The organism is Paracoccus yibinensis, from assembly GCF_030846195.1.
Classification (GTDB): domain Bacteria; phylum Pseudomonadota; class Alphaproteobacteria; order Rhodobacterales; family Rhodobacteraceae; genus Paracoccus; species Paracoccus yibinensis.
In genome coordinates, this window is sequence record NZ_JAVCWH010000012.1 from 1 (window position 1) to 55,418 (window position 55,418).

The 55,418-nt window shown below is 59.6% G+C and carries 53 protein-coding genes, 4 pseudogenes and 1 other annotated feature; of the genes and pseudogenes, 29 read left to right on the forward strand and 28 right to left on the reverse strand.

Going from position 1 to position 55,418, the window contains the following annotated elements:
* Positions 1–128: 128 nt before the first annotated feature.
* Positions 129–2,363: a PAS domain-containing hybrid sensor histidine kinase/response regulator gene (locus tag RAH32_RS17215; protein ID WP_306609536.1), complete on the reverse strand. Its 2,235-nt coding sequence runs from the start codon at positions 2,361–2,363 to the stop codon at positions 129–131.
* Between the two features lie 139 nt (positions 2,364–2,502).
* On the reverse strand, positions 2,503–3,237 hold the full coding sequence (gene ctrA / locus RAH32_RS17220; RefSeq protein WP_306609655.1) for a response regulator transcription factor CtrA: 735 nt from the start codon (positions 3,235–3,237) through the stop codon (positions 2,503–2,505).
* A 437-nt stretch (positions 3,238–3,674) separates the two neighbouring features.
* Here ctrA and RAH32_RS21585 point away from each other — a divergent pair, with 437 nt between their 5' ends.
* Together RAH32_RS21585 and RAH32_RS17225 are read left to right on the forward strand one after the other, a co-directional pair.
* Positions 3,675–3,809, forward strand: coding sequence for a VPLPA-CTERM sorting domain-containing protein (locus RAH32_RS21585; RefSeq protein WP_373429735.1), 135 nt, complete (start codon positions 3,675–3,677; stop codon positions 3,807–3,809).
* A gap of 79 nt (positions 3,810–3,888) precedes the next feature.
* Positions 3,889–4,089, forward strand: coding sequence for a hypothetical protein (locus tag RAH32_RS17225; protein WP_306609537.1), 201 nt, complete (start codon positions 3,889–3,891; stop codon positions 4,087–4,089).
* A gap of 340 nt (positions 4,090–4,429) precedes the next feature.
* Here the strand turns inward: RAH32_RS17225 and RAH32_RS17230 are convergent, their stop codons facing one another.
* The 5 genes from RAH32_RS17230 to RAH32_RS17250 form a co-directional block, all read right to left on the reverse strand.
* Complete coding sequence (locus RAH32_RS17230) at positions 4,430–4,732, reverse strand: hypothetical protein (protein WP_306609539.1); 303 nt, start codon at positions 4,730–4,732, stop codon at positions 4,430–4,432.
* A complete protein-coding gene (tnpC, locus tag RAH32_RS17235; RefSeq protein ID WP_306609542.1) occupies positions 4,729–6,342 on the reverse strand; it encodes an IS66 family transposase in 1,614 nt (537 codons plus the stop codon). Before tnpC ends, RAH32_RS17230 begins: the two co-directional genes overlap by 4 nt.
* A gap of 60 nt (positions 6,343–6,402) precedes the next feature.
* Positions 6,403–6,753, reverse strand: a complete 351-nt coding sequence (gene tnpB, locus RAH32_RS17240) for an IS66 family insertion sequence element accessory protein TnpB (RefSeq protein ID WP_306609544.1) — start codon at positions 6,751–6,753, stop codon at positions 6,403–6,405.
* Complete coding sequence (tnpA, locus tag RAH32_RS17245; RefSeq protein ID WP_306609546.1) at positions 6,750–7,169, reverse strand: IS66-like element accessory protein TnpA; 420 nt, start codon at positions 7,167–7,169, stop codon at positions 6,750–6,752. The genes tnpB and tnpA overlap by 4 nt, the downstream gene beginning before the upstream one ends.
* 507 nt (positions 7,170–7,676) lie before the next feature.
* Positions 7,677–8,372, reverse strand: a complete 696-nt coding sequence (locus RAH32_RS17250; protein ID WP_306609548.1) for a hypothetical protein — start codon at positions 8,370–8,372, stop codon at positions 7,677–7,679.
* An 828-nt stretch (positions 8,373–9,200) separates the two neighbouring features.
* On the opposite strand from RAH32_RS17250, the gene RAH32_RS17255 reads away from it, so the two are divergent.
* Complete coding sequence (locus RAH32_RS17255) at positions 9,201–9,473, forward strand: hypothetical protein (protein WP_306609549.1); 273 nt, start codon at positions 9,201–9,203, stop codon at positions 9,471–9,473.
* Between the two features lie 223 nt (positions 9,474–9,696).
* Here RAH32_RS17255 and RAH32_RS17260 read toward each other — a convergent pair whose 3' ends face one another.
* Together RAH32_RS17260 and RAH32_RS17265 are read right to left on the reverse strand one after the other, a co-directional pair.
* Complete coding sequence (locus tag RAH32_RS17260; protein ID WP_306609551.1) at positions 9,697–10,344, reverse strand: VPLPA-CTERM sorting domain-containing protein; 648 nt, start codon at positions 10,342–10,344, stop codon at positions 9,697–9,699.
* A 313-nt stretch (positions 10,345–10,657) separates the two neighbouring features.
* Positions 10,658–10,840: a CsbD family protein gene (locus tag RAH32_RS17265; RefSeq protein WP_306609553.1), complete on the reverse strand. Its 183-nt coding sequence runs from the start codon at positions 10,838–10,840 to the stop codon at positions 10,658–10,660.
* A 339-nt stretch (positions 10,841–11,179) separates the two neighbouring features.
* Between RAH32_RS17265 and RAH32_RS17270 the strand changes: the two genes are divergently transcribed.
* Together RAH32_RS17270 and RAH32_RS17275 are read left to right on the forward strand one after the other, a co-directional pair.
* Positions 11,180–11,428 carry a BrnT family toxin gene (locus tag RAH32_RS17270; RefSeq protein ID WP_103174542.1) on the forward strand — a complete coding sequence of 83 codons (249 nt, stop codon included), beginning with the start codon at positions 11,180–11,182 and terminating at the stop codon, positions 11,426–11,428.
* Positions 11,425–11,715, forward strand: coding sequence for a BrnA antitoxin family protein (locus RAH32_RS17275; protein ID WP_306609555.1), 291 nt, complete (start codon positions 11,425–11,427; stop codon positions 11,713–11,715). Before RAH32_RS17270 ends, RAH32_RS17275 begins: the two co-directional genes overlap by 4 nt.
* A 152-nt stretch (positions 11,716–11,867) precedes the next feature.
* Here RAH32_RS17275 and RAH32_RS17280 read toward each other — a convergent pair whose 3' ends face one another.
* Positions 11,868–12,044, reverse strand: coding sequence for a hypothetical protein (locus tag RAH32_RS17280; protein ID WP_306609557.1), 177 nt, complete (start codon positions 12,042–12,044; stop codon positions 11,868–11,870).
* 1,588 nt (positions 12,045–13,632) lie between these two features.
* On the opposite strand from RAH32_RS17280, the gene RAH32_RS17285 reads away from it, so the two are divergent.
* On the forward strand, positions 13,633–14,136 hold the full coding sequence (locus tag RAH32_RS17285) for a L,D-transpeptidase family protein (RefSeq protein ID WP_306609560.1): 504 nt from the start codon (positions 13,633–13,635) through the stop codon (positions 14,134–14,136).
* Positions 14,137–14,257: 121 nt separating this feature from the next.
* Here RAH32_RS17285 and RAH32_RS17290 read toward each other — a convergent pair whose 3' ends face one another.
* Both RAH32_RS17290 and RAH32_RS17295 read right to left on the reverse strand, forming a co-directional pair.
* Positions 14,258–14,509: a WGR domain-containing protein gene (locus tag RAH32_RS17290; RefSeq protein ID WP_306609562.1), complete on the reverse strand. Its 252-nt coding sequence runs from the start codon at positions 14,507–14,509 to the stop codon at positions 14,258–14,260.
* 5 nt (positions 14,510–14,514) lie between these two features.
* Positions 14,515–15,505, reverse strand: a pseudogene (locus RAH32_RS17295) (DDE-type integrase/transposase/recombinase).
* A 51-nt stretch (positions 15,506–15,556) separates the two neighbouring features.
* Between RAH32_RS17295 and RAH32_RS17300 the strand changes: the two are divergent.
* A pseudogene (locus RAH32_RS17300) lies at positions 15,557–15,794 on the forward strand (transposase); the annotation flags it as partial.
* 40 nt (positions 15,795–15,834) lie between these two features.
* Here RAH32_RS17300 and RAH32_RS17305 read toward each other — a convergent pair.
* Positions 15,835–17,069 (reverse strand): IS3 family transposase gene (locus RAH32_RS17305; protein ID WP_306609564.1). Its coding sequence is split into 2 segments (ribosomal slippage): positions 15,835–16,778 and positions 16,778–17,069, totalling 1,236 coding nucleotides; the frame shifts between segments, so codons are not numbered across the junction.
* Positions 16,666–16,782: a sequence feature (AL1L pseudoknot), on the reverse strand. It overlaps the preceding gene by 117 nt.
* Positions 17,070–17,081: 12 nt before the next feature.
* Between RAH32_RS17305 and RAH32_RS17310 the strand changes: the two genes are divergently transcribed.
* The 6 genes from RAH32_RS17310 to RAH32_RS17335 are packed head-to-tail and all read left to right on the forward strand — an operon-like array spanning position 17,082 to position 22,506.
* On the forward strand, positions 17,082–17,705 hold the full coding sequence (locus RAH32_RS17310) for a VirB8 family type IV secretion system protein (protein ID WP_306609566.1): 624 nt from the start codon (positions 17,082–17,084) through the stop codon (positions 17,703–17,705).
* Positions 17,702–18,415: a TrbG/VirB9 family P-type conjugative transfer protein gene (locus tag RAH32_RS17315; protein ID WP_306609568.1), complete on the forward strand. Its 714-nt coding sequence runs from the start codon at positions 17,702–17,704 to the stop codon at positions 18,413–18,415. Before RAH32_RS17310 ends, RAH32_RS17315 begins: the two co-directional genes overlap by 4 nt.
* Entirely contained in the window at positions 18,412–19,902 is a 1,491-nt protein-coding gene (locus RAH32_RS17320) for a TraB/TrbI/VirB10 family type IV secretion system protein (RefSeq protein ID WP_306609569.1), read from the forward strand. The genes RAH32_RS17315 and RAH32_RS17320 overlap by 4 nt, the downstream gene beginning before the upstream one ends.
* Positions 19,902–20,876, forward strand: coding sequence for an ATPase, T2SS/T4P/T4SS family (locus RAH32_RS17325; protein ID WP_306609571.1), 975 nt, complete (start codon positions 19,902–19,904; stop codon positions 20,874–20,876). Before RAH32_RS17320 ends, RAH32_RS17325 begins: the two co-directional genes overlap by 1 nt.
* Positions 20,873–21,493, forward strand: coding sequence for a hypothetical protein (locus RAH32_RS17330; RefSeq protein ID WP_306609573.1), 621 nt, complete (start codon positions 20,873–20,875; stop codon positions 21,491–21,493). Before RAH32_RS17325 ends, RAH32_RS17330 begins: the two co-directional genes overlap by 4 nt.
* Positions 21,493–22,506, forward strand: coding sequence for a TrbL/VirB6 family protein (locus RAH32_RS17335; protein WP_306609575.1), 1,014 nt, complete (start codon positions 21,493–21,495; stop codon positions 22,504–22,506). Before RAH32_RS17330 ends, RAH32_RS17335 begins: the two co-directional genes overlap by 1 nt.
* 480 nt (positions 22,507–22,986) lie before the next feature.
* On the opposite strand, the gene RAH32_RS17340 is transcribed toward RAH32_RS17335, so the two are convergent.
* The 6 genes from RAH32_RS17340 to RAH32_RS17365 form a co-directional block, all read right to left on the reverse strand.
* A complete protein-coding gene (locus RAH32_RS17340; protein WP_306609576.1) occupies positions 22,987–23,619 on the reverse strand; it encodes a DUF2934 domain-containing protein in 633 nt (210 codons plus the stop codon).
* 180 nt (positions 23,620–23,799) lie between these two features.
* Positions 23,800–24,024 (reverse strand): hypothetical protein, encoded by a 225-nt coding sequence (locus tag RAH32_RS17345; RefSeq protein WP_306609578.1) that lies wholly within the window; start codon positions 24,022–24,024, stop codon positions 23,800–23,802.
* Between the two features lie 128 nt (positions 24,025–24,152).
* The gene (locus RAH32_RS17350; RefSeq protein WP_191313410.1) at positions 24,153–24,362 is read right to left on the reverse strand and encodes a cold-shock protein; all 210 of its coding nucleotides are present in this window, start codon (positions 24,360–24,362) and stop codon (positions 24,153–24,155) included.
* Between the two features lie 140 nt (positions 24,363–24,502).
* A complete protein-coding gene (locus tag RAH32_RS17355) occupies positions 24,503–24,814 on the reverse strand; it encodes an H-NS histone family protein (RefSeq protein WP_306609581.1) in 312 nt (103 codons plus the stop codon).
* 98 nt (positions 24,815–24,912) lie between these two features.
* Positions 24,913–25,047 (reverse strand): hypothetical protein, encoded by a 135-nt coding sequence (locus tag RAH32_RS17360; protein ID WP_306609583.1) that lies wholly within the window; start codon positions 25,045–25,047, stop codon positions 24,913–24,915.
* Positions 25,048–25,582: 535 nt separating this feature from the next.
* Positions 25,583–26,920, reverse strand: coding sequence for a DUF7986 domain-containing protein (locus RAH32_RS17365; RefSeq protein ID WP_306609585.1), 1,338 nt, complete (start codon positions 26,918–26,920; stop codon positions 25,583–25,585).
* Between the two features lie 832 nt (positions 26,921–27,752).
* On the opposite strand from RAH32_RS17365, the pseudogene RAH32_RS17370 reads away from it, so the two are divergent.
* A pseudogene (locus tag RAH32_RS17370) lies at positions 27,753–27,949 on the forward strand (IS5/IS1182 family transposase); the annotation flags it as partial.
* 202 nt (positions 27,950–28,151) lie between these two features.
* Here RAH32_RS17370 and RAH32_RS17375 read toward each other — a convergent pair.
* Both RAH32_RS17375 and RAH32_RS17380 read right to left on the reverse strand, forming a co-directional pair.
* The gene (locus RAH32_RS17375; RefSeq protein ID WP_306609587.1) at positions 28,152–28,871 is read right to left on the reverse strand and encodes a hypothetical protein; all 720 of its coding nucleotides are present in this window, start codon (positions 28,869–28,871) and stop codon (positions 28,152–28,154) included.
* A 712-nt stretch (positions 28,872–29,583) separates the two neighbouring features.
* Complete coding sequence (locus tag RAH32_RS17380; protein ID WP_306609589.1) at positions 29,584–30,852, reverse strand: IS256 family transposase; 1,269 nt, start codon at positions 30,850–30,852, stop codon at positions 29,584–29,586.
* Between the two features lie 873 nt (positions 30,853–31,725).
* Between RAH32_RS17380 and RAH32_RS17385 the strand changes: the two genes are divergently transcribed.
* The 3 genes and pseudogenes from RAH32_RS17385 to RAH32_RS17395 all read left to right on the forward strand — a co-directional run bounded on the left by RAH32_RS17385 (position 31,726) and on the right by RAH32_RS17395 (position 34,331).
* On the forward strand, positions 31,726–32,436 hold the full coding sequence (locus RAH32_RS17385; RefSeq protein ID WP_306609592.1) for a hypothetical protein: 711 nt from the start codon (positions 31,726–31,728) through the stop codon (positions 32,434–32,436).
* A gap of 292 nt (positions 32,437–32,728) precedes the next feature.
* Positions 32,729–33,730, forward strand: a pseudogene (locus tag RAH32_RS17390) (IS481 family transposase).
* Positions 33,731–33,866: 136 nt separating this feature from the next.
* Positions 33,867–34,331: a response regulator gene (locus RAH32_RS17395; protein ID WP_306609593.1), complete on the forward strand. Its 465-nt coding sequence runs from the start codon at positions 33,867–33,869 to the stop codon at positions 34,329–34,331.
* On the opposite strand, the gene RAH32_RS17400 is transcribed toward RAH32_RS17395, so the two are convergent.
* Entirely contained in the window at positions 34,291–35,262 is a 972-nt protein-coding gene (locus tag RAH32_RS17400; protein ID WP_306609595.1) for an IS481 family transposase, read from the reverse strand. The two genes, RAH32_RS17395 and RAH32_RS17400, sit on opposite strands and share 41 nt — an antisense overlap.
* 645 nt (positions 35,263–35,907) lie before the next feature.
* On the opposite strand from RAH32_RS17400, the gene RAH32_RS17405 reads away from it, so the two are divergent.
* Both RAH32_RS17405 and ihfB read left to right on the forward strand, forming a co-directional pair.
* Positions 35,908–36,129 (forward strand): hypothetical protein, encoded by a 222-nt coding sequence (locus RAH32_RS17405; protein ID WP_306609597.1) that lies wholly within the window; start codon positions 35,908–35,910, stop codon positions 36,127–36,129.
* A 662-nt stretch (positions 36,130–36,791) separates the two neighbouring features.
* The gene (ihfB, locus tag RAH32_RS17410) at positions 36,792–37,076 is read left to right on the forward strand and encodes an integration host factor subunit beta (protein ID WP_306609657.1); all 285 of its coding nucleotides are present in this window, start codon (positions 36,792–36,794) and stop codon (positions 37,074–37,076) included.
* A 1,258-nt stretch (positions 37,077–38,334) separates the two neighbouring features.
* Here ihfB and RAH32_RS17415 read toward each other — a convergent pair.
* The gene (locus tag RAH32_RS17415; RefSeq protein WP_306609599.1) at positions 38,335–38,784 is read right to left on the reverse strand and encodes a hypothetical protein; all 450 of its coding nucleotides are present in this window, start codon (positions 38,782–38,784) and stop codon (positions 38,335–38,337) included.
* A gap of 160 nt (positions 38,785–38,944) precedes the next feature.
* On the opposite strand from RAH32_RS17415, the gene RAH32_RS17420 reads away from it, so the two are divergent.
* Positions 38,945–39,877, forward strand: coding sequence for an IS5 family transposase (locus tag RAH32_RS17420; RefSeq protein ID WP_306609600.1), 933 nt, complete (start codon positions 38,945–38,947; stop codon positions 39,875–39,877).
* A gap of 306 nt (positions 39,878–40,183) precedes the next feature.
* Complete coding sequence (locus RAH32_RS17425; protein ID WP_306609602.1) at positions 40,184–41,764, forward strand: FAD/NAD(P)-binding protein; 1,581 nt, start codon at positions 40,184–40,186, stop codon at positions 41,762–41,764.
* Positions 41,765–41,845: 81 nt separating this feature from the next.
* Here RAH32_RS17425 and RAH32_RS17430 read toward each other — a convergent pair whose 3' ends face one another.
* Positions 41,846–42,292, reverse strand: a complete 447-nt coding sequence (locus RAH32_RS17430; protein WP_306609604.1) for a BLUF domain-containing protein — start codon at positions 42,290–42,292, stop codon at positions 41,846–41,848.
* A 66-nt stretch (positions 42,293–42,358) separates the two neighbouring features.
* Here RAH32_RS17430 and RAH32_RS17435 point away from each other — a divergent pair, with 66 nt between their 5' ends.
* Entirely contained in the window at positions 42,359–42,769 is a 411-nt protein-coding gene (locus RAH32_RS17435) for a response regulator (protein WP_306609606.1), read from the forward strand.
* A gap of 25 nt (positions 42,770–42,794) precedes the next feature.
* Entirely contained in the window at positions 42,795–43,640 is an 846-nt protein-coding gene (locus RAH32_RS17440; protein WP_306609608.1) for a VOC family protein, read from the forward strand.
* A gap of 540 nt (positions 43,641–44,180) precedes the next feature.
* On the opposite strand, the gene RAH32_RS17445 is transcribed toward RAH32_RS17440, so the two are convergent.
* Positions 44,181–45,242 carry a hypothetical protein gene (locus tag RAH32_RS17445; protein WP_306609609.1) on the reverse strand — a complete coding sequence of 354 codons (1,062 nt, stop codon included), beginning with the start codon at positions 45,240–45,242 and terminating at the stop codon, positions 44,181–44,183.
* A 400-nt stretch (positions 45,243–45,642) separates the two neighbouring features.
* Between RAH32_RS17445 and RAH32_RS17450 the strand changes: the two genes are divergently transcribed.
* Positions 45,643–46,335, forward strand: a complete 693-nt coding sequence (locus RAH32_RS17450) for a type 1 glutamine amidotransferase domain-containing protein (RefSeq protein ID WP_306609658.1) — start codon at positions 45,643–45,645, stop codon at positions 46,333–46,335.
* A 406-nt stretch (positions 46,336–46,741) separates the two neighbouring features.
* Here the strand turns inward: RAH32_RS17450 and RAH32_RS17455 are convergent, their stop codons facing one another.
* The 3 genes from RAH32_RS17455 to RAH32_RS17465 form a co-directional block, all read right to left on the reverse strand.
* Positions 46,742–47,023, reverse strand: a complete 282-nt coding sequence (locus tag RAH32_RS17455; protein WP_103174616.1) for a hypothetical protein — start codon at positions 47,021–47,023, stop codon at positions 46,742–46,744.
* 70 nt (positions 47,024–47,093) lie between these two features.
* The gene (locus RAH32_RS17460) at positions 47,094–47,720 is read right to left on the reverse strand and encodes a ParA family protein (RefSeq protein ID WP_103174615.1); all 627 of its coding nucleotides are present in this window, start codon (positions 47,718–47,720) and stop codon (positions 47,094–47,096) included.
* A 54-nt stretch (positions 47,721–47,774) separates the two neighbouring features.
* Positions 47,775–48,620, reverse strand: a complete 846-nt coding sequence (locus RAH32_RS17465; RefSeq protein WP_306609612.1) for a replication initiation protein — start codon at positions 48,618–48,620, stop codon at positions 47,775–47,777.
* A 499-nt stretch (positions 48,621–49,119) separates the two neighbouring features.
* Between RAH32_RS17465 and RAH32_RS17470 the strand changes: the two genes are divergently transcribed.
* From RAH32_RS17470 to RAH32_RS17490, 5 genes are all read left to right on the forward strand, one after another.
* A complete protein-coding gene (locus RAH32_RS17470; RefSeq protein ID WP_306609614.1) occupies positions 49,120–50,130 on the forward strand; it encodes a purine-nucleoside phosphorylase in 1,011 nt (336 codons plus the stop codon).
* Positions 50,131–50,329: 199 nt separating this feature from the next.
* Positions 50,330–50,938, forward strand: a complete 609-nt coding sequence (locus RAH32_RS17475; protein ID WP_306609616.1) for a pyridoxamine 5'-phosphate oxidase family protein — start codon at positions 50,330–50,332, stop codon at positions 50,936–50,938.
* 55 nt (positions 50,939–50,993) lie between these two features.
* The gene (locus RAH32_RS17480) at positions 50,994–52,178 is read left to right on the forward strand and encodes an ABC transporter substrate-binding protein (protein ID WP_306609618.1); all 1,185 of its coding nucleotides are present in this window, start codon (positions 50,994–50,996) and stop codon (positions 52,176–52,178) included.
* A gap of 47 nt (positions 52,179–52,225) precedes the next feature.
* A complete protein-coding gene (locus RAH32_RS17485) occupies positions 52,226–54,142 on the forward strand; it encodes an ATP-binding protein (RefSeq protein WP_306609660.1) in 1,917 nt (638 codons plus the stop codon).
* A gap of 13 nt (positions 54,143–54,155) precedes the next feature.
* Entirely contained in the window at positions 54,156–55,415 is a 1,260-nt protein-coding gene (locus RAH32_RS17490; RefSeq protein ID WP_306609620.1) for a sigma-54-dependent transcriptional regulator, read from the forward strand.
* Positions 55,416–55,418: the final 3 nt, after the last annotated feature.

The window sequence follows — 55,418 nt, forward strand, 5'->3', positions numbered from 1 at the left end:
CTTTGCCTCAGACCGCTACCGCCGACCGGTCGGATGATCGTGGAACAGCTGGTCGGATGTTGCTGGAATAAGCGGTCGGATACGGTGGAATACGCACGTTTCAAGTGTTCCAGTTTTCCGCATTCAGATCACCCAGATTTCCGAGTTGATTCCAGAAATGTCTGCAGTTGCACCCGACTGACCGGTTTGGCCAGAAAGGTAATTGCTTCCGAGCCCTCGTCTGTCCGGATCTCGTCCTGGGTATAGCCGGACATCAGCGCAGCGCGAATGTTCGGGTATGTGCGGGAGATTGCTCGAGCAAGATCAAGTCCGGACTCCCCGGGCATGACCACGTCGCTGATCAACAGGTCTAAGCCGGTCTCGCGGTCAATGATCTCGCGAGCCTCCTTGCCGTTGGACGCGATCAAAGTATCGCAGCCCAAAGTATTCAGCATCCGTGCGACAACGCGCGCCACAGCCAGCGTGTCATCAACAACGAGAGCCTTGAGTCTTTTTCTGGGGGAGACCACGACAGGCTGATCCATGGGTTCTGCGATCCGGGTATCAACGGGCGCGACAGGGAAATACATGGCGACTGTGGTGCCTTGTTCCACGGCGCTTGCAAGTGTCACGAAACCGCCGATCTGCTCGAGGTAGCCACGGACACGCGAAAGGCCCAGGCCCGAGCCCTGACCCACAGAACGGGTCGTGAAGAACGGCTCGAAGACCTGCTCCTGCATCTGTTGCGGGATGCCGCAGCCTGTATCCTGCACCGATAACCGGACCCAGGTTTGGGGTTCCTCTCTGCTGGGATGCGGACATTCGACCGCATCCAGCGTGAGGCGGATCGTGCCCGTCCCCTCGATGGCCTCACGTGCGTTGATGGCCACATTCAGAAGGCAGCTTTCTGCCATGGCAGTGTCTATCAAAACTGGCGGCAGGTTTTCATCCACAGCCAATTCAAGCTTGATGCGGGACGGAATGGCACGGCGGACAAAGGGTGCCACCGACTGCAAGAACATCCCCAAGTCTGCAGTCTGGGGTGTCAGTTTCGACTTTCCCGCGAAGGCAAGCAGGCTGTCGTTCAGGGATTTTCCCCGCATGACCGCGTCCCGCGCCTCCGAGATCAGGATCCTGGCCTCGCTGGGATCAGTCGTAAGCTCCAGAAGCTCCACGTTGCCGAGGATAACGGCGAGAAGGTTGTTGAAGTCGTGGCTTACGCCTCCTGCCATCTGTCCCACGAGTGCCAGCCGCTCACTGCGGTGACGCTCGTCCTGCACCCGCCTTTGCTCCGTGACATCATCCATGAGGATGACGGCATGGCCATATTCGGTGCCATGCCCTGGCAGAGGCACTGCCACGCAGTCGAGGATCATCTGGCGTCCTGAAGAAGGGCGCTGCGCCTCAAAGTTGCACAGCCCGGAGTTGACAAGATCTTCCCCGATCTGCCCCAGATCAGGAGAGCATACTGCTTGAGCAAACAAGTCGTGGAGGGTCATTCCCCTTAGAACTCTCTCCTCCGAGTTCCAAAGTCGGCAAGCAGATGCGTTTGCGTACACGACGGGCCAGGAGTTCATGTCACCCGGTCGCTGTTCGAGTATGATTGCACCGGATGTCATGGCGTCAATGGCAGCTCGAAACAGTCGCAGATCCCGCTGTTCGCCCACTTCACGCGTCACGTTGCGGAAGTGGACCGCGACACCGGTTTGCGCAGGGTGTGCACTCACCTCGAACCATGCTTCCAGAGGCGCGAAGTAGGCTTGGAAGGTTCGGGAAATTCCCGTTTCCCGAACGGCTCTGTAAGTGTCTTCAAAGATTGTGCCGCATGCTTCGGGAAATTCATCCCAGATGTTCTCGCCAACAAGTTCTGTTGGATCGCGGCGGAGCATTTGCTCGGCGGCCGCGTTCACAAAGGTGAAACGCCAGTCCCTGTCGAGCAGAAAAAAGCCGTCAGGCATCGTACGAAAAACAAAGGACAGTTCTGCTTGTGCACACAGCCTTTCTTCAACCGCCGCATGTTCTCGCGAGATGTCCTGAAACGCGCCTTGCAGGGCAACGATGCGGCCGTTCTCCTGAATAGCCTCTCCGATGGTCCGGGCCCATAAGATACGCCCCTCTGTCGACTGGCACTGCACGTCGAGCTTCCATGGCTTGCCTTCGCTCAGGCAGCTCTTGACGGCCTCCACAACCCTTTGCCTGCTCTCGCCAAGATAGAAAGAAAGGGCAAACTCCAGTGTCAGCTCTGCTCCTTGAGACACAGCGAACAGGTCATAAAGAAGCTGGGTCCATTCAACGACGTCCTCGCCAATACGATAGTACCAAGCACCCGTCTGACTAGCCGCGCATGCTCCCCGCAAGAGGCGTAGCTCGTCATACTGATCCATTTTTGGGCGCTCATCTGCTTCGATTTTCAGGGGGCTCTCCAAATGGGTTACCCATTCAGCAGAAATTACTCTTCTCTTAAAGTTGCGCTACTTCAACTGCCAGATGCATTTCGAGCGCGCTGCAAAAGTTTATACCGGCTCATCCTCGTCGGCTTCCCGTCTTGCCTCGGAGAGGCAGCCTGGACATGCTATCGGCAGGACTGGGCTCGCGCAGGACGTAACCCCTGCCCCAGACTGTCTCGATCACGTTTTTGCCTCCAAGCGCCTCGGACAGCTTCTTTCGCAGCTTGCAGATGAAGACGTCGATGATCTTGAGTTCCGGCTCGTCCATGCCGCCGTAGAGGTGGTTGAGGAACATCTCCTTGCTCAGCGTCATACCCTTCCGCAGGCTGAGCAGTTCCAGAATCTGGTATTCCTTGCCGGTCAGGTGGATCGGCTTGCCTTTGACCTCGACAGACTGCGCGTCCAGATTGACGGCAATGTCTCCGATCTGGATCAAGGCCTGGCTGTGACCCTTGGACCGGCGGATGATCGCCTGGATGCGGGCCTGCAATTCTTCACGGTTGAAGGGCTTGGTCATGTAATCGTCGGCACCGAAGCCAAAGCCGCGCAGCTTGCTTTCGGTGTCATCAGAACCGGTCAGGATCAGGATCGGTGTATCGACACGCGCCAAGCGCAGGTGGCGCAGCACCTCCATCCCGTGCATGTCGGGGAGGTCCAGATCGAGAAGGATCAGGTCGTAGTCATAGAGCTTGGCAAGGTCGATCCCCTCCTCGCCCATATCGGTTCGAAAGACATTGTGACTGGCGGCACTCAGCATCAGCTCAATGGCGCGTGCGGTTCTGGGATCGTCTTCGATCAATAAAATACGCATTGCCTGGTCCTCTTCCGACTTGTCAGAGCCATGAATAACAACCTGTAGATTATGAATGCACAAATACAGCCCCGAGTTGCGGTTTCTGCAAAACATTCTGTTAATTCTGCCGGATACTGCAGTTCGCTGAGGTTCACGGGTATTCGGCTTTGATTAACCTCGTGGGGGACACAGCAAACCTGTCTGATCTTTTGACTGGCGAGTGCTGACTACCAGCCGCTGGGCCACGGGCATCGGCAAGTATAGCGTGAATGCCACACTGAACTTCTTTTCTCCCTCGCCAGCCTCGACGAGTGCGACCGGCTATACCGGGTTCATCACGCTGCTCGGTTCGATATCGGGCGGAGTGCTCGCCTAGACGTCCAGATCGGGCATCGTGGATTTCTCGGACGGCTACAGGCTGAGCTATATGCTGAAAGACGCGCTGAAGCTCGGCTTTGGGACGGAAACCACCACCGGCGCGTCGTTCACCCTCGAGGAAACCCCAGCCCCCCGTCCCCCTGCCCGCTTCGGCGCTGCTGCTGCTCGGCGGCATGGGTGTGCTGGGCGGTTCTCTCACAGCCTTAAGTTGAAAATAGTTCCCTTCTTCACACTTTAGTTATAGTTATAGGCGAATGTCAGCCTATTCCACTGAAGGAGTGACTGCGAGTCATGCGAAGGACGATGACGGCGACAATGCTTCGGGACTATCTTGCCTCGGCCCATACGACGCTCTTGCTCTGTCGTGCTCATGCCGACCGGTTTTCGCTGACCGAGGAGGAGGCCCAGGATATCTCGCACCGCATCGCCCTTAGCATGGCGGAACTCGAGGACCTGCACCAAGATATCGATCAGCAATTGGCGGCCGCCTGAGTACTCACGCGACAGGTCAACTGATCCCACCAATGCCTGAGCGTGTATGGTTGATCTACCCTCGGCTTATGGGCTTACCCCTTGTGGTCTCTGACACTCTACAGTCCGTGGTGAAAGGGACCTGGCCTGCAGAGTGCCCCATGGAAGGTATAGCTAGGATGTGGCGCGTGGTTCTGACCGATGTGGTGTCAAAGTCCTCCCGTTTGAAAGCCCGCCCTGGCATCTGAAGTTCATTACCCCTGCCTCCAACGAGACCTTCGATATCGTCCTGGACCATGATGATGGACAAAGCGTGTCGCTCAATGTCCGAGCGTAAGCATGCGCCGAGGGCCGTCTTGGATCAGGCGTTTTTCTCGTGTGCCATGATGGTTTCGATGACGTTTGGGTCACACTGTTCGTCGATGAGGAACTGGCGGATGCCGCCTTCCCAGCTGCGCAAGTCCGCCAGAAGCTCCTGAAGGGACTCGATGCCTCGTTCGGTGAAGGTGACGAGGCTTTCGTCGGTGCCATCGTAGACACGGATCATCTCGCCGTAGTCGATGTTGTCGTCGTTCCAACTGACAATTTCGATCAGCTCGAGGCTTTCCCCGATCCGCCTCGCGACCTCATCGATGCTGTAGACCTGCGTGACCCGCGCCATCATGCAGCTTCCGTTGATAGCCGGACAGGTTGGGACCATTCCCACGGCAGCAACTCATGCAGGCGCGAGACCGGCATGTCGGAGATGCGGGCGATGACGTCGGCAAGCCAAGCCTGAGGGTCGATGTCATTCAGCTTTGCGGTGCCGATCAGGGAATACATGAAGGCGGCGCGATGCCCGCCGCGCTCGGACCCTGCGAAGAGCCAGGACTTTCTGCCGAGGGCCACGCCGCGGAGCGATCTTTCTGCCGCATTGTTGGTCATGCAGACGCGGCCGTCGTCGAGGAACCGGGTGAAGCCCGGCCAATGGTTCGGCGCCAGCAGGTAGTCGATCGCCTTGGCTACCTTGGCGTGCTTGGACAGGAGTGCGCGTTCGCCGCGCAGCCAACGCTCCAGATCCTCGACCAACGGGGCCGATAGGCGCTGCCGGGCCTCCAGTCGATCCGCCGGATCAGCCCCGTTGATCTCGCGCTCGATGTCGAACAGGGCGTCGATACGCCGGACGGCATCGAATGCGATAGGCGAGATCTCCTTGGCGTCCTTGCCCTTGCGGATATTCCCTTCCACGTCAGCCAGCTCGAAGAACTTGCGGCGGGCGTGTGACCAACACAGGGCCGATGCAACAGGCCCTAGCAATCGCTTCGGATCGTAAAGCTGGTTGTATCCGGCATAGGCGTCAGCTTGCAGGATGCCCTGCCAGCCGGCGAGATGCCCGGTCGGATGTTCACCGCTGCGGTCGCGGGAGAAGCGGAAGGCCACTGCCGGCGGGGCGGTGCCGCCAAAAGGTCGATCATCACGGACATAGGTCCAGAGCCGGGCTGTCTTCGTGCCGCCCCGGGCCAGCAGCGGGACCGTCGTATCATCGCCATGTAACCGCTCTGCGGCCATGACATGGGCTTCGATCAGTGCATGCAGCGGCTCCAGCAACTCGGTCACCGCGCCCACCTGGTCGGCGAGCGTGGAGAGGCTGAGTTCCACGCCCTCGCGGGCATAGCGTTCGGCTTGGCGGTTCAGCGGTTGGTGCTGTCCGAACTTCTCGAACAGGATCATGGCCAGGAGGCTTGGCCCCGCCCATCCCCGCGGAACCGGGTGGAATGGAGCGGGCGGCTGCGAGATCTTCTCGCAATTCCGGCAGGTGAACTTCTCGCGGACGGTCTGGATCACCTTCCACTGCCGCGGCACCACCTCCAGCGTCTCGGTGATATCCTCTCCCATCTTCTTGATCCTGTCCGACCCGCAGCAGGCGCAGGCCGTCGGCGCCTCGACCACCACCCGTTCGCGCGGCAGATGCTCGGGGAACGCCTTGCGGACGGGCTTGCGCCGGTCGAAAGCACGGACCTTCGTCGCCTTCTCTGCGGCCTGCTCGGCGCGAATGGCATCCTCGGCCGCGGCTGTTTCCAGCTCCTCGAGCTGCAGCTCAAGCTGATCGAGCAGCCGGGCGGTGCGTTCGGCGCTGCGGCCATACTTCTCGCGCTTGAGCATCGCGATCTCGAACTTCAGTCCCGCAATCAACGCCTCTGATGCCGACACCACGGCATTCGAGCGGGCCAGTTCGGCCCTCGTGGCCGCCAGCTCAGCGCGCAGCATCTCAAGTTCGGAGGTGGCATCTGACATGGCTGAGATCTACCATGCAGGATTGGGTAAGCCCATGTAAAACAGAGCTCTGAAGGAGATTTACCCCGCCTTTGCAGGGCGCTGCGTCCAACGCGGATTACGCCAGTCGATCCCCTCCAGGAGATAGCCCATCTGGGCCGCAGAAACCTGGACCGTCTCGCCTGAGCCGCTGACCGGCCAGATGAACTTGCCCGCCTCCAAGCGCTTCATATAGAGCGACACACCGACGCCATCATGCCAAAGCAGCTTCACAAGATCGCCACGGCGTCCCCGGAAGCAAAATATCTCCCCGGCATAGGGATCACGCCCGAGGCCTTGCTGCACCTGCAAGGCCAGCGTGTTCATGCCCTTCCGCATGTCCGTCACGCCGCCTGCGATCCACACCTTTGCGCCGGCCGGAAATGCGATCATGCCCGTTCCACCACCTGGATGAGCCGTGCAAGGGTCGACGTCTCGGTCGATGCGGCGGTCACGAGGCGGCGTCCGTTCGGCAGGATGATCTCCACCCGGCCATGGCCCATCCCATCCGCCCGACACTGCGCATCGGTGGCTGCTGGCTCGGCGGTGACTTCCGGCGTCACGGCAACCGCTGCGAAATGCGCCCGGTCTGCATTGCCGATCAGAAGGCCCTCACGGGCCAAGCGACGCCACCGTGTGAGAAGCGAACGAGAGATCTCGTGGCGTCGTGCCGTTGCCGCGGCCATCCGCGGCGCTGCGTAGCTCTCCTCCACGATCCGAACCTTCTCGGCGTCGGTCCACCGCCGCCGCCGGCCGGTGTCCGTGACCGAAAGAACCTCTACTTGGGATATGAAGCTATGGTCTGTCATAGCTTCATGCTCTTACAGGTAGCCGGGTGGGTCGGTCAGACGGCCCTCGGCGGATGCATACTCCGAGCCGGCCACGGCTCACTGCTGAAGCGGTTTGTGGGCTGGTGATCAGAGGCTCTCTGCCGAGTGAGAGTTGGTCACTCGCCAAGCCGTCCACTGAAAAAGATTGGTTATCTACAACCAAAGGCTATAATAGAGATGATGTTTTCATCTCCAGGTGCCCTATGTTCGGCTCTGAACCAACCGTGGCCTTTTCGTCCCGCCGTTTCTTTGGATGATTGGAGGTTGATCCTCTTGGCAATCCGTCCCTGTTCGCACAATGCCGAGTATCGGGAGCTTCTGGCTCGTTTGGAGCGTCAGGTGAAAGCCAATGGGATCGCGTTGATGGGCCCATGACCTGTCTTTGCCTGTTCCTTTCGAGGTTCTATCTCTCAGGGCCGCGGCAGCGGATAGTAGGCCATGATTGTGTTGCCGCTTCCAGCGGGGAGCGTCAACTCCGGCCGGCCTTTACAGGCCGTTGAAGGCAAGCCTTTCGCGGGCCGGCATGGCTGAAGCCTGCACGCGCGGTGCTTCAAGCCCGACCATGTGGTCCGGACGCTGGTCCGGGATGTCGGGTGCCGTCGCACCCGGGCGGGCGCTTTCAACCCAAGCCACATTGAGATGATCCTCGACAATGGCCACGGCGTTGACGCTCGTCCCCGCCGAGCCCGTCGTCGTGAGGCCCTCGATCGGGCGGCCGCCGTTCTCCTCCCGGAGAGCCTCAATCATCCTGCGCATCAGATCGATCGGGTTCGCTCCCGTGTTGGCAGGCCAGACGAACTGGCAACCCACGCTGCGCAGGTCCGCCTCGGCGACAACGAACAGCGCCTCCTGTCCGTCAACGAGCACCAGCCGATCGAAATCCGCATCCACCACCCGGCCCAGCTGCATCAACGCCCGCATCGAGCCGACTTCGGGAGCGCGCTCGGGGAAGTCGGTGATGTCAAGCCACAGGTCGCGACCATGCAGCTCGGACGTGAAGTGGATGCCGCTGGAATAAGGGGATGCCGTCAGCCAGGCGCCGATCTCGGACGCCGGTACCGAGAGCGGCTGGAGATGAGCCGCGGTGGAGGGCGCAAACGCTCCCTGCTCACAAGAAGCGGCCTGGCTTGCAGCAAGGACGGCGGCGCCAAGGGCAGCGGCCAAGGACAAACGAGAGGTCATGGACCGGGTACTTTCTACAAGGAGCACGAACGCCAGCTGAATGCATCCGCGGGCTGCAAGCATATGTACCCTCACTCTCTTAAGATGCCGTTAAAGGACTTCCCTTTTCAGGCTGGATCCGAGTGATCGCCATGAGCAGCTTTCTGGAGAGCACGCTGGCCGTGGCCTTGCCAAAGAACTCAGCAGCCTTGCCACCCCCTCAGCTCCCAGCCTTCGGATTGTTCAGGCGCGCCTTAGAGAAATAGGCAATATTTTTCCGCCTGTACTCTGCCAACGCCGCAATTACCAACACAGTTGCGGATCAGGGAGCCGTTCTAAGGATTGTTGATATATAGCCGGTAATCCCGGCTTATCAACAGTACATGCTGAGGGTCGTTAGCAGCCCGCTCTGCGTCCCGGAAGGCTGCTTTCAAACGGCTCTGGACTACAGGAGTGCTGCGCTGACAGGAGGCACAGGCCTCGTATCTGGCCTCCCTGCCCTTCTTAAAAAACAGCACCCATCAGCGACACCCGGCTTTGAAAACATCCACAAACGACCGTTTCTTGATGTCTTGTGAAAATGTATGAAGAGCAAATTTAAATGGCTGCTACCTCGATAATGCCTGCAGTCAATGAATGTGGGGTCTAGCTTTGCGGTCTTCTATGCTCGGCTTGATCTGGGCCAATCGAATAAGAGTAGACAAAAGAAACGTTATTGCACAGCATGCATATAGCGGCCCTGCCATCCTATTTCGGTGGAAAGCGACGGGTCGGATAGATTGACGTTCTGAACTGCTTAGTTTTCACAGCTGTCCCGTGGATCGGGCGGCAACAAGACGGCGAGAACAGATGACCAATACGCCTGTCAGCTATTTGAGCGGCTCGAGATTTTCTAGCCAGAGCGGCAAGACTTCGGGCCAAGACATCATCAACGTGCACCTTTACTGGTGGGTAAGCACCTGCCTTGCTCGCGGTGAGCAGCACCTGGACACCATGGTCGTGACCGCTCCGTACCACCTGAAACTGGCGTATGGCTGCTATGACGCGATGGCGCATGAGATCGAGATCACGGTTCAACAAATCTGGACGGACATCGCGAGGAAGCGGCTTTTGACGGGTTGATTGTTTGCGCGGTTGCGTTCGTCGGCTTGCGACCATTGGCTCTGGAATGGCCATGAAAGCAGCTGCTTGGGGTACTCAGAGATGAACAAGGGAGCTTGGATGGGCACGCTGGCACGCAGCAAAACGCCCTACCATAGGCAGGGCGTGCTGGACTTGGGGCGGCGACGCGCGATTTAACCCACGCTGCCGTGGCAAGGTTTGGAAGTGCAGAAGGTGAACCCGATCAGGCCGCTTTCTTCTTGCGCCGACGAAGGCCAGCCAGCCCCCCCATGCCAGCCAGCAGCAGAGCAGCCGAAGCGGGCAACGGAACCGGAGCAGGCTGTTGCTCCGCGATTAGGTCGGCCTTGATGCTGCCGCTCGGGTTGCTCGTCGACTGGGCACGAAACGCAAGCTGGCTGAGATCGCCGAGCTTGGCTGTCGTGGTGATATCGAACACCACGGAAGCGACATAGTTGTTGGCATTGCCACCGTTGCTGCCGATACGGACGATGTAGTCAAACAGCGAGGCGCTTCCGCTGCCATTGAAGTTGCAGCCGCGCCCACAATTGCTCACTTGGGTGCTGCCGTTTCCGAACAGCTGGAGTGCCGGTGTAATGGCCGTTCCATCCAGACGGGTGGCACTGACCAGCTTCAGGCTCGCCTGGGTCAGCAGGCCATCGAAATTGAAGCCAAGGCCCAAGTAGTCCGCAGCGCCGAGCAAAGTCGACAGGCTGAAGCGCAGCGTGTTGGGCGCTGCCGCATCGTCGATTGTCAGTTGAGCCTTCGGTGTGGGATCCGTGTTGGCGTAGGTTACCGTTGCGGCTTGGGAAGCTGCTGCAAAGCTGAAGGAAACAGCGGCTGCAGCCGCCATAATGCGGAGCGTCTTGCGCATAAAACACCTATAAAGAGGGTAGAACTCCTACCCTTACCGGTTACTGCATCGCGATCTCTCGAATGCGACACACCCTTATAGGTGCATATGTCTGCTTTTAATGAGTTGTCTTTATCGACAGCCCGAGGGACCCAGCTTCACATTGATTGTCTCTTCCTAAGCGGCGCTGATCGCCTCGCGTCGCTGTGCCGGTGCCGGCGCAAGAAACGGGAAAGCAGCCGAATTATTAGTAACCCTGAAACGCCCATTTCGCCGTTCAATACGAAAAGGCCCGCGCATTGCGGGCCTTTTTTTTTACTTTGACACGTGGAGATCAGATCTCGTTGCCTAGCTTGCCCTTGATGGTGCCGGACACATCCTGGGCCGTGCCCTTGGCCTTCTGAGCCTCACCTTCGGCTTCCAGGCGAGGATCGTTGGTGGCCTCGCCGACGCCATCCTTGATGCTGCCTGCAATCTTGTTGCCTGCAGCCTTGGCCTTGTCGGTCAGTTCGCCCATGAGAGAACCTCCTTTTCATTGCATTCCCTGTAAAAACGTCGCCGAGACCCGTATCGTTCCTGCGGAAGGAGGATCCGACCGCGAGAAGGCGTTCCGCCATAGCGTGGCTTGGCTTCCACTGGAGCTTTGCTCCTTGCAGACAGGCAAGCCCAAGAGCATCAGACTTGCTTCTGCCATTCTGGCAATTGGTGAAGAAATCAGCGTTCTGGGGCGATAGCGGAGAGCGAGCAATATTTGCCTGCGGCAGCCAACGTGCAACGCTTATGGCTTATGAATGAAATTCTAGCTTCGCTTTGGGCGGCTTGACGCGCAAGCATGTTTTCGTATATACGAAAACATATGCTGATGATCGTCTGGGATGAACCGAAGCGGCAAACGAACCTCGCCAAGCATGGTCTGGATTTTGCCGATCTGGACGAAGGGTTCTTTCTTGCCTCGATTGTCGTCCCCGCAAGGGACGGTCGGCATATGGCTATAGGCCGATTGGCGGATGGCACGATCGTCGTGGTGTTCGCCACCTTAGGAACCGAAGGGGTTTCGGTGATCTCCATGCGGCCAGCCAGTGTGAAGGAAAGGAGCCTGCTATGACGAGAAAGCACCTGACCGAAGATCAGATCCAGCGCATGATCGCCAGCGACCCAGATGCGCCGGAAGCCACGGATGAACAAATCGCTCAGGCAAAGCCGTTCACCGAGACGTTTCCGGCCTTGGCCGAGATCATGCGCAAGAACGTCGGGGGGCGTCCAAAAGCGGACAACCCGAAGGTCGCCGTGTCCCTGCGCCTGGACCAGGATGTCGTGGCCCGGTTCAAGGCCAGCGGCCCTGGCTGGCAGACCAGGATGAACCGTGCCTTGCGCGATGCCGCCGGGCTGTGATCGAGGGAGGAGCTTTCCAGCCGAGCGACGAGAACTCGTAAACACAACACAAAGGCCGCTCGGCTGATGGGTTGGTTATGCCGGAAGCTGACGGGTCCGACAACTTGTCCAAATGGACAACCGGAAGTTGTTTTATCTGCGACGCCTGACTTTCATTGCGAACCTGTCAGGCGTTTTTGAAACTGATCCTCGCTGAGACGTTCAATCCCGAACTGTTCCAGTGCTTCCATGACAATCTCGGAGGGGGTTTTACCTGCCTCCCCTGCCGCAATGTCCAAACCACGGCGAACATCATCGGGCAGGTTGATGGGAAGTGACGAGTTTTGCATGTGCAGGCTTCTCCAATGTTAGAAGACCAAACAGACCTTGGCGCACCCAAGTTCCGTCCCATGAAATGCGTAAAAGCGGTCGGTTTGTAGCGGGCGCCAAGGCCGAGTGCAGACGGCGGATCAACGCTCTTTTCCGGGCTGGTCAGTCTGGCGGCGGATCAGGATGATCTCGTGGGCCACGAGTTCGGAGGGTCCTTGACACTCATGCTTCATGCCCCGTCCTGTCAGCGTGCTATGTCCAAGCAACACCGAAGCTGCCTCCTCGAATGCCATGTCAAACACATCGTCAGCAATGAAGAAGGCAGAAAGAGGCACTGCACCGCCTGCGCCGGATCTGGAGCAGGAAGAAACCGGCCGGCAGACAAAGAAACCCCTCGGTGGGGGCCTGACACGCAGCAGCACCGAGGGGTTTACAGGGGCGGGGCTTAGGGCTTCACGCACCCATGAAGCAAGCCCGAGACCACGCTGACACAGCGACCTAAGCACAGTTCTCAGGAGCCGGGGAGAGACTTTCTCGGAACATGTTTAACCTCAGGTAAAAAACGTTCCAAAGGGCAGCGGCACGCGAACCTGCGGGTAAAGTCTCCTTTAAGTTGTAAGTGACTGAAATATCTAAATCATCAGGAACTTTTAGGGCGGAAAGGCGTTGTTTAGCATTACTGGACTTTGTTACGCGAATTGCGGCATCGAAACGCTCAGTTTCAAGAAACCCCGCCTCTTCCCTGGCGGGGTTTTTTGCTGCGCCGAGCCGAGCCTTGTTCAACCTCTGGCAGACAGCGAACCCCCTCGGTGAGAACCGGACATGTAGCACCGAGGGGGTTACAGGGGCAGGGCTAGGGCTCACTAGATGTCAGTAAAAGGAAGCCGCCGTGACTGTCTGCACAGCGACCTAAGCACGGTTTCCAAGAGCCGGGGAGGGGGTTTCTCGGAACATGCTAAGGTAAAGATCGCTCCGAAATACAGCGACACATCAGTGTGTGCCAAAAACCGCTTTTAAATGACAGGTATATGACAAGCTTAACAATTTCAGGAACGTTTCAGAATGACAGACGTTCTTCAACGTTCTTTGGTGTTTTGGTGCCGAGTGTGCCGTTTCGAGTGCTGTGTTTCAACAGGCCCTGCCTTCCCCGGCGGGGCTTTTTGCTGCGCCGCAGCCAGCCCCTTGTTCAACCCCTAGCTGCGCTACCCGTGAGAAGCGGTGCCAGCACCCTATACGGCAGGACGCAAAACCATGGGTTGGTGGAAAAGGAAGGAAGGCGGAAGGACACCACACTGACCGAGACAGGCCGCAGCGCCTCACAGAGAGTCGCCAGCGGCCCTTACGCCATCATGCTCCCTTCCCCAATGTTGGAGCGTCTTTCGGCTGTCAGCCCCCTGCACAGCGGCCCACAGGATAAGGAGGGCAGCAGAGCGACCGCGGGCAGATGCCGAAAAGTCCGTGCGTGTGACCCACTGCCATTCCGATCCTCCTCCGCCTTGCAGTGGAGTGAATCAGAGATTTTTCTGACGGTCGGGAATAATCTTAACCCTTTCCTCGTATCCCTTTTGACCGGCGGCAACAGCCGGAAAGAACGGAACGAGGGACACCATGAAACAGGCGTTTTGCGCATTCCTCCTGCTGGCCGCATCTCTGGGATTGCCCGCGGTGGCGAATGTCGATCCGTCAGGGCCGGAGCAGCGGTTGCAGGTTACCCAGCTGCTTTTGGACAAGTCTTCGCGGACGCTTTACCTGCTGAGCGGCAGAAAGGCTGTTCGATCCTACAGCGTCGATCTGGGACCGAACCCTGCGGGCCACAAGCAGCACCAAGGCGACGGCCGCACGCCCGAGGGGCTTTATTACATCACCCATCGCAATCCCGGATCAAGTTTCTTCCTGTCGCTGGGAATTTCCTATCCCAACGCGCAGGACCGGGCGCGCGCCCTCGCGCTTGGCCGCGATCCGGGCGGCGACATCTTCATCCACGGCCGCGGACCCCGCGTGCAGAACCCGCCGCGCGACTGGACGCGGGGCTGCGCCGCCGTCACCGATCGCGAGATGGCCGAGATCTTCGCTTTAGTGCAGCCTGGCACACCAATCTTCATCAAGCCATAAGGATAGCTCACCTTATCGGCTGGGATATAGATAAGTGGCTCTTGGAGCCGACAGCATTTCGCATATCCCGCGGCCAGGTGGTTTAGGACCTGCTTGCCTGCTGACCAAGTGTGTTAATCCCTCACCCAAACATGGCCAGTTGCTGCGGCTCGACCCAGTAACCTCTTTGCCGCTTGCGGGATTCCAGAGCTAGCAAGGCGGCTAGGGCCTGCTCATGGGTGGCAAAACAGTCCAATCGGATCCGGCCACCCCGCCCGATCCGGCCCCATTCCCGGTAGAGTGTCCATTCCCCAAACAGATTGGGCAGCACGGCCAACCGGTAGAAGCGGGCCACATTCTTCGCGGGAACATGCTTTTCAAGGTAGGTCTGCATGAGCTTCAGAGATTGTTCAGTCCCAACATCTGGTGGATCAGATTTAAGATGAAATGATCCGGCTCTGCTATCCAGATTTTGCAGATGTATTCGTATAGGGTGAGGCCGCCGAAAGTCTTCAGCCTGCGTGCGAAGTTGTAGGCTGCCATGAAGTCCGCAAGATGCATTCGCAGTTGATCGTGGCTGTCCTAATGGAAGCGCCTGACGGTCGCGTCCTTGATTGTGCGGTTCATCCGCTCGACCTAGCCGTTTGTCGGGACAACAGTCCACTGGATTGTTGTCTGATCCTCCAAACTCCATAGATGGTTGGGTTTGGTCAGCCTGTGCTCGATCCCGTTGGCCTCGCAGATCATGTCAGCGCATCGGCCGGGAGTAGATGGTATTCCTGTTCCGAGGCTGCTCTGCGAACTGAATGCCGTTATCGGTGAGAATGGTATGAACCTGGTAGGGCACGGCTTCGAGCATATGCTGCAAGAATTCCCAGGCCGTCTTCCTGTCGGCTTTGTCGACAAGTTGGGTCACGGCGAACTTACTCGTGCGATCGATGCCGACGAATAAATACAGCTTGCCTTCAGCGGTCTGAACCTCGGCAATGTCGATGTGGAAGAACCCTATGGGGTAGCGTTTGAACTTCGACTGCTCCGGCTTATCGCCCTCCACATCAGGCAAGCGCGAGATGCCACGTCGTTGCAGGCACTGATGCAGTGCCGATCGCGTCAGGTGAGGGATGGATGGCTGCAGGGCATAAAGGCAGTCATCCAATGGCAAAAGCGTATGGCGCCGGAATGCCACGGCCATCGCCTCTTCGGCTTCAGTGAGGACGGTGGACCGCGGCTCCGACGGCCCGGTCTTCATATCCTCGACCCTTGCGCGCTTACGCCACTTCGCAACGGACTTGGGGCTGTGTCCCATGTGGTGGTGTAGGAGGCCGCGCGCGGAGCCTTTGGCGTAGCGCGAGCCGCGCGTCCGTAGGTAACGCTGGCGGTCATCGCCGATCTTCGGAGTAGGTTTGGGTTGCAAGACCTGAAACCTGGAATGGAGACGACGATGACCAATGACAGAATGGCGCTAATCGAGCTGGTTGAGAAGCAGGCTGATGGCGATCTCGTGCGCGAGATGCTGGCCTTTGCGGCCGAGCGGATCATGGAAGCCGAAGTTGAGGCGCGGACCGGGGCTGCCAAGGGGGCGCGAACGGCCCTGCGGGAGGTTCAGCGCAACGGAAAACCGCGACCGCGATTGGGACACCCGGGCCGGGCGGATCACGCTGGAGATCCCGAAGCTCCGTGAACCGCCCCGGGTTTACCGGAGAGTTTGTGGTTCAATGATTAGGCTGCTTTTTCGTCAGCGTTCAAGCTTGCGTAGAAGGCCTCCTCTGCTTCGTTCGGCGTGACGTAACCGATGGCACTGTGCAGGCGCGTCTTGTTATACCAGTCGACCCATTTCAGGGTTTCCCATTCGACCTGACCCACGGACTTCCACGGTCCGAGGAACTTTATGACCTCGGTCTTGAACAGGCCGATGATGCTTTCGGCGAGAGCGTTGTCATAGGAGTCCCCGACGCTGCCGACCGAGGTGTCGATGCCTGCCTCAGTCAGCCTCTCGGTGTATCGGATCGACAGATACTGGCTGCCGCGGTCCGAATGATGGATCAGCTTGTCAACTTCGGATGGTGCCCTCTGGCAGATGGCCTGATTCAGGGCATCGAGAACAAAACCGGTCGTCATCGAGGTTGAGACGCGCCAGCCAACGATCTTCCGGGCGAAGACGTCGATGACAAAGGCGACATACACCATCCCTTGCCAGCTTGAGACATAGGTGAAGTCGCTGACCCAGAGCTGGTTCGGCATGTCTGCCTTGAAGGCCCGGTTCACCTTGTCGTCCGGGCATGGCTGGGCGGTAGCGGGATTGGTCGTGACCACCTTCTTGCCGCGCACAACGCCTTGCAATCCCATCGTCTTCATCAGCCGCTCGACGGTGCAGCGGGCAATCTCGCGTCCTTCGCGGCGCAACTGGTGCCAGACCTTGCGCGCGCCATAACGTCCCCGGCTGTCATCGAAGGCCTCCTTGATGGCAGCCAGGTCGAGGCGATCCTGTTTGGCCCGATCCGATGCCAGGGCGGGGTCTCGCTCCCCAGCCTTGAAGCTGTAGAATGTCGATGGTGCGATCCCCAGAACCCGGCAGATCGGCCCGACACCATGGACACAACGGTGATCATCGATAAACGCGATCATCTGCGGAACGGGCGGTCGAGCTCCGCCGCTGCGAAATATGCGCTCGCCTTCTTCAGGATCTCATTGGCCTGGCGCAATTCACGGACCTCGCGCTCCAGTTCCTTGATCCGGTCCTTCTCCGCGCTCGTCAGGCCGCCGCGCTGACCGGCATCACGTTCGACCTGCTGGCACCACACGCGCAGGCTATCGGGCGAACAGCCAAGCTTCGGCGCAATCGCCCTGTAGGCAGCCGTGTCGCTGGCATAGTCGCCACGGTTCTCTCGGAAAAGCCGAACACCGCGTTCGCGAAGCTCGGCCGGATAGGCGGGGGTGAATCTCGGCTTTGACATAGGGCTCATCCTTTGAGTGTTTTACTCTCCGGTAAACCCGGGGCGGTTCATGTCACCTCGGGCTTCGGTGTCGCCGGCTGTCTGGCTGCGGCCATGGTGGCCCTCTTCATCGACAAGCCGCCTCCTGCCCTGGTGCCCTTTGATCCGACCACGGGTGCGGCGCTGCCGATGGCGAATGTCGGCACGATCAGCCTCGCGGAACGCGAGGCGGTCATGCAGTCGCTGGTCTATGCCTATGTGCGCGACCGGGAAACCTACAACCAACTTGACAATGACCTGCGTATCGAGGGCGTCTTTGCCCGCTCCACGGGTCAGGCCGCAAAGTCGTTGCAGGATCTCTGGAATGAGCAAAACCCGGAGTTTCCACCCAAAATCTACGGGGAAAACGCCCGCATCGACGTGGCCGTGTCCTCGATCTCCGACATTGGCAACAATCGTGCGCAGGCCCGTGTCACCAAGCGCCTGACCACGCTCGACGGCGTGACGGAGGGCACCTTCGTCGTCACGCTGGCCTATGATTACGACCCTTCGACGCTGCGCAGCCTTGATGGGGTCTGGTCCAACCCCTTCGGCTTCACGGTCAGCAACTACAGCGTGGCCGCCGAACGGTTCCGCGACGAGGGAGAAGCGCAATGAAAGGATGGTTGATCGCGGCCGCGCTTGGCGCGGCAATGGGGGCGGGTCCGGTTCTGGCCGAAGTCACGCCCTCGGCCGGGCGGCATGACTCGCGTGTCCGCAATGCCGTGTATCAGGACGGGCAGGTTTACCGCGTGAATGTGGGCATGATGCGCGTGACCTCCGTGGAGTTCGGCCCCGGTGAGGAAATTGTCAGCATCGTCGCGGGCGATACCGAGGGTTTCAACTTCGACGGTGTTCCGGGCGGACGGGCCTTGGTGGTCAAGCCGACCGTCGCGGGCGGGTCCACCAACATGACCGTCTATACCAACCGTCGCGCCTACTACCTGCATCTGAATGAAGTGGGCGCGCGGGCCGATTATGTGGTCCGCTTCGGCGGTGGCGTGAGCGCGCAGGCGCCCCGCACGGCGGCGGGGGAGCCGCAGAACAAGAAGCTGAACCCGACAACGCCCTGGGGCGGCTATGCGGCCAGCAAGCGCAATGCCGCCCTGCCCTTGCAGGTTTGGGATGATGGCGACTTTACTTATTTTCGCTTTCCGCGCGGCGCACAGCTCCCGGCGATCTTCAAAACCTCGTCGGGGCCGGAACGCACCGTCAACAGCACAACCCTGCCTGACGGCACGATCCGCGTGAGCGGCATCAGCCCCTATTGGGTGCTGCGCATCGCCTCGACTGAAACCGTCATCAAGCGACTGGACCCCCGGCCATGAGCGAACAGAACCAGAGCGAACAAAACCAGCCGGATCAGACCCAACCGGATCAGAACCAGGCCGAACAGAGTAAGGGCGATCAGGACAATGCTCCCAAGGGCACCCCTGATCTTGAGGACGATACCGCGCGTCTTGCAGCAGAGGTGCAGGAGGCGCGGGCCAACAACCGGCGCGGCACGGTTGGCGGTGGAAAAGGCAGGCTTCTGGCAGGCACCGCCCTGGGCGGGGCATGTGCCCTGTTCATCGCCGTGATGTTCTGGCCGCAGGCTGACTTGGCTGCGCAAGCGACCTTGCCGACCGGCCAACCTGCCGCGTTCCAGACGAACGAGGAACCCTTTGCCCGGATGCCCCTGCCCGCGCGGCGTGAGCCTGAACCCAATCCCCGGATGCTGGCGCAGATCGAGGCATTGGAGGCGGAAATCGAGCGGCTGCGCCAGCAGCCGCAGCAGGACGTGGAAATCACCGTAGAAGACGATGTGCCGCCGGTCGAGGACGCGCCGGTCGTCAGCAATGACCCTCAGATCGACAGTCTCTTGGCACAGGTCAGCCAGTTGCAGGACACGATGACCTCCATGCAGTTTGAAAATGCCAACATGATTGCCGACCGCGACCGGCAGCTTGCGCAGCTTCAGGCGCAGCTTGACGCGGCGCGGATCACCAGCGGAAACCCGGACCTTGGCATGGTGGACGGGGAAGTTGATCGCCGCCGTGAGGCCGAAGAACTCTACCGTGCCCGCGCCGCCTCGCCTATAATCGCCTTTGGTGGCGGTGCTTCGGGCGGCGGCGGTGCGGCAGGCGTTCCAGGTGCGATGGAGGCGGCCGCGGCCATGCCCGGCATGGAAGGGTTAGACCCCAACCTGCGCAACCAAAGCCAGAACGAACGCTTTGCCCGCCAGCAGGCGGCGCGGGCGCCAGTGGAGCGGGCCAAGGTCATTGCCAGCCCGGCCAATACGGTCCTGCAGGGCACGATGATCCAGGCGGTGCTGGAAACCGCCATCAACACCGACCTGCCGGGGGCGATCCGCGCCTTGGTCTCGGAGGATGTTCATTCCTATGACGGATCGCGCATCCTGATCCCGCGCGGGTCGCGGGTGATTGGGGCCTATAACGACAACACCGACCTCGGGCAGCGCCGCGCGATGATCGTCTGGAACAGGATCATCCTGCCCGACAACCAGACGGTGGAAATCGGGGCTTATGGAGGTGACGCCATTGGCCGTTCGGGCTTGGGCGGGGTGGTGAACACTCATTTCGGCGCGCGCTTTGGCTCGGCCGCGCTGATCAGCCTGATCGGCCTCGCGCCTGCGATTGCCGTGGCTGATGACGACGACGACAGCACATCGGATGTGGCGGAAGCCATGTCGCAGAACATGATGGAGGCCACCTCCAGCGCCTTGGATGGCTACCTGAACCGCCAGCCGACCATTGCCATCAAGCAGGGCTCGCTTGTGACGATCATGGTGGATCGCGACCTGGAGATCCTGTGATGGGTTGGCTAGCTCACAAGCTGGACCGCTTCAAGTCGTGGCTGGATGATCCGGCCACGATTGAAGTCTCGGTCAACCCGGATCGCAGCATCTGGGTCTTGAAGCGCGGCGACGTGCATATGAAACCGACCGGGGAAAGGGTTGAACCGGGCTTCGGCCATTCCCTTGCCAACCAGATCGCGGGCGAGAACCAGGCGCAGACCGGGCGCGACAAACTGCTTGTCTCCGCGACCGTGGCCTATAATGACCGCCCGATCCGGGCGCAGGCGGTTCTTGCGCCTGCCACGCCGCAGGAAGCCGCCCTGTCCTTCCGTCTCTTTGCCGCCCTGCCCATAGAGGACATCGAGCTGCGGTTCCTGCATGGCAAGCAGGTGGCCCTTGATGCGGATCGGAAAAGGCGCAACGCCAGCCTTGCCGAACTGATCGAGGCGGGCGACCTGATGGGGGCGCTGCGCTTCTGCGTGACCCACAAGCTGAACATCCTGATCTCGGGCGGCACGGATACCGGCAAGTCGGTGGCACTGCGCAAGATCATCTCCATGATCCCGCAAGACGAACGGATCATCACCATCGAGGACGCCCGCGAGCTGTTCCCCGACCAGCCGAACACGGTGTCTCTCATTGCCGATCGGGGCGGCAACACCAGGACGCCCGACATGCTTCTGGAAGCCACGCTGCGGATGCGGCCGGATCGCCTGATCGTGGGCGAGGTGCGGGGCAAGGAAGCCATGACCTTCCTCGAAGCCGTCAACACCGGGCATGGCGGTTCGATGACGACGATCCATGCGGAAACGCCGGAACTGGCGCTTGACCGGCTGGCGATTGCCGCTGGCCGTTCGGATGTTCGCATGAGCTACAACGATCTGCGAAACTATATCCTTCGCACCATCGACGTGATTGTTCAGACGGGACGAATTGGGGAAACGCGCGGCATCGCGCAGGTTTACATTCCGGCCATAGGAGACGCGGCATGAAATGGGTGATTACGGGTATTCTGGCTGTTTCGGGTGCTGCGGCTTTGGCGGGTGGCACCATGATCCTATCGAATGGCGACAGCGAAGCGTCTGCCGCCATGACCATGCCAAGTGAGGCAATGGAAGAAGCTGGCTACCTGACCTTCTCCTTCAGCACTGGCGGATCTTCGGTCACATTGGACCCGTCCAAGGCACAAAGCGACATGCGGGTGGACTCGGCCCAGGCGAATGATCCTGCGGGGCAGCCGGGCTACACGACCTTCTCGAATGACGGTGGTGGAACGCCACGCGGTGGTGCTTATACCACGCGTGGTGGCTGCGCCGCCTACCGCGCACCCGAGGTTGAACATCGGGCAATCCAGGGTGCCGCCTCGCTGCGCTTTCTGGAAAGTGCCTATATCCATCAGGTCGCAGCAAGCATTGAGGCGACAGGCGGAAAATGCACTTGCGAACTTCGGTTCCCAACTTGGGATGCTGCCTTGGAGGAATTGGAAACGCGGTTCATGACCTTGCCAAGTGACGAAAGCAGCGCATGGGTAAGAGATTATGCCAATTCTGATCGTAGTCGCCTGACGCGCGAGGTGGATAAGCTTTGCAAGGCGCAGGGGGTTTACTGATGGGGGTCATCGAGGAGTTCGTCAGTCGCGCCCAAGGCCAGCTTGACGATGTAGCACAATCCAGCTTCGGGGCTGTGCTGGATGGGATGGGAGCGCTTACTGCAACGATGGCGACGCTTGCCGTGGTCATGCTCGGCGTAAACATGGTTCTGCAATACCGGCCCATGTCGGCCGGGCAGATCGTCGTCACCTTTATCAAGCTGATCGCGATAGGCAGTATCGGGTTGGTCTGGGGCCAGTTCAACTTGATCGCCAGTGCCGTTGAAGGCGGCGTGGACAGCATTGCCGCCAATCTGCTCGGAAAGTTCGGAGGTGGCGAAGTGCCTTCTAATAATCTCGCCGGTGCCATGGATGACTTCATCACCTCCTTTTCCGACAAGGCAAACAAGGTCATGGAGCCGATGGGCTGGATGGGTGGTGCAATCATGAGCGTGCTGATCTTTACCAGCATGGGCACACTTGCCGCCCTGGCCGCGCTTCTGCTGATCTTCGGTCAGGTCATGGTGACGATCTATCTTGGCATCGCACCCATCTTCATTGCCTTGAGCATGTTCGAGGTCACGAAGGACTACTTCAACCGTTGGCTCCAAGGCGCAGTCAGCTACATGCTCTATCCGCTCGTCACGGCCATCATGCTCGGCGGGCTGATCCGCATTGTCTCGGGCTACATGACCTCTCTCGACACATCGATAACGGAAAGTGTTTCCGACTTCATCCCGTTCATCGCATGCATGGTCATCATGACCGTTTGCACGCTTTGCATCCCCATGATCGTCAGTTCCTTGAGCGGCATGATTATGTCCGTCACGCCCACGCAAGCCGCTATTGCGGCGGTCGGCGCGAAGGCGGCTGGATCTCTCGCCGGAAATGCGGCCGCAGCCAGCCCTCCGGCGCGCGCCGCCGCTTTCGTTGGACAGAAGGCGATGCAACAGGGGGCAAACTATGGTGAACTTGCCTTGGCAGGATCGCGCAATCTGGCGCACCGAATAGCCGAACGAAGTGCGAAATATTGAGACACGATCTATGCGCTAAAAAGTCGGTCAGGCGCCCAACTAGCAAAGCAAAGCTCTTCTTGATCTAGGCCAATAATTGACGTTCTTCAGCATGGGCATTGAGGCCTTGTACAAGGGCGCAGGGACATCCTGTAAACAGGCGCCGGTCGATCTCACAATCTCTTTCGCGATACTCTTATGATATTCGATAGCTACCAGATATCTTTTCTTGCATCAAAGGGAGACTGGTGCTGGAACGCATTGCCGAAGTGGCAGCAAAACAGGAAGACTATATCTCGATTGAGCACTGGCCCATTCTGTTCGCGTGCTGGACCTGGGTCTCGACATTTGACGCTCACGTGCCGTGTCTGCGGCCAGCAGCGCCTTGCCAGAAGGGACAATGTAGAAGGTCAGCGACACTGAACTTGACTGCTCGACCAGTGCCCTTTGCGCAGCCTTGCGGCGCAAAGGGCCATCCAGGGGGGCAGCCGGAACGGGATCTTACTCGGTCGTCTGAGAGGGTCCTGCGGCCTCTGGAGACACCTGCGTGTCCAGATCCGGCTCCGGGCTGCGATCCTTGGCCTCGTCCGGAGTGGTGTAGTCTTGGGGCGCGGGCTCCCTGTCTGCCGCTGCACCGACCGGTCCAGCCTCTGACGCAGCCCTTGCCTTGCGTCCTCGGGTTGCCTTTGTCGCCTCGCCACTCTCGGTAGCGGCCGCTTTCGGTTTGCGGCCCCTGCCCGATGCTGATGCCGCCGCCGGGGTTTCAGCTGCGGCCTTGGGAGGACGGCCGCGTTTTGCCTTTGGCGCTGCAGGCTCGTCGCCTGCCGCAGCCTTCGGCTCGCGGCCTCGGGTCTTGACCGGCTCCTCCGTGGCAGCATCCACTGTCGGACCGGCTTCCGGTCCCTGGCTTGCCTGTGCGGTCTTTCTGGCTTTTGTCGCTGCAGCCTTCGGCTTTGGCTTGCGGCCCTTCGTGGCCGTGTCGGCCGAGGTGAGGGACGCTCGGGCCGCGTCTTCCGCGTCGATTTCGCGTTCCGCCTGCTGCCAATGCTGCGCGTCCCGGCCATGGGGCCGGCCCTCCATCTCCCAGAGGGAATGGGCGCGTTCCTCGATCCGCCGTGTGCGGTCTTCCATCATGATGAATCCTCGTGTGTGCGATCAACAACGTGTGGCCGTTGGATCAGGTTTCGGATCAGGACAGGTTCAGGTCGGCTGACCTTGGGGGTGACATGCCTCCGCCAGCTTGCCAACATTGTCTGCAGCAGTCCTCCATCTGCGAAGGGCAATTGCAAGGGGTTGCCTGTGCTGCAACCGTGCTCAGGATGTTTCGGGCACCCCAGGTTCTGACGGCCCCTTCAGCGCGGCCTTGTCCTGCAATTCCCTGGCCAGCCGCGCTTCCCGAAGCCTTTGGACCTTTTCCGCCCCCGCCGCCCGAACAGCGTTGATCTCCTCGAAGGCACGATCACGTGCGGAAGGTGGAGCCTGCAGTTTGCCGAAGACAAGCTCGGCCTTCAGACGTGCGTCACTGCGGTTCTCGGTCATTCCTGGTCTCCCTTATGGCCTTGCTGAGCAGTCGATCATGAAAAAAGGCCAGGCAACATGCCTGACCTTGCCCTGTCGTGAGTCCTCACCAGAAGCAGCGGGATGATGAAGAAGGGCGGCACTCTCGCTCACCCTGCTTGCAGATTGCCGGCCGACATCTTGCCCGAGCGTTTGTCACGCTCCAGGTCATAGGACACCTTCTGGCCGTCGACCAACTCGGCCAAGCCCGAACGCTGGACCGCCGAGATATGCACGAAGACATCTTGCCCGCCGTCGTCGGGCTGAATGAAGCCAAACCCTTTGGTGGCATTGAACCATTTTACAGTGCCTGTGGCCATGATGGACCCTTTTGGAAGAAAATCATTGAACGCTGAGGCAGGCCGCAGCGGAAGAAGTTTAGCAGGTATCATCCCAGCCGGATGTTCGGGTTGAGGCATGCGCATTCCCTTGGCGCATACCCCAAAGTCAGAGCGAACCATCAGATCGCAAAATCCTCGAGCGACTTTCCGGCTTCCAGAGCCTCGGCAATCCAGCCGGGCTTTCGACCACGACCGCTCCAGGTCAGCTCAGAGTTTTCCGGATGGCGGTATTTCGGCTCGGCCTTTTGCTTGGCGGGCTGAGCGGCCAGCATGTCTTCGAGCGAGGCAAAGCCGGCGCCCTTTGCGATCTCGGTTGCCTTCTGGATGGCGTCCTTTTTGCGGCGGTTCTCGAAATCGGCAATGGCGGCTGCGGATTTCTTGTTGATCTCTTTCAGCTGCTCAAGGGACAGCTCATTATAGTTGATATCCATGATGATCTCCTTAGATGCCTGTCGCAATACAGAAACATTTCCTGACAAGAAAGCCTCTCATCTGCCGAGTATGACTGATCTTCAACGAAAAAATTGGATCACCTAATGTCGAGCACGATCCAGGCAGGCGCATGATCGCTGGCTTTTGGCTGAGCTCGCATATCCCGGTCCACGCCGGCATCGTTGAGCTGTGCTGCCAAAGCGGGCGAGAGCAGCAGGTGATCGAGCCGCAATCCGGCATTCCGCTCCCAAGGCCTGACGCAGATAATCCCAGAAGGGATAAACGGGCTTGTCGGGATGGATTGCCGCCATTGCGTCACACCAGCCCTGTTTCAGAAGAGACGCATAGGCTTTTCGAACCTGCGGCAAGAACAGAGCATCATCCTGTCAGAGATCCGGATTATAGACATCCCGTTCGGTGGGAATGATGTTGTAGCCCCCAGCAAGGATCACCAGGACATCCAGGGCGACGAGCTGTTTTGCATTGGTGGTGAACTGCTTTGGCCAGGCGAGTTTGTAACCCCATTTTAGCCCCGGTGCGGGATTGCCATTGGGGCATAAAGACAGAGCATGCTGGCCGTCCCCCTGCCGGAGAGCTCAACGGTCTAATCAGCCCAGCTCTCAGCCTTGGGATTGGTAAGTGGGGCAGATTTCCGGGCAGCTCGGCTCAGACAGGTTTTCCAGCGACAAGCCTTGGGCGCACCAGGAGGCACTCTGCCGATCGGTTGAAGGCGAGCCGATGATATAGGCAACCTCGGTCGGCAGGGATCACTTCCGGTAATCGGCCAAGCTCAACTCCTCCCACATCCAGCCGAAATCATAATCCGCAATGGTTCCTTCCGCCTGGCCGGCGCTGCGGTTCTCAAGATACTTCAGCCATTCGATCACCTTCTGGCGTCCGGCTGGCGTCCGGGCCGCCTGGCGCGGGGATTTGCCACCCAAGGCCGGGATCGGCGCATCCAGCGTTTCGCGGTAATGGCGGTCCAGATGGTCCCACATCAGTTGTTGGGCGATCTCTGGTGGGATTTCGACAGCGTCCTTTTCCGCATCTGCCTGGCGCTGATCAGCCATCATCTGCTCGACTGTCCGAATGGTCGTGAGAGGCTGCTTGATGCGGTCCTCGAGGGCGTTCGTCACCAGCGTCCTGATCTTCTCGGCCCGCTCGGCAGAGTTGACGCAAACCAGCAATCCCTTTCCCTTCAGCTCCAGAGAGCCCAATACCGTGGCGCCTTCTATCTGCGTATCAAGCATGAGGCCCTTGGCCTTGCGCCTGCCGCGCCTGGAGGGCGCGAGCCAGTTCCAGAACTTGCCGCCTTCCGGTGCAAAGCCTTTGACCTTGTCCAGCTCCGCAGCCACGGCTTTCTGCGTCACGCCACTGGCCAGCGGGAAACGCAGATCGTGGAACACCACCTCGTCTCCATCGGAATTGCAGAAGCTGGGAAGCACCGGCGACAAGGCATTGTTGATCTCGGTGATCAGCCAAGCCGTCGTGAAGATCGGGGCGCAGCCCAGACGTTGATCGCGGCTCAGGTGCAGCGCATCGCGCTTCTTCACCTTCAGAACATCGCGCAGGCCAGACATGAGGAAGTCTACCGCTTCCTGCCGGAACGGCAGCAGCGCCCCGGAGATGACATGGTGGTCTCGCTCGCGCACCATACGGACAGCGATCCGGTCCCATTGCTTCAGCGATCGTGAGGCGGACTTTTCCCGCACAGTGATCGGATCGGCATCGGAGAGCAGATCGCGCAGCATCATCGAGGCGCCGGGTTCGACATTGCTGACTTCGTAGAGGCTGACCGGCGTGTCCCCCAGTGCCGCGAAATACTCCCGGTTCAACGCCGTTTCCTTCCAGCCGCGCCGTTTCAGATAAAGATCGACGATATTGCCATCGGCATAGGTCCGCGACAGGAAATCCTCAAACCCGCAGCCCCAGAGCACGCCCGACCATTGATCTCCCAGAAGCTCAGCCAGATCATCGTGATCCATTTCGAACTCTTCGAGGGCGGGCAGAAGATGTTCGGCCACGACGTCCTGCAGCCGCTCACGCCAACTGCCTTCGCGGCTAATGAATGCCAGCAGATCGGAAATGTCGTTGCGCTCGGCCATCCCCACCCTCGAATTTGGACTGCTATCTTCTAGCCGAAAGGCTGCCGCGCGAGCCACCTGAGAATTGCAATGAGCGTGTTACAATTCCTCAGCGCCGCAAGTGCCCTTCCGGAGCTGGTCTTGAAGCAGTGGCAGTCGTTTTCAATCTCCGAAATCTGGCAGCCATGATGTTGCCCGACGAGAGCTTCGCTGATCTCGGTAGCGGCAAGATCGAAGTCGAACACGCCCTTGTAGGCCCGGCGACTTTCTCCCGGAACTCGTTGCCGTTTGGCCCACCTGAACGACACTGCCCGGAAATCTGCCCCAGTTACGTGGGATTGTTCAGTCCCGCTCCAGAAAAATAGACAATAATATCGCCCTGCATGCTGCCTACGCCGCATTTATGACCGCAGTTGCGGATCAGAGATCAATCTAAGGATTGTTCATCTATATACGGTAATCTCTACCTATCGGCAGCGCTTCCTGGGGGTCGTCACAAGCCCGCTCTGCGTCCCGAAAGGCTGAGCTCAAACGGCTTTGGACTACAGGAGTGTTGCGCTGAAAGGAGGAACAGGCCTCCCCCTGCCCTTCTCGAAAACAGCATCAATTTACGACACCTGACTTTGTAAACGTTCGCAAACGGCCGTTTCCTAATATCTAATGGTATTGTTAAATCCCAACCTATGGCTGCAAGCGATTTCGGCGGCGGCGTAGCTTCCCACCCGACGAGGCAAGAACCGAAAAGGCCTGCTCTGCCGGGCAGGTTTTTCGATTTGGCGCTCCTGCACCGAGGGATTGATGAGTATCGGCCCGCCGAGCTATCGGGGTTCGGTGGGCCTGTCAGCAGCTCCGGCAGGCCAGGAAAAGCAACCAAACGGCATCAAGAATGCGTTTGCGGATCGAGCACATCTTCGGCGCACAGACCACGACATAGGCGGCACATTGGTGCGGAAGGGGCGGCATTGTCCGGACAAGGCGAAGATCGGCATGAAGAACTTCGCCTACAACACGCGTCGACTCGGCCAACTTCGCCGCCTAAACCTGTTTCCGCGTGACCCGGGGCACGGAATACAAGCCGCAGAGCACGAAACGCTCCGCCTGACAGGCGGAGCACCAAACACCCCAGAGTGGGCGACGACGCCGGTTGGCCTTATCAGGCGAACAAAACTAGGCCTCCGACAGCGCTCCGCGGGTCAGAAAACGCTTGAAAATCGAGGTGCCCTTTACATGGTCGGTCATCTTGCGGCTGCCTTCATGCCTTCGGATCTGGCCATGGTTGGAATTGCAACCCGCGGCCAACGTAATACTTCATTTTGAGGAACGCCAAGTCGGATTCCCAATCTTGTATTGCGTCTCGGTATCGATAAGGGTCGTGTAGATAGCGCAGGCTGGCGTTTGAGGCGATAACATTGGCAACCTTGCGAAGACGTGTCGAACTCAACGGAGTTCCGTAATCATCACCGAATGTGCTTGCGACGATGGCAGGAAGCCGCTTTTCCATAAAATCGGATAGGAATTGCTGTCTTCGCTTCTGCGGCCATCCTTCCGTTTTCCCCACTGTATAACCGAAAAGCTTGAGCGCGCTGAAGGCCCGGAAAATTCCATCTCCATCAAGCCCGTTTCCGGATGATGAAGGCGGCTTATTGACGACTGGCCAAATCCACTCGGGTTGCACAGACTCTTTCGATGGCAGCGGAGCCACTGGAACTACTGGGGCAAATGGGTTTTTGTATCCAAAAGGCAGGTAGGCACGGTCTGCTTCCCGTTGAACAAGTACACCCATTGTCCTGATGACATAGGCCTTGGCGGCATCGATATTCTCAGGCCGCTGATCCACAAGTGTGGTAACAAGATCATCCAAGAAATCTCGGAGGCAATCATAGTTTTCGCCCTTATGAGTGAATTCTTTATTAAGGCGCACAGCTTGTCGAGCGGATTTCAGCCTTTGTTTCCCATAAAAGACTTTATTCATTATCAGGATGCCTCATTCCTAGCGGTCATCTTGGTATACATGTCAAAAAGTTTCTTAAGTCTTTCAGTCCGAAGGTCGCCGTGCCCAGCGCCTGGACTAGGATGTCGTGGCCCGGTTCAAGGCCAGTGCCCTGGTTGGCAGACCCAGATGAACCGTGCCTTGCGCGATGCTGCCGGGCTGTGATTGAGGGAGAAGCTTTCCAGCCGAGCGGCGAGAACTCGAAAACAGACAACACAAAAGGCCGCTCGGCTGATGGGATAGTTATGCCGGAGGGGAACGCGTCCAACAACTTATCTAAATGGACAACTCTAAGTTGATTTTAGAAGGAGCTTTGCTCGCCGGGGTTTGGGACGGGTCCAAGACCTTGTCCCTGCCTTGGGTAGTCAACCCCCGACTGATTGCGGCAGACATGAAGAAGGCAGAACGAAGCCCCGCACAGCCTGTGCAGGACCTGAAGCAGGAGCAGGACGAAACCGGCTGGCAGACAAAGAAGCCCCCCGATGGGAGCCTGACACGCTGCACCGGGGGGCTTGCAGGGGCGGGGCTTAGGGCTTCCCAGAACAGGCGAAGGAAAGCCAGCCCGCGTCCCTGGCTGACACAGCAATTCTAGAGCAGTTCAGAAGCCTAGAGGAGTGGGTTTCTCGGAACATGCTTAATGCGCTACCAAGCGCGTTTCAAAGAGCTATGCGAGAGTTTGGGTGACGCGGCCTAATCAAGCGGCGCGATTTTCGGCGACGCTCGCGGCGACACCGTCGGTGAATGTGACGCCTTCGATGACCAAAGGCAACTGGTTCGCCCCCTTCAGGCGGCGCCACGTTTTGGCGGCAGCCTGAACGAGCTTGAACACCATCAGCTTCGCCGTCTTCTGCGAGAGCGCACCCTTGGTTCGCACGGTCCGGTGCCGAACGGTAGCGAAGACACTTTCAATCGGGTTTCCCGTGCGCAGGTGATCCCAGTGATCGGCCGGGAAGTCGTAAAAGGCGAGCAACGCTTCGCGGTCCTTGGTCAGGCAGGTTACTGCCTTCTCGTACTTGGCGCCGTATTTCTCGGCAAAGGTGTTCATCGCAGTTGCCGCTGCGGCGCGAGTTTCGGCCTGCCAGATCTCGCGCAGGTCGGCCTTCACCGCCGGCTGCATGGATTTCGGGAACTTGTTGAGCACGTTGGCGGTCTTGTGAACCCAGCATCTTTGATGGCGCGTGCTCGGAAAGACCTCGTTAAGCGCCTTCCAGAACCCCATGGCCCCATCGCCGACGGCAATCTCGGGCGGAACCCCGAGGCCGCGTGCCTTGATGTCGACCAGGAGCTCGCGCCAGCTTTGTGCGCTCTCGCGCACGCCGACCTGGAAGCCGACGAGCTCCTTTTTCCCTTCGGGCGTTGCCCCCAGAATAACCAGCATGCATTCGGCCTGCGGCTCCATCCGAGCCTGCAGGTAGACACCGTCCGCCCAGATGTAGACATACCGCCGGGCCGAGAGATCGCGGCGCTGCCAGCGGTCGTAATCCTGCTGCCACTCCCCGGTCAGGCGCGAGACCACATCCGGTGACAGGTTCGGCGCATCCTTCCCCAAGATCGCGGCAAGCGCCTCCTGGACGTCCCCCATCGAGATGCCACGCAGGTAGAGGACCGGCAGGAGGGCATCGAGGCTGCGCGAACGCCGCGCCCATTTCGGCAGGATCGCAGAGGTGAAGCGGATCTTCTTCTCGGCCGGCTGATCGGTGGCGCGGTCGCGCACCTTCGGGCGCTGTACGTCGAGCGCACCGATTCCGGTCAGGATGCTGCGCTCCGGCCCGTAACCGTGCCGGACAACCCGCTGGCGGCCGTCTGGCAGGATCTCTTCGGCATGTTGCGCGACGAAGGCGTCGGCCTCGGCCCGTAGCGCGGCAGCCAGCATCCGGCGTGCCCCATCGCGAGCGATCTCGGTCAGCGGGTCCTCAACAGATTGCGGCTGACGAAGGGGGATGATGTCTGTAGTCTTCTCCATGGCGTATCGTTCCTTTTGGAAGTTCTGGCAGGCTTCAGCACCCGCCACGATACGCCGCCCTCTCAAACCCCGTCACCCATTTCCCCGCATAGCTCCGTTTCAAAGGGCCGACCGCGGAGCAGGAGCAGGGGGGAAACCGGCTAGCAGACAGCGAACCCCCTCGGTGAGAGCCGGACATGCTGCACCGAGGGGGGTTACAGAGGTAGTCAAGGGCTTCACCGGGTCAGAGAAAAGGAAGCCACCATGACCGTCTGCACAGCGATCTAAGCACAGTTCCCAGGAGCCGGGGAGAGGCTTTCTCGAAACGTGCTTAACCTAAGGTAAAGAGTGCTTCGAAAGGCAGCGGTACACTGACCTACAGGTAAGGTCTCCCTTAAGTTGCAAGTCACTGAGATACTTAAATCTTCAGAAACTTTTAGAACGGAAAGGCGTTGTTTAGCATTACTGGACTTTGTTACGCGAATTGCGGCATTGAAACGCTCAGTTTCAAGAAACCCCGCCCGGGAAGGGGCGGGGTTTTTTGCTGCGCCATGGCCAGAGCCTTGAAACCGGCAAGGAACAGCCGACGGGCGTAAATTCCTCAGCCAACAGGATTGTTCTGCAATAAGGTGCCAGGCGTTTCCGAGTACCTGGGTTCAGAGTGACTGTCCCGAGTGCCTGGTTTTGGCAAAAGCTCCGCCCTTTCGGCGGGGCTTTTGCTGCGCCGCAGCCACCCCTTACTTAACCTGAAGCTGTGCTACGCCTGAGAGAGGTTTTATGACACGGCGGCGGGGAGGGTGGAAGATCGCGGCCCGGTTGTGAGGTGGAGGGGCCTGCTGCCTTTTCTCCGACACTGAAACCGTCGATAGTCCTCCTTGGCGGCAAGGAGGTTGGATGCGTGGTTTGGCATGGGGACTTTGCCTCGGCAGCCTGGTCTTGGGCCTGGCATTCGGGTTTGTTTTGTTCACTGCCCTGGCAGACAGCCGCCATGTCTGTCCCGACGGCAACCAGTGCGCTGATGCGATCAGCGCCGCAACGAACAGCGGTGTGCTCACGACGATCTGTCTTGGGGTCGCCCTGATCGGCCTGTGGTGCCTGAAAACCACCTCAACCCGCAAGGCCAAAGACTTGCCCGGCATGGTGGGAGCCTTAGTTTCTCTGTGGTTCGCTTTAGCGGTCGCTTCTGATCCCGCTTATGCCGAGAGCGAACTCCCCCCGCCGGACGTCATTGCCTGCCTGAAGGCCGTTCAGCCGCTGGATATGGGCTACCGGAGTTGGATGGAGCAGCGATGTGCATCCGTCGCCTTTGAGATATGCACGAAGGTTGATGGGGAGACAGGATCATGCCTGTCCGATGTGATTGCTTCCATGCGCCTGTTCCATGACAGCCTTATGTCGGTTCTTCCTGCTGAAATTGATGGCTATGGATTTCTGCCAAGCCGATATGAACGCACCCTGGAAAGCACACGCGACACGTTTGACGCTGTCTCGGGGTGTGATGGCCAAAGCGGCTATGCGCACACCCGCTGCGAATTCGTTGCGCTTTCCATCGCCACCTTCGAGTCATTCTACCTGGCTGAACTGGCCGATGTGGAAATCCCCTGACAGATGTTTTCGAGGCTCCTGATCCACTGCGATCTGTAACGCTTGCCAAATATATGTCGAGGTGTTCCTGGCACCATTCGGCCCAGGAAGTCTGCAGGGCGGCGTATTCGTTGTGCTCGCCTGTGGCGGCCTTCAGCTCGTTCAGGGGCTTCTGGGTGGAGAGGGCGAGGCAGAATTGTCATTTGAAATGACAACCTACCTGTTCCATCCCGGATGATCACATAGACCCTCGCCGGTCTGCCCTGTTCATGGCAAGGTCGCTCCTGCGCGATGTTCGGGAGGGAGTGGGAGCATGCTGATCTCTCTGCACAAGCAGGCGACGACGACGCCGAAGATCCGTGCCGCGATCTAGGCCAGCAGCGAACCGGCCTGGCGGGTGGCCGAGCGCTACGGGATCTCCGAGCAGACGGTCTGGAAATGGCGGGGTCGCGACGACGTGCACGACCGGAGCCACACGCCGCACCGCTTGCAGACGACGCTGACGCCTGCGCAGGAGGCCGTCGCGGTTGCCCTCCGCAAGGCCTTGCTCTTGCCGCTCGACGACCTGCTCGCGGTGGTGCGCGAGTTCCTCAACCCGCATGTCTCGCGCTCGGGACTCGACCGCTGCCTGCGTCGCCACGGGGCGGGCAACCTGCGGGCGCTGAAGCCGAAGGAACCCAAGCCCGCGCACGGCACCTTCAAGGCCTACGAGCCCGGCTACCTGCACATCGACATCAAATACCTGCCCCAGATGGCCGACGAGGATCGCCGCCGCTACCTCTTCGTGGCCATCGACCGGGCCACGCGGTGGGTCTTCGTGCGCATCTACCCGGCGCAGACCGCGGCCAACGCACGAAGGTTCCTGCGCGATCTGGACCGCGCGGCCCCGATGAAGATCACCCGCGCGCTGACCGACAACGGCAAGGCCTTCACCGACCGCCTGTTCGGCCTGCGCAAGCGCGCCGCCAGCGGACAGCACGAGTTCGACACCCTCTGCGCGGACCTCGGGATCGAGCACCGCCTCGCGCCGCCGATGCGGCCGCAGACTAACGGCATGGTCGAGCGCTTCAACGGCCGGATCGAGGAGGTCCTGCAGAGCCACCGCTTCCACAGCGGCGAGGACCTGGAACAGACCCTCCTGCGCTACGTCCACCTCTACAACAGCCAGCTCCCGCAAGCGGCACTCAAGGGCAGAACGCCCATCGCCGCCCTCAAGGACTGGCAACGCCAAAAGCCGGAGCTGTTCAGGAAGCGCGTATACAATCACGCGGGATGTGACACCTACCAGGCAATCCACTTTGTGCCGCTCCGCTGATTGCCATGGGCCAAGAGGCGCTGCGCCTTCTTGGATCACTCGCTAAGGCAAAAAGCGTCAAAGTTGTTTGGCTAATACGATGACGTAAGGTAAACCGAGTGATTGAGGGAGCCGCTAAGGTCTTGGGAGGGGCCTGATGACATTCAAACCACTGCGCATTCTTTTGGTCGAAGATGATTTTTTCATAGCTGAAACCTTAGCGCGCGAGATCCGTGCCGAAGGCGATACGGTGGTAGGACCGTTTGCTGATATCCATGAGGCGATCCAGTACGTCGGCCTAGTGCAAGCCGCCATTCTCGACGTCCTGGTTCAGGACGAGACGTCGTTTTCCCTCGCGGATTCCCTGATTCATCATGAGGTCCCCTTCATCTTCCTGACGGAATCTGATCCGCGGCTTATTCCTGTGCGCTTCGCGGATCGCCATATTTACGCCAAGCCCAGCCCAGCGACGCCCCTTCTGCATGATTTGCACCAACAGCACCGGGCGATTGTCTCGCAAGACGGCAATAACCTTGAGGCAGCCGTAATCGAGATGATCCATCGAGCGCGCGATCTCATGCCTAATTGTGACATCCCGCGTGATTGTAAAGCCGCTTCCTGAACAGCTCCGGCTTTTGGCGTTGCCAGTCCTTGAGCGCGTGGATGGGTGATCTACCCTTCAAAACCGATTGCGGAAGTTGGCTGTTGTAGAGGTGGACATAGCGCAGGAGGGTCTGTTCCAGGTCCTCGCCGCTGTGGAAGCGGTGGCTCTGAAGGATGTCCTCGATCCGCCCGTTGAAGCGCTCGACCATGCCGTTGGTCTGTGGCCGCATCGGAGGCGCGAGGCGGTGCTCGATGCCAAGGTCGGCGCAGAGCAGGTCGAATTCGTGCTGGCCGGTGGCCGCGCGCTTGCGCAGGCCGAACAGGCGGTCGGTGAAAGCCTTGCCGTTATCCGTCAGCACGCGGGTGATCTTCATCGGTGCGGCACGCTCAAGGTCGCGCAGGAAACGACGCGCGTTGGCCGCGGTCTGCGCCGGATAGATGCGCACGAAGACCCACCGCGTGGCCCGGTCTATGGCCACGAAGAGGTAGCGGCGGCGGTCCTCGTCGGCCATCTGGGGCAGGTATTTGATGTCGATGTGCAGATAGCCGGGCTCGTAGGCCTTGAAGGTGCCGTGTGCGGGCTTCGGCTCGCAGGGCTTGAGCGCCTGCAGGTTGCCCACGCCGTGGCGCCGCAGGCAGCGGTCAAGGCCCGAGCGTGAGACACGCGGGTTGAGGAACTCGCGCACCACCGCGAGCAGGTCGTCGAGCGGCAAGAGAAGCGCCTTGCGCAGCGCCACGGCGACCGCCTCTTGTGCCGACGTCAACGTCGTCTGCAAGCGATGCGGCGTGTGGCTCCGGTCGTGGACGTCGTCGCGACCCCGCCATTTCCAGACCGTCTGCTCGGAGATCCCGTAGCGCTCCGCCACCCGCCAGGCCGGTTCGCTGCTCGCCTGGATCGCGGCCCGGATCTTCGGTGTCGTGGTGGCCTGCTTGTGCAATGAAATCAGCATGCTCGAACCCCCTCCCGAACATCGCGCAGGATCGACCTTGCCATGAACAGGGCAGACCGGCGAGGATCTATGTGATCATCCGGGATGGAACACCTAATGAGCAATCGGCAGACCGAATTGTAGAGGGAACTCTGCTTCGGGCCATTGCAGAGACTAAAGACAATCGGATGGAAGATGATATCCGCGCCTATATGCTGAGCTTGCTGTATGACGAGTATCGCCAGCGTGGGAGACTTTGTCTTCAGTAGCCCTCGCAGTCCCCGGCTTGAGCCATCGTCGGGGTTATGTGGTCTAGGGGCCCGCAGCCGCCTTGTGCCGCACTTGGCACAGAGCTTCCGCAAGCTACCAGGCCAGTGCCTTCAAGCGGGGGCGGCAAAGGGGGCGAGGGGTTCGGCCGGCAGGACAGCGCATCATTCAGGGCGGGCTGAACCGCGCGACACGGCGAAGGTTCCAGGACGCGAAAGGCCCTTACAACCATGCCAGGTGCAAGGGCCTTCCATGAAGGAGTGCGCTTAACCCTCACCTTACCTGAACCGGGCCGTATAGCGAGGGTTCCAAGGCAACCGAAAATGTAACGGCGCCAAAGGATATATCCTGTTACAGTTCCATCACCCTCGCCATCTCCAGGCGGGCAGGAGGCTAAAAATGGCGCACAACGGCGAGACCGAGATCGAGATGGTCCAGCGTCATATCCGCCAAGGAGAGGAAAGCGTTACCTCTCAGCGCAAGATCGTGGCGAGCCTTCCACCGGACAGTGCCCTTGAAAAGACCGCGCGCCAGCTCTTGGTCCAGTTCGAAGACGCCTTGGAAAACCATCGCGCACATCTGACCCGGCTGCTGAACCAGCATCCGGAAGCAGGTCTGTAGACATTTCGCATTTCCTATCATTCAAGCCATTCAAGCCCGGTGGTTCAGATTAGCGAAGAACCAGCCTTAACCCGCTTCCACCAGAAGGGAGGGCGGGGAAGACTGGCAAGACAACTGCAGGGCAAGCTGGAGCAGCGGCAAGTGTCGGGTAGGCGACACAACGCCCTCGGTTTCCTAAATACGCTTCTTCCAAGCAGGTCTATGGAAGTATCGTATTTTTTGTCAGAAGGCTAAAAAATGCACTCTCGCCAGCATCAACCTTCTTCTCCCTTTTATGATCCTAAAAGGCGACTGACGGCCGAAGAGTGGGCCCTGATCATGAACGCCCTGCGTGCCTATCAGCACAATGATGCCTACCGCTCTCTTTATGAAAAGCTTGAAGCTTGGTCGATATCCCCGGTGACAGCTGAGCAACGCCTGTCCTCGTCCAGCCGGCCAAGAGCAGTTTTGCCTTCGTGTGACAGGGTTTGAACCTGCGGCATCCGACATCCAGAGCCGGCGTGCTATCCAAGCTGCACTACACCCCGCAATAGATTTCCGCTCTCTTGCGGGGCGGTCCCAAAACTGGCATCGCTATAGAACCTGGAGCCTTTTCCTAAGTCGATTGTTGTCACAAGTCCGGTGAACGACGTCATGAAGCCGTTACACCGTCTGGGGGAATGATGACCCGTTCCGAATTGATTGAGCTTCTTGCTGACGAAAACCCGCATCTGTTTCGCCGTGACGTCGAGCGGATCGTAGACACAGTTTTCGATGAGATCATCGAGGCCATGGCGCGCGGCAATAGGGTCGAACTGCGCGGCTTCGGGGCTTTTTCGGTAAAAAAGCGTGATGCCCGGAACGGCCGCAATCCCAGAACGGGGGAAGCGGTCGACGTGGACCAAAAACATGTGCCTTTCTTCAAGACAGGAAAGCTGTTGCGTGATCGGTTGAACGGGCGCGCTTGACTGCCGATACGGCTTAAGGCTGCCCACACACGCCTATGCCCGGATCTTGTAACGCTACTTTTTGGAAACCGCACCTTCAGCGCAGATCCAGGTGGCCGGAGCCACAACTTTGCACACGTAAGGCGGATGATCATTTGCCCAGGCCAAGCGGTTCGACGAGACCTTTCCCGCCTTGGTCGAGGCCATGCGCAAGAATGGAGGGCGTCTAAAAAGCGGACAACCTGAGGGTTGCCGTGTCCCTGCGTCTGAACCAAAGCGTCATGGCTCGGTTCAGGCCAGCGGGCTTGGTTTGCAGACCCAGATGAACCGTGCTTTGCGCGATGCCACCAGTCTGTGATCGAGGGGAAAGCTTTCCAGCCGAGCGACAAGAACTCGAAAACGGACAACACAAAAGGCTGCTCGGCTGATGGGATGGTTATGCCGGAGGGGTAGGCGCCGGCAACTTATCTAAATTAACAACTTCAAGTTGATTAATGAAGGAATTTTTCTCTCCATGGGTTTTGGCCGAACCCCAGACCTTGTCTCTACCCTGGGTCCGACTGCGTCGCGGCGGACATGAAGAAGTCAAAAGGAGGCAATGCACAGGCTTTGCAGGAGCAGAAGCAAGGAGAAAACGCACTGGCAGATAGCGCGGCCCCCCTGATGAGAACCGGACATGCAGCACCAGGAGGAGGGACAGGTGTAGGGCTCACTAGGTGTCAGTAAAAAGGAAGCCGCCGTGACCGTCTGACACAGCGACCTAAGCACAGTTATCAGAAGCCAGGGAGGGGCCTTCTCGAAATATGCTTAACCTACGGTAAAGCGCCCCTTCAGGCGGAGCTTTTTGCTGCGGCGCAGCCAGATCCTTGAAACCGGCAAGGAACAGCCGATGGGCGTAAATTCGTCAGCCAACAGGAATGTTCTGCAATAAGGTGACAGGCGTTTCCGAGGACCTGGGTTCAGAGTGACCGTCCCGAGTGCCTGGTTTTGGCAAAAGCCCTGCCCTTTCGGCGGGGCTTTTGCTGCGCCGCAGCCATCCCCTTGCTCAACCCCTGGCTGCACTGCAGCGGATATGGGGTTTTATGACACGGACGAGGAAGAAGCAGGGTCAGCCAGAGGTTGTCGGGTGCAGGTGGGCTGCGGTGTTTCTGGCACAATGCTTCCGTCAACTGCCGCGCCAGCCCTTCAAGCGGAATGGCAGGAGCGTGGCCAAACAAAGACAGCCGATCAAGCTATTTGAATCCACCCTCAGTGAACTGAGGGTGAAATATCCGGAAGCTTACTTACGTTTCTTCAATGCAGCCAATAGCCCGAGGCCGCCTATGAGCAGTGGTAATCCGGCGGGAACCGGAATTGGAGAAGGGTCTGGAGGTGTATCAGCTGCAGACAAACTGATGTTGTCAAAAGCAGCATATTCGCCTTGAATCAGATCGATTTGGAAGATTACGTTTCCATTGGTGTTACCGACAGTACTGAGGCCAAAGTTTCCGCGAGTCCAAGAAAACGTATCTCTTGCCGATGCCTGACCAGTCAGATCAAAGCTATCGAGGATTGACCCGGAGCCGATGCCAGCCACGCCACTTGGGTTATCGAAAAGAGAAAACCGGAAGATGGGCGCCTCTCCCCCAACAGGGATGAATGGTCCACTAAATGTCGATAGATCGATACTCGAAATATCGATCCCGACATTAAAGAAGTCAAAAGATCCCACATTAAAAGAAAGACCCAATCGATCATCCTGGACACGCTCAAGCATTCCAAGAGAAAAGTTTCCCCCAGTTCCTGACGGATCGCTCCAACCTGTCCCAAATGCTGCCGTTCCAGCCGGCTCTGTTGCACAAATCTCGTGAGGGATTCATGTTGTGAATCCAGCGTGGTAGCTGGGTGGCATGAGCAGACCCACACCCCCCGCCTACAAGACCAGGAACTGGCCAGCCTACAATGAAGCGCTGAAGCGCCGCGGCTCGCTTACGATCTGGTTCGATCCCACCATGACTTGGCATGCCGCGCCGACCGGCAAGCGCGGCAGACAGCCCGACTACAGCAATGCCGCAATCCAGACCTGCCTGACGATGAAGGTGTTGTTTGGCATGGCGCTCCGCCAGACGACCGGCTTTGTCGAGAGCCTGCTGCGGCTGATCGGTCTGGACTGGTCGGTGCCCGACTTCAGCACGCTGAGCCGACGCCAGAAGACCCTGAAGGTCAACATCCCCTATCGCGGATCGGAAGGCCCGCTGCATCTGCTGGTCGACAGCACCGGCATCAAGGTCGAGGGCGAAGGCGAGTGGAACGCTCGTAAGCACGGCGGCGCGAAACGGCGCGTCTGGCGCAAGATCCACATCGGAATTGACGAGCAGATGCTGGAGATCCGCGCGGCAGAGTTCACCACCAGCGATGTCGGCGACGCGCCGATGCTGCCCGAACTGCTGGACCAGATCCCGCCCGATCAGGAGATCGCAACTGTCACCGTCGATGGCGCCTTCGACACCCGCAAGTGCCACGAGGCCATCGCCGCCCGAGGCGCTGCGGCAATCATCCCGCCTCGCAAGAACGCCAAGCCTTGGAAGCCTGACACCCCTGGAGCGATCGCACGAAACGAAGCCCTCCGCGCATCACGGCGCTTCGGGCGGACCATCTGGCGACGATGGAGCGGCTATCACCGCCGGAGCCGCGCAGAGACCAAGATGCACTGCGTCAAACTACTTGGCCAGCGGCTGACCGCCCGGGACTTCGACCGTCAGGTCGCAGAGTTCCAGGTCCGTGTCGCCGTGCTGAACGGCTTCACCGCGCTCGGCATACCCATCACGGAAGCCGTGGGATGAGTCTGTCCGGGGAAAGGGAAACCCCGGCAATCAGACGATTTGTGCAACAGAGCCCCAGCTGACAGAAAAACCATTGCCGGAACAACTTCGGACCGCCTCAATCGGTCGGTTTCGGTGTAACGCATTGTAGGAGCCTCCCATGCTGCCGTGATTGCCAGCATTCACAGAAGGCTGCTGGGCAGAAATCCATGAACACGCAAGTGGTTCTTTCCTGAAGCTGGTTAAGGCAAAGCCTGCTCAATGAGCTAGCATCCCAGGAACCGGATCATCAGGATCGCGTTCGAGCGAGCGCTCTGGAGGATGAAGATGATGAAGGTTGCCATTGTCGGCACGGGTCCCACGGGCATCTACTGCCTTCAGCAGCTTCTGGCGACCGGGCGAGATCTGGCGGTCACGCTGTTCGAGAAGGGCGAAAAGGCCGGCATCGGCATGCCCTATTCCCCTGAGCATGCAGGCAAGTTCATGTTGGCCAACATCGCCAGCATCGAGATCCCGCCGGTGGTGGAACCTTACCTTGACTGGCTGCAGGCCCAGCCCGAAGCGCGCCTGGTTTCCTTCGGACTGGAGCCCGAGGATCTCGACGATCGTCAGTTCACTCCCCGGCTTCTTCTGGGCGAGTATTATCGCGCTCAGCTCCTGGCGCTTGTCGAAAGGGCTCGGGAAGGTGGGCATCAGATCGACATCCAGGAAAGCACCGAGGTGCTGGACATCCTGCCGCACCAGGAGGTGCTTCAGGTGAAGACCGCCAAGGGGTGGCACGGTCCCTTTGATCGGGTGATCCTGGCCACGGGACATGATTTCCCGGACGAAGACGAGGCCACCCGCAGCTATTACCCCAGCCCTTGGTCGGGTCTGATCGAAGCCTCCATCCCTGCGGTGCCGGTCGGCATCATGGGCACCTCGCTGAGTTCAATCGACGCCGCCATGGCGGTGGCAAACCAGCATGGACGGTTCCGCCGAAAGGACGACGACCTCTGCTTCGACATCGCGCCTGACACTGGCCTGCACATCACCCTCATGTCACGCTCGGGCATCCTGCCGGAAGCAGACTTCTATTGCCCGATCCCCTACCACCCGCTGGCGGTTCTGACCGACGAGGCCGTGGCACGCTGTGCATCAGGGTCCTGCCCGCTTGACACGGTCTTCGATCTTGTCCGGGCCGAGATCCTCCATGCCGATCCAGCCTTCGCGCTGCGGATCGGCCTGGCGGGCCTGGATGCCGACAGCTTCGCACCCGCCTATTTCGCGGCAAGGGAGGCCGCCGATCCCTTCCGTTGGGCGCGCCGGAACCTCGAGGAGGTAGAGCTGAACAAGGCGGACAAGGTCACTGTTCCCTGGCGTTATGCCCTGCTGCGGATGCATGAGAAGGTCGAGGCCATCGTCTCGGAACTTCCCGAGGCTGATCGCGAGCGGTTCGATGCGGGCCTCAAGAAGGTGTTTGTCGACAACTATGCCGCCGTGCCATCCGAATCCATCCGCAGGCTGCTGGCCCTTCGCGATGCCGGTGTCCTGTCGGTTCTGGCGCTTGGGGAGGATTACGACCTGAAGCGCGAGCCGTCGCGCACCCGGATCAAGACGCAAATGGACGAGCATGTGTTCGAAGTCTTCATCGATGCACGCGGCCAGAAGGCGCTGACCAGCAACGACATGCCTTTTCCGTCTCTCCGCGAGGCCTTGCTGCAAGCTGACCAAGAGGTGCCCGAGGTGGCCGAAGATTACAGCCTGATCGACGTGCCGGGCTATGCCGGGCGGCTGACGCTGGCCTCCATCCCCTACCTGATGCACGACCGGCCCTTCGTGCAGGGGATCACGGCCTGCCATGACATTGCCGCAGCGATTGCGGTGGGTGCGGCAAAAGGCAGACGACGGCGGCTCGCGGCAGCGTAAACGGCACTCGCCGGTTCCCAAGGCCTCGCAGTGCTCCCAAGCGCTGACAGCTGCGGCCCAGGCCAGGCCGCAATCGACATCTCACGCCTGCCGTGCGGCGCATTCCTTCATGAACGCCAGAATATCGGATGCCCGCGGCGGGTGAAGAGGTGCATTGTTGTCGGCCGCCCAATCGAAGAGCGACGTCGTCTTCGAGTTGCCATAGCCCATCGACCATGTCGGAAAGCTGCGGGTTTCCGTCTGCTGCCGGTCCAAGACCTTGACATCACCGTGCCTGTCGTCTGACCTGATCCTGTTGAAGGCTTTCAGGACTTCAGCTTCCGGACCCTCGAGCCACTGGTAATAGATGTCGCTTTCCCGGTGCAGGAAGCCGGTCAAACCCGCTGCCGTATTCTTGAGTCGCGATGTGACCAGAATATCGCGCTCGGCAGCCCCTCCCTTCGGCGTAAGCGCCTCACTTCGATAAAGGATTGCCATGTATTTCATCCGCATGACGTCACCGGCATTTTTGTGCGTGTCAAGTAACATGTGAGTTGCCGGAACTCCTGCCAGTCCGCAGTCCTTTTGCCCGTGAACAAGCAAGGATCAGGCGGAATGGACCGGCACAGCCCTTATGCCCTCGTGGCAGACGATGACACGCTCATCCGCATGGATGCCTGCGAGATCCTGAAGGAGGCGGGCTTTCGCTGCCACGACGCCGCAACGGCAGAGCAGGCCGTCGAGCTTCTCGGCAGTTTCGGTCAGAACATCCAACTGCTCTTCACGGACGTGAGCATGCCGCCGGGCAAGTTGACCGGGTTTGAACTGGCGCGGCACTGTGCGCAGAACTGGCCGCATATCGGCATCCTTGTGGCCTCGGGTGGACCTCCGCCCGGTCCTGGGGACATGCCAGACGGTGCCCTCTTCATCAGCAAGCCCTTTACGCCGGACGTAGTTCGCGAGCACCTGATGAAGATCCTGCCTGAAGGACAGCGGCCGGAGCCCCTTGAGAACGGGGCAGACTAACCCCTGCCCGCTGAAGGAGCCCGCGATGCGGCACATCGATCATGTCGTGGTTGCTGTCCGGGATCTGGACGGGGCCGCCGATCTTTACGCCCGGTTGGGCTTTCAGGTCGGGCCGCGCAACCGCCATCCCTGGGGGACCGAGAACCGGATCATCCAGTTCCGGCAGTCATTCATCGAACTGATCACGGCTCCCGCGGATGCAGATATTCCGCCGCACGCCCCGGGCCACTTCAGCTTCGGCGCCTTCGTGCGCGATTACCTGCAACGGCGCGAGGGAATGGCCATGCTGGTGCTGAGCAGCGCCGATGCCGCAGCCGATGCCGCGCGCTTCGCGCAAGAGGCCATCGGGGACTTCGCCCCTTTCCGGTTCGAGCGGACCGGCAGGCGCCCCGACGGCAGCGCCACGCATGTCGCCTTCAGCCTGGCCTTTGCCGTCGACAGCCAGGCACCCGACCTTGGCTTCTTCACCTGCCAGCAGCATTTCCCCGAGGCTTTCTGGAACGAGGCCTTGCAACGCCATCCGAACGGCGCAACGGCCATCACGGGCGTCACCATCGCCGCGCCGCATCCGCAAGATCACGCTGGCTTTCTTTCGGCCTTCACGGGATCGCCGACGACGGATCCGATGCAGGTATCCCTGGCCGGGGGCGCAATCACCGTGCGCCCGGGCACAGCGCCGACCTTTGTCGGCTTCGACGTCCAGGTGCCGGACCTGGAAGCCGTGGCCCGAAGACTTCGCGCCTCAGGCATTGCGCATGGCGAGTGTGCAGCAGAAATAGCTGTTGAAGCTGATGTTCTTCATGGTGTCAGACTGACTTTTGCCTGCCAGCCAACCTTCGCAAACGTGACCTCGACAAAGGATGCAGTCTGACCCTTTCGCGTAGCGTCGATGTCTCAGCCATCGGATGGTAAATCCGCACCGAAGCCCCTGTCCCCTCACACGCGATCACATCCCATGGCCGAGGCTGAAATGGAAAGCCCGGCGCAGGAACGCCGGGCATCAGAGGAGTGAGAGGGAGATAACTGTGACCGCATCCGCCGGCCACTGGGCTTCGGGGTGATGAACGCGTGGCCGTGGTCGCGGTTCCGCTGCAAAACCGAGCGGCTTTGTCGGCGCGCAGGATTGCCGCAGTGCGGTCAGCCTTCAGGTGCATGAAGTCAACCACCAGGGAGCCGGGCCTTCTGTTCGCCGTGACCTGCGCCAGGAGCATTCATGCAAATACGCCCTGCAGCTCGAACGATAGATAACGCCTTTCCCTCTCTCGAAATACGGAAGCACCCTCCGGGAATGGCACACCGATAACACGTTTTGGTTGTAAATATCTGTTGTCTTGCGCCTACAGGGTTGTTAGCCACCACATCGACCAAGGCAAGAACCGAAGGCCCGCCCTGCCAGGCGGGTCTTTCTTGTTCAAAGAATGGCCCGTGCAACGCGGATCATCTGAAGCAGCTCGTAGTTCCTGTCGTTCAGCCGCACGACCTGTCCGTTCACAACGGCATAGTTCTCATCGTCGCCCCGCTGCGGCAGACGGTAAACGCTGGCCAGTTCATCCTGGGTCAGGGCTGCTGTCGGGGCAATCGGCGCTCCGGCCGGAAGATCGGGCACCTGTGCCATCTGGTTCACCAAGAGCAGCGCGTCGTAATCCTTCTGGTCAAGCAGAACCGGCATTCCGTCTATCAAGGCGTAGCGGTGACCATCTGGTGCGGGATCAAGGTCAAAGAGCGTCGCAATCTGGTCCGATTGCAAAAGCAGAAGCTCAGGGTCGGGATCGACTTGGGCTTCAGACCTGAGCCATTCATCGCGGCGCTCGACCCAGATCCTGTCGTGGTCATCCCCATCATACGACGCCCACTCCTCGTAGGTCACACCTTCCCTGGCCAAGCCGGGCGGAACGCAAGGTGGATCCTTCCTGGCAAGGCCCGGCGGACAGTTGCGGTAGGCAATCAGCTCATCGTCAGGGATATCGGCGACGAGCAGTTGAGGTGTGACCACTGCAAGCGCTGTTGCGGCCAGGAGGCGTTTCATGTCCCGCCCGTCAGGAGTCGGGGTCGACAGGATGCGACCCAGCACCTCTTCGCGCTCTGCCGCGGCAAACCCGCGGCGGCCGTTTCCCTGTCCGTGCGATGCATGCTCGGCAGCCTTGCCGTTCGTCTTGAGCTTCGGCCCACCAGCATGATCGGACTTTCCGGCGCGACCGGCGGGATGATCCCTCCCCTTCCCTGCCCCGGGCTGTTCGTTGCGGCCATGGGCCCTGTCGGAACCGCGGTTGCCGTGGCCGGCATTGCCATGGCTCTTCCCCATCGCCTTGCCGTTACCCTGCCCCTTGCCGTTGTTGTCCCTGGCCAGCCAGAGACGTTCCATGGACGTGGCTTCCAGGGGTGCAATAGCTCCCCAGGTCTGGATCGGGCTGGCAGCCAGATGTGTCGATGTCAGAGCGAGCGCCACGGCGCTGCTGATCAGGAACGTATTCATGTCGGACGCCTTTCGTTCGACAAGATCAACATGGCACTCCGGCAACGCGTTCCCTTCGCCCTGGAGCCAAGGAAAGGGAGCGTGCCAATCCTGTCCTAGTCGGGCGTGGGACGACGCTGACCGACAAGCGGCAGAGCTTATCGGAACGGTCCTGACCGATTTGGGCTATGACCAGCATCGCGCCGAGAGGACCTTGGAGCATCTCGCTAAAGCACCCGGCACTGCCAACGGCCGCAGTGTCGCGACAAGCAGGAACAGGAACTGCACGGGGGATGAAGCGTTCCTGACACCGATCACCGAAAGACCTCCGAATGGAGTGGGGCCGACACATGCACTCACCGCAACGCCCTGTCATCGAGAGGATGGTCTTCGAGCAGGCAAAGAAGGGAAACAGCGTATAATGAAGATCCTCATGGTTCTCACTTCCCATGATCAACTGGGAAACACCGGCAAGAAGACCGGCTTCTGGCTGGAGGAGCTTGCTGCACCCTACTACGTCTTCAAGGATGCAGGTGCCGAGATCGTGCTGGCATCTCCAAAGGGCGGCCTGCCGCCGCTCGACCCCAAGAGCAACGAGCCTGACTCAAGGACAGACGCAACCAACCGCTTCGAGGCCGACGCGGAGGCCCAGGCGAAGCTGGCTTCGACGGAAAAGCTGTCGGCCATCAACCCGCATGACTTCGATGGCATCTTCTATCCGGGCGGCCATGGTCCGCTCTGGGACCTTGCCGAGGATCCTGCCTCGATCTCGCTGATCGAGACGTTCATTGGCGCTGACAAACCCGTTGCCCTGGTCTGCCACGCCCCCGGCGTTCTGCGGCATGTGAAGGGTCAAGATGGCAAGCCGCTTGTCGAAGGCAAGGAGGTCACGGGCTTTACGAACACCGAAGAGGAAGCCGTGGGTCTCACCAGCATCGTTCCCTTCCTTGTGGAGGACGAACTGGTCGCAAAAGGCGGACGCTTCACGCGGGCAGACGACTGGGCCTCCTATGTGGTGCAGGATGGCCTTCTGATCACCGGTCAGAACCCGGGTTCGTCCGAGGAAACGGCGCAGCGGCTTCTGGGCGCCCTGGAGAACTCGCAGAACAGCTGATCAGCAGAGGGCGAAAGGAACTGCCCCTGCCCTTCCGGTGAGGGACTGGGCGTCATGCTGTGAAAATCGTGCGCCGGAGTCCTATTCTGGTTTTTTGTTGCCAGCCTCGACGTTTCTCCTCTTGAGCCGGTTGCGGGTCTCATCGCCCTGTGCCGGCGCTGCATGGCTGAAATGTCCTGGCCAAGCGCGACGAGAAGGCTCGAACCTTTGCTCAGAGCAGGTGCATGCGAGTGGCGCCTTGGCATCATCCTAATTAAGCAACTTTCTGTGCACAAATGCACGGCTGCATAATTGGGCTCTCGCACAACAGCACATCTGCACGATTTCACGGTTGTGAGGGCACAACTGCACGGTTGCACAACTGCAAAACCACACAATTGCACACCTGCAGGAATGCATACATGCACTAATCGCCGAATGCTCTTTTTGCTTCATGCCGCTTCCATAGCTCATTAAGCGCATGCTCAATCAACTCCGAATTGGTCATGTCCAAGCGGGCACGCAGGATCGCCACTCGCTCAAGAATTGGATCTCTCTTATCGAAATAGGCGCCTAGGTGCTTCTGCTCTGCCCTCTTGCCCGTGGCTTTTCCGGCTTTCTCTACTCCAGACTGTTCCGGTTCGTTCGTTTCCAGTTCCGGATCCGTTGCCTTGCCCATCGCCGCTAACAGCGGGTTCGGTTTCTTCATTTCTGCACTCCTGCCATCTTTCCAACCTGCAAATGTGCACACATGCACTTATGCAGGGATGCCACTATGGTTATTTGCCCCTTTGCATTTCAGCACGAACCCATGCCCATAGGTTCGCGACTTCATTAGCCGCCTTACTACTCGCATCCAGCTCTTGCACCGACTGACCAGAAGCGCTGGCGTCTCGATGTGCCTTTCTCCGGTGCAGGACAACAGGGGCAGCTTTAGCACCCATCGCCTCGATCACCTCCCGCGTCTGCGTCACTTCTGCTTGGCCGGTCGGGTTGGCCATGTTGATGACGGCCCAGACCGGGCGATCAAAGCCGCGGCACAAGCGCAGGGTGCGCGGCATCTGCTCTAAGGGCTCGACGTCTGGCGTGGTTGGGATAAGCACCAAATCAGCAATCTCAACGGCGGCTGGTGCCTCCGTTGAGCGAGCAGGGGGAGTGTCTATGATCACCAGGTCAGCTGCGCCCTTGGCTTGCTCCAAGCGCCTAGGCAATTCATTCTCAGTTGAGAACACAACTACCGGCATCTCCGCTTCCCGGCGCTCACCCCATTGGCTCACGCTCTGTTGAGCGTCCATATCAAGGATCAGCACTGAAAGCCCATCACGTGCCGCAGCAACAGCCAGTGATCGCACAAGAGTAGATTTACCTACTCCGCCTTTCTGCATCGCAATCGTGATAATCTGCATCACTGCCCCTTTGCATTTGTGCACATTTGCATATGTGCATTTCTGGTGTATCAGCTATTTGCTTAATTCTTCGATCAGGGTCTCAGGAAGGGCAGGGGGAAACAGATCGCCCTGTTGTCCTTTTTGTGCCTGCCACTGCATTTTTTGCTCTTCAACTGTCTTGAGCCACCATGACACCCTGAGCTTGGTGATCTTGCGACCTTGCTTCTCGATCACGTCGATCCAACACGAGAAGGGAGCAAGCAGGTTCACCTCACCGACAGCAGGTTCAATCGCCTTGCGGCGCAGGGCGGCAAACGAGACCAGCTTGCCTTCAGGCACACCAAGATAGTCACGCAGCTCCTCAGTTTCGAAGTCGTTGTAGTAGACGTGCTTCAAGCCAATCCGCTTTGCGATGATTTCATAAAGAGCCATGCCGTATTTTGTCGCAAAGCCGTGAAGGATCTGCATCTCCAAACGCGCGAATATCTGACTGTCACGTAGGATCGGCAAAAGCTTAGGGTGCAGCTCATAGGTCAGCATTGTGGCGATTCCTGGACCAAATTTTTCGATGTCTGTCGGACCGAGCAGATGGACATTGCGGGTCGATCCGTCAGACATGCGCACGCGAACAACCGTCTGCATCAGGCTCAGAATGGCCTCCGTGACACGATCGTTGGAGGTATGGTTTCCCCGAAGCTCAGAAAAGGGGATGCGGTATTCTTGCCCTTCGGCCGCCATCTCGGGTCCGAACGCATTAGATAGCAGCTGATTGTAGATCCGCCGCGCAGCTAGTGTAATTTTTTCACCGCCACGAACCTCGATTAGTTCCGCCGGCTTGATGACTTCACCACGCCGCTGGAAGGCGTTGAGGGTGCGGCCATTGCTATTGTGACTTTTGGGGCGAGGTGCATCCCGCATGTATTGTAACCCGTAGTGCTTGGAAGGTCACAATAGGAGAAACTCGCTCGATTTGGGAAGAAGAATTCCACCCAACTCCCTGATATTGCGTAACCTCGCCCCAAAAGTCACAATAGCATTGATGACGATGCAGCAACCTCGCCCCAAAAGTCACAATACCTCGCCCCAAAAGTCACAATACCTCGCCCCAGAAGGCACAATACCTCGCCCGATAGGTCACAATACCTCGCCCAATAAGTCATTCTCACCGGGAATATAATATATGTTTCAATAGGTTGCTTTTCATAAAATGGAAGAAACTAAAAAGTATGAAGACTGCCGAACTAGGGGACTCCTTGGGGATCCTCTAATCTTCATCTCAATCTTAAAGTGAACCTTCTCCGGCAAGACAATCAGCAATGCCTGACAGCAGCCCTGCCTTGCTCTATCCTTTTGGTTGGTGACATCTGCGGCGGCTGCTGTAGCCTACTCGTTGGCAGCCAAGAACAGGAGAGAACCCATGCATGTCCTTATCAACATCTTGGCAGCCTCCGCCGTTGCTCTGACCTCGACTGGGGCAGCCCTAGCCGAACCGATCCAAGTCAAGGTGTTCGTGGGCTCCATGTTCGAGATCGGCGAGAACACCGGCGACCGCGCGGGCGAATACCAGCACTGGTATGAGCGCTATTGGCAAGACGCAGAGGCAAGCGAGGTGCCAGGTGCCTTTGCGCCGGTGCATTGCAATGACGATGGCGTCTGCGGCTCGGTTCTGGGAATGGGCAAGGTCAATGCTTCTGCCTCGATGCAGGCCATCCTGCTGAACCCGGACTACGATTTCTCCAACGCCTACTACCTGATCACGGGGGTCGCTGGAACACCACCCTCCAAGGGGACCATTGGTGACGTCGTGTGGGGAAGCTGGTTGATCGACTATGACCTCGGCCACCGCTGGGCGCCTGAAGAGGGCGAGCCGGGCGCGCCGGTCTTCATGCCACGCAAGGGCTACGAGGACTACCGCGTGCATCAACTAAACCCGGACCTTGTGGCCTGGGGCGTTCACCTGTCATCGGATGTCGACCTGAAGGACTCGGAAGAGGCACAGACCTACCGGATGCGTTATCCGGATGAAGCCGCGCAAGCTGCCCCTTCGGTGAAAGTGGGCACGCACATGACAGGCGACACCTTCTTCCACGGCCCGGGGCTTTCGGCCGAGGCGCAATACATGGCCGATCTTTACGGAGCCGATGACTACCTGGTGACCGAGATGGAGGACAACGCCATTGCCCAGGTGATCAAGCGGCTGCACGGCACTGACAGGATCGCAGCCATCCGGGGTTCGGTGAACTTCGACCAAGGCAACCCGGACGAGACGACCCTGCAGCACCTGGACCCTGCGCCGGGCGAGACGGCCGGTGGCTTTGCGGAGACGGTCGAAAACATCGCCCTGGTGGGGGCTCCATTGGTCGATCACATCGTGAGCGAGTGGGAGACATGGAAGGACGGCGTGCCGGAAGCTCCGGCACAAGACTGATCCCACGCCACTCAGGACAGGTGATTGCGGCCTGGACCATCAGGTCGATGCCGCAATTGTCGGCGACGACATTGCCTCTCATCAACGAGCACTCGGCAACGCCTGAATGATTGACATGGATTGTTCAGGGACGGTCAATGGTTCCGCTCTCCAAATGTCGGGGAATGTATCAAACGCGGTAGTGTCAGAGGAGATGCCTATGCCAGTTTGGGTCGAGACGCTGGAGGACCTGCATCGCTACTATGGAACACCAGCCGAGGCTTCGCAGATCAAGGTGACTACACGGCTTACATCCGGCTACCGGGCCCATATTGAACGTGCCCGCTTCTGCATTCTGGCAACTGTCGGACCTGAAGGCACAGATTGCAGTCCGCGGGGCGACGAAGGGCCAGTGGTTCGCATCCAGGATGCTCGCACTCTGCTGCTGCCTGACTGGAAGGGGAACGAGCGGATTGACTCCCTACGGAACATTATCCGTGATGGACGTGTCAGCCTGCTGTTCCTGGTGGCAGGGTCCAACGTGGCCATCCGTGCCAATGGGCAAGCGAAGATCTCTGCCGATCCAGAGCTGTCCAGACTGTTCGAGCGACAAGGCAAGCTTCCTCGAACCGTCATCGTCATCCACCTGAGGGAGGTCTACTCGCAGTGTGCCCGCGCCTTGATCCGCTCCGGCCTGTGGACTGACGGCGACAGTTCTGCCGATCTTCCAAGCATCGGTGACATGCTCAAGGAGATTACCGCCGGCGAGTTTGACGGCGCGCGTTATGACGCCGAATGGCCGGAGCGGGCGAAGCAGACCATGTGGTGACCAAGGTTGCCCTGTCAGCCCTGAGAGTGCCACAAGCCTGCAGGGGAGGAAGACCATGCTGCAGGCAAGGTTGATCAGGGACAGGATATTCAGGCTGTGCGCGATCCTTGGCGGGGTCATCCTTCTTGCTGGTCCAGCTTCGGCCGAAGAGCTGCGGATCATCACATCCTACCAGGAGGAAGTTGTCGAGCCGATGCTGGAAGCGTTCGGTCGCCAACACCCTGAGATCCGTATCCGGGTCCTGAACAAAAATACCAATGCTGCAGTCAGCGAAATGCTTGCCGGCAACGAGCGGCGTTTCGACCTGTTCTGGGCGTCAGCGCCCGAGGCCTTCGTAGTGCTTGATGAAGAACAACGCCTCCTCGACTTGGGCAAAGGACCCTATGCAGATTTTGCCTGGTCTGCGCTTGGATGGTCATGGCGCGTATCTCGGGACCGTCCGGTGCCCCAAGATTGGGATGATCTCCTCGATCCTGCCTTCGCGGGAGAGATCGCCATGTCCCATCCGATGCGGTCTGGCACGATGCATTCGCTGTTGGAGACGATATTGCAGCAGCGAGGGTGGCAGGAAGGCTGGGCGTGGATCCTGGAACTGGCAGGCCAGCTCAACACCATCTCGGCTCGCAGCTTTGGTGTTCTCGAAGGCGTGGAGGAGGGGGAGTTTGGCATTGGCCTGACCATCGACTTCCTGGCGTTGACGCAAGACACTCTGGAGTTCCGCTACGGCACCCCGATCACCCTTATTCCGGCACGGATTGCGGCCCTGCAGGGTGGCATGCAGCCCGAAGCAGCCAGCCTTTTCATCACCTTCGTTCTTTCGGAGGAGGGGCAGCGCCTCCTGCTGCGTCCCGATGTGCATCGCATTCCCGCCCACACCGGAGTTCGAGACGAAGCGGCGCGTCTTCTGGATCCGGCCTGGGCCGCACTGGACTTCACTCAAGCACCCTATGATCCGAAGCTTGCCGCCAAGCGCTACTGGCAGGTCAATCAGCTTTTCGAGGCCTTTGTCGCTCGTGACCTGCTCCTGCGGAGAGATCTGTGGCGTCGGCTCCACCGGCTTGCAGGGTCTCAGCCGACCGAAGCTGACAAGGTCCGCCGACTGCTGACATGGATGCCGTTGACGGAAGACCAGGTGCGCGCGGCCGCTTCTGATCAGACGACTGTCCTGGAGTGGGCCGCCCGATCATACTCCATGCTGAATGAGGCCGATGCGCTGATCCGTGCCCTGGAGCAGCCGTGATGCGTCGAGGCTCGATCCGGTCGCGGCTGGTGATAGCCTTGATCGCAATGGTCGTCGTCGCCACGGGAGTCCTCGCGGTCGGCATGCTCGTGATGCTGAAGGCGGAGCGGAATTTTCGGGCGCTGGCGCAGGATCGTATTCCCGCAGTTGCCCTGGCCGGAGAACTCGCTGAAGCGACCGGGGAACTTGCTGCGTTGGGCATGCAGATGGTGGCTGATCCGTTGGTGGCCGCGGATCGGATGAACCAGGCAATCGAAAACGCCTCTTCGACTGTCGCAGGGGTGCTGGCCTCTCCGGTCTGGTCGGCTGAACCTGGACGGGAGGCGACCCAGGGAAAGCTGGAAGCCGCCACGCACGACCTGCAGCGCGCCCTGAAGGATTTTCTCCGGCTCAGCGCTCAGCTTGACCGGCGAGCACAGACCGAGGCTCGCGCGGGAACAGAGCTGCGATGGGTCCATGCTGATATCCAGGATCAGGTGCAGGGAATCCTGAGCGATCTGTCGTTCAATCTCGATACTCGGTTGGCCGTGCTGATGGCAGGTGCGAGCGTCGGATCGCGGTCTGAGGCGGAGGAAGCACTGTCCCAGGACTGGCTGCTGCGGGACCGCGTGCAGCAACTCGGCTCGGAGGCCGCAACCCTGACGGCACTTCTCCTGCAGGCGCAGTCAGCGACCAGTCTGGACTCGCTGGAACAGACGCAGGCGCTCGGACGCGACACATTGGATCAGTTGAGCCTGGGGCAGTTGAACCTGGCGCCACGGGTGGATGTGGCGCTGCTGATCGAGGCTCTTGAGCGGCTGAAGGAACTTGCCACGGGAGATAATGGCATTTTCACGCAGGTTCGGAAGCGGCTGGAACTGCATCGGGCAGCCGTAACCCGTCTTCAGACAGCGCAGGATGTGTTGGCTCAGATGCAGGCGCTCTTGACCGAGATGGGTCGGGCCGAGCGCGTTTGGGCGCAACGCGGAGCCGATGCCGCGGCAAGTGCGATCTTGCGAGGCTCGCTGTGGCTGGGGGTCGTGACACTGCTGGGCGCAATGATCACTGCAATCATCCTGGCTGTGTTTGTCCACAAGCGCATTCTCGTGCGGATCGAGGCGCTGTCCAGGGATCTCATCCGCATCGCGCGAGGCACATCCGAATTGCCTGAACCTGTATCAGGAAACAGGCCACGGGACGAGATCGACGAGATGGTCGCTGCGGTCGATGTCTTCCGCGCTTCCATCCAGGAACGCCGGCAGGCGGTGGAGCGACTGGAGACGACACAGCGCGAACTCGTGCAGGCGGGGAAGATGGCCGCGCTTGGGCAGATGTCGGCCGCAATCAGCCATGAGATAAACCAGCCCTTGGCGGCAATCGGTCACCGCCTTCATAATCTGCGCGCGGCCCATCCCGAGGCTGAGGGGTCGGTCCAAAGGATTGAAGGTCTTCTGCACCGTATCACGCGCACCATAGGCCACCTGCGCCGCATCGCTCGCCGCTCGGCCCATCAGAATTCCTGTGTTGTCCTGGCGGAGCCGTTGAGCGCCGCTCTGGAATTGCTGGATCACCGTGTGCGGAACGAGAACGTCCGTGTCGAAGGTCCCGACCTTACCGGCGTGATGGTATCGGCCGACGAAATCCTGCTTGAGCAGGTCTTGTTGAATGTCCTGGGGAACGCTCTGGATGCGATCGAGGCGCGAGACAGCGCGTCCGAGCAGGGACTGATCCACATCGATGTCCTAAACTCCGACCCTGTCGAGCTTGTCATTCGGGATAATGGCGTGGGCTTGGGTGGGCAGAGCGGCCAGAGCCTCATCGACCCTTTCGTGACAACGAAAGAGGCGGGCAAGGGCCTTGGCCTCGGGCTTTCCATTGCGTTCAACGTCATGCAGGACATGGATGGAAATCTCGAGATCGAGCAACATGATGGGGGAGGCGCCGAGGTCCGGCTGCGCCTGAACCGCTGGAAGACGGAAGAGTGACATGCCCGAAGTGATGCTGGTCGAGGACGATGCCGACCTTCGGCATGCAACCATCGAGACGCTCGAACTTGACGGTTTCCGCGTTCATGCCTTCGATTCAGCCCGGCCTGCGCTCGAGGCGCTTGCACCAGATTTTCCCGGGGTCATCCTCTCGGATCTGCGGATGCCGGGGCTTTCGGGTCTCGAGTTTCTGGAGCAGGCCCAGGTGCGTGCGCCAGAGGTGCCGTTCATCCTGATCACTGCTCATGGCGATATTCCGGTCGCCATCCAGGCCATGCGGGGCGGTGCCCACGACTTCCTCGAAAAGCCCTGTTCCCCCGAACTGATGTTGAACGTGCTTCGGCGCGCGCAGGCCATGCGGGACATGCATCTGGAGAACAGCCGCCTGCGGCAAACCCGGATTGATGAGCGCATGATCGGACGGTCCACCGTCATGCAGGAGTTGCGGCAGCGCCTGCGTGTCCTCGCAGGGCTTCAACTCGATCTCCTGATCGCGGGCGAAACCGGGACGGGCAAGGAGTTGGCCGCCCGCATCCTGCACGACCTGTCGCCTCGCCCCCAAGGGCCGTTTGTCGCCGTGAACTGCGGCGCACTGACGGAAGCCGACGTCAACCGTGAGCTTTTTGGAACCGGCAAATCCCCGGGTTTGGTTGCGCGCGCAGATGGCGGCACCCTGTATCTGGACGAACTCGAAGCCATGCCGGACAGCCTTCAGGTGCGCCTGCTGCGGGTTGTGGAAACGCGCGAGATCACACCTCTTGGAGCAGCACCGCACCCTGTCGATCTGCGTGTCTTGGCCAGTGTAAAGAACCCGCCCGAGATTCTGATTGAAGAAAGCAGGCTTCGGTCCGATCTTTTTCATCGCTTCAATGCCACTGTGCTTCTGCCACCCCTTCGTGATCGCGAGGATGATGCGCTCCTGCTGGTTTCCCATTTCGTGGCCGAAGCCTCCCGGCGCCACGATTTGCCCAAGCCTCACCTTGATGCCACTGTGCGCCGCCGCATCGCCGGACATGACTGGCCGGGTAACGTCCGTGAAGCCAGGAACTTTGCCGAAGGGCTGGTGATCGGGCTGGAGATGACTTTCGCGCCCTCGGCAGGCGCCATCACAGGGGGCGATCTGGATTACGAGACCGCAATGGGATCTTTTGAAGCCCGCCTGCTGCGGTCCGCCTTGATCCAGACCGGCGGGCGGAAGTCGGAGGCGGCCGAACTTCTGGGCATCCCCCGCAAGCGGTTTTACCTGCGCCTGCGCCACCACGACATGCTGTAACAC

What these genes read in the sequence shown, in the direction of transcription:
- RAH32_RS17215 (WP_306609536.1), bottom strand. Translation starts at nt 2,363, where the DNA reads ATGGATCAGTATGACGAGCTACGCCTCTTGCGGGGAGCATGCGCGGCT.
- ctrA (WP_306609655.1), bottom strand. Translation starts at nt 3,237, where the DNA reads ATGCGTATTTTATTGATCGAAGACGATCCCAGAACCGCACGCGCCATT.
- RAH32_RS17225 (WP_306609537.1), top strand. Translation starts at nt 3,889, where the DNA reads ATGCGAAGGACGATGACGGCGACAATGCTTCGGGACTATCTTGCCTCG.
- RAH32_RS17230 (WP_306609539.1), bottom strand. Translation starts at nt 4,732, where the DNA reads ATGATGGCGCGGGTCACGCAGGTCTACAGCATCGATGAGGTCGCGAGG.
- tnpC (WP_306609542.1), bottom strand. Translation starts at nt 6,342, where the DNA reads ATGTCAGATGCCACCTCCGAACTTGAGATGCTGCGCGCTGAGCTGGCG.
- tnpB (WP_306609544.1), bottom strand. Translation starts at nt 6,753, where the DNA reads ATGATCGCATTTCCGGCCGGCGCAAAGGTGTGGATCGCAGGCGGCGTG.
- tnpA (WP_306609546.1), bottom strand. Translation starts at nt 7,169, where the DNA reads ATGACAGACCATAGCTTCATATCCCAAGTAGAGGTTCTTTCGGTCACG.
- RAH32_RS17250 (WP_306609548.1), bottom strand. Translation starts at nt 8,372, where the DNA reads ATGACCTCTCGTTTGTCCTTGGCCGCTGCCCTTGGCGCCGCCGTCCTT.
- RAH32_RS17255 (WP_306609549.1), top strand. Translation starts at nt 9,201, where the DNA reads ATGACCAATACGCCTGTCAGCTATTTGAGCGGCTCGAGATTTTCTAGC.
- RAH32_RS17260 (WP_306609551.1), bottom strand. Translation starts at nt 10,344, where the DNA reads ATGCGCAAGACGCTCCGCATTATGGCGGCTGCAGCCGCTGTTTCCTTC.
- RAH32_RS17265 (WP_306609553.1), bottom strand. Translation starts at nt 10,840, where the DNA reads ATGGGCGAACTGACCGACAAGGCCAAGGCTGCAGGCAACAAGATTGCA.
- RAH32_RS17270 (WP_103174542.1), top strand. Translation starts at nt 11,180, where the DNA reads ATGCTGATGATCGTCTGGGATGAACCGAAGCGGCAAACGAACCTCGCC.
- RAH32_RS17275 (WP_306609555.1), top strand. Translation starts at nt 11,425, where the DNA reads ATGACGAGAAAGCACCTGACCGAAGATCAGATCCAGCGCATGATCGCC.
- RAH32_RS17280 (WP_306609557.1), bottom strand. Translation starts at nt 12,044, where the DNA reads ATGCAAAACTCGTCACTTCCCATCAACCTGCCCGATGATGTTCGCCGT.
- RAH32_RS17285 (WP_306609560.1), top strand. Translation starts at nt 13,633, where the DNA reads ATGAAACAGGCGTTTTGCGCATTCCTCCTGCTGGCCGCATCTCTGGGA.
- RAH32_RS17290 (WP_306609562.1), bottom strand. Translation starts at nt 14,509, where the DNA reads ATGCAGACCTACCTTGAAAAGCATGTTCCCGCGAAGAATGTGGCCCGC.
- RAH32_RS17315 (WP_306609568.1), top strand. Translation starts at nt 17,702, where the DNA reads ATGAAAGGATGGTTGATCGCGGCCGCGCTTGGCGCGGCAATGGGGGCG.
- RAH32_RS17320 (WP_306609569.1), top strand. Translation starts at nt 18,412, where the DNA reads ATGAGCGAACAGAACCAGAGCGAACAAAACCAGCCGGATCAGACCCAA.
- RAH32_RS17325 (WP_306609571.1), top strand. Translation starts at nt 19,902, where the DNA reads ATGGGTTGGCTAGCTCACAAGCTGGACCGCTTCAAGTCGTGGCTGGAT.
- RAH32_RS17330 (WP_306609573.1), top strand. Translation starts at nt 20,873, where the DNA reads ATGAAATGGGTGATTACGGGTATTCTGGCTGTTTCGGGTGCTGCGGCT.
- RAH32_RS17335 (WP_306609575.1), top strand. Translation starts at nt 21,493, where the DNA reads ATGGGGGTCATCGAGGAGTTCGTCAGTCGCGCCCAAGGCCAGCTTGAC.
- RAH32_RS17340 (WP_306609576.1), bottom strand. Translation starts at nt 23,619, where the DNA reads ATGATGGAAGACCGCACACGGCGGATCGAGGAACGCGCCCATTCCCTC.
- RAH32_RS17345 (WP_306609578.1), bottom strand. Translation starts at nt 24,024, where the DNA reads ATGACCGAGAACCGCAGTGACGCACGTCTGAAGGCCGAGCTTGTCTTC.
- RAH32_RS17350 (WP_191313410.1), bottom strand. Translation starts at nt 24,362, where the DNA reads ATGGCCACAGGCACTGTAAAATGGTTCAATGCCACCAAAGGGTTTGGC.
- RAH32_RS17355 (WP_306609581.1), bottom strand. Translation starts at nt 24,814, where the DNA reads ATGGATATCAACTATAATGAGCTGTCCCTTGAGCAGCTGAAAGAGATC.
- RAH32_RS17365 (WP_306609585.1), bottom strand. Translation starts at nt 26,920, where the DNA reads ATGGCCGAGCGCAACGACATTTCCGATCTGCTGGCATTCATTAGCCGC.
- RAH32_RS17375 (WP_306609587.1), bottom strand. Translation starts at nt 28,871, where the DNA reads ATGAATAAAGTCTTTTATGGGAAACAAAGGCTGAAATCCGCTCGACAA.
- RAH32_RS17380 (WP_306609589.1), bottom strand. Translation starts at nt 30,852, where the DNA reads ATGGAGAAGACTACAGACATCATCCCCCTTCGTCAGCCGCAATCTGTT.
- RAH32_RS17385 (WP_306609592.1), top strand. Translation starts at nt 31,726, where the DNA reads ATGCGTGGTTTGGCATGGGGACTTTGCCTCGGCAGCCTGGTCTTGGGC.
- RAH32_RS17395 (WP_306609593.1), top strand. Translation starts at nt 33,867, where the DNA reads ATGACATTCAAACCACTGCGCATTCTTTTGGTCGAAGATGATTTTTTC.
- RAH32_RS17400 (WP_306609595.1), bottom strand. Translation starts at nt 35,262, where the DNA reads ATGCTGATTTCATTGCACAAGCAGGCCACCACGACACCGAAGATCCGG.
- RAH32_RS17405 (WP_306609597.1), top strand. Translation starts at nt 35,908, where the DNA reads ATGGCGCACAACGGCGAGACCGAGATCGAGATGGTCCAGCGTCATATC.
- ihfB (WP_306609657.1), top strand. Translation starts at nt 36,792, where the DNA reads ATGACCCGTTCCGAATTGATTGAGCTTCTTGCTGACGAAAACCCGCAT.
- RAH32_RS17420 (WP_306609600.1), top strand. Translation starts at nt 38,945, where the DNA reads ATGAGCAGACCCACACCCCCCGCCTACAAGACCAGGAACTGGCCAGCC.
- RAH32_RS17425 (WP_306609602.1), top strand. Translation starts at nt 40,184, where the DNA reads ATGATGAAGGTTGCCATTGTCGGCACGGGTCCCACGGGCATCTACTGC.
- RAH32_RS17430 (WP_306609604.1), bottom strand. Translation starts at nt 42,292, where the DNA reads ATGTTACTTGACACGCACAAAAATGCCGGTGACGTCATGCGGATGAAA.
- RAH32_RS17435 (WP_306609606.1), top strand. Translation starts at nt 42,359, where the DNA reads ATGGACCGGCACAGCCCTTATGCCCTCGTGGCAGACGATGACACGCTC.
- RAH32_RS17440 (WP_306609608.1), top strand. Translation starts at nt 42,795, where the DNA reads ATGCGGCACATCGATCATGTCGTGGTTGCTGTCCGGGATCTGGACGGG.
- RAH32_RS17445 (WP_306609609.1), bottom strand. Translation starts at nt 45,242, where the DNA reads ATGAATACGTTCCTGATCAGCAGCGCCGTGGCGCTCGCTCTGACATCG.
- RAH32_RS17450 (WP_306609658.1), top strand. Translation starts at nt 45,643, where the DNA reads ATGAAGATCCTCATGGTTCTCACTTCCCATGATCAACTGGGAAACACC.
- RAH32_RS17455 (WP_103174616.1), bottom strand. Translation starts at nt 47,023, where the DNA reads ATGAAGAAACCGAACCCGCTGTTAGCGGCGATGGGCAAGGCAACGGAT.
- RAH32_RS17460 (WP_103174615.1), bottom strand. Translation starts at nt 47,720, where the DNA reads ATGCAGATTATCACGATTGCGATGCAGAAAGGCGGAGTAGGTAAATCT.
- RAH32_RS17465 (WP_306609612.1), bottom strand. Translation starts at nt 48,620, where the DNA reads ATGCGGGATGCACCTCGCCCCAAAAGTCACAATAGCAATGGCCGCACC.
- RAH32_RS17470 (WP_306609614.1), top strand. Translation starts at nt 49,120, where the DNA reads ATGCATGTCCTTATCAACATCTTGGCAGCCTCCGCCGTTGCTCTGACC.
- RAH32_RS17475 (WP_306609616.1), top strand. Translation starts at nt 50,330, where the DNA reads ATGCCAGTTTGGGTCGAGACGCTGGAGGACCTGCATCGCTACTATGGA.
- RAH32_RS17480 (WP_306609618.1), top strand. Translation starts at nt 50,994, where the DNA reads ATGCTGCAGGCAAGGTTGATCAGGGACAGGATATTCAGGCTGTGCGCG.
- RAH32_RS17485 (WP_306609660.1), top strand. Translation starts at nt 52,226, where the DNA reads ATGGTCGTCGTCGCCACGGGAGTCCTCGCGGTCGGCATGCTCGTGATG.
- RAH32_RS17490 (WP_306609620.1), top strand. Translation starts at nt 54,156, where the DNA reads ATGCTGGTCGAGGACGATGCCGACCTTCGGCATGCAACCATCGAGACG.